This is a genomic window from Cupriavidus sp. 05T41, assembly GCF_056396525.1.
Genome location: NZ_JBFTLQ010000025.1, coordinates 1 through 57671, shown reverse-complemented (window position 1 = coordinate 57671; position 57671 = coordinate 1). Strand labels below are relative to the sequence as shown.

The following is a 57671-nucleotide window of genomic DNA, read 5'->3' as shown; positions in this document are numbered from 1 at the left end:
AGTCACCGTGCGGCAGTTTCAAACCTGTTGTCAGGCCAATCGACGCCAGAACCGCCAGCCCGACGCGCAACGCGTGGAATGATTTCGCCTGGCGCAAGTGGCCGAAGGGGTCAAGAATCCGCCCGATATGGCGACGCAATGTATCCAACGCCATCTCCAAACCAAGTGTGACCGAACGCCGGTTTCAGCTCTTTTACACCTCGCTCTCCAAACCTGCCATGCACAAATACTTGAGCTCGGTGTAGTCATCCAGACCATATTTGGAGCCCTCCCTGCCGTATCCCGACTGCTTGATTCCGCCGAAGGGTACGGTTGCGGATGAGATCAGACCTGCATTGATTCCAACCATGCCGCACTCGAGGGCCTCGCTGACTCGCCAGGCCCGGGCCAGCGAGCGGGTAAAGACATATCCCGCTAATCCATACTCGGTGCTATTCGCAATCTCGATGGCTTCTTCCTCGTCACGGAATGTATAGAGGGCTGCCAACGGTCCAAAGATCTCATCTGTCGCGACTCGGGCACCAGGGCGTACCCGGCTCAGTACGGTCGGGGAGAAGCAAAGCTCCCCGATCGGATCGGGCGATCCCCCACAGAGCAAATTTGCTCCGCCAGCCACTGCGTCGTCGACAAGAACTTGCATACGCTCGTGCGCGTTGTAGTCAATGAGCGGGCCCTGGTCAACGCCCGTCGCCATGCCGTCCCCTACGCGCAACTTCTTGACTTCCGCAGCCAGCCGCTCTGCGAACGCGTCATGAATCGACTCCTGGACGAGAATGCGATTGGTGCAGACACATGTTTGCCCGGCATTTCGAAACTTTGACTGCATCAGCCCTTCCAATGCCTTCTCGAGGTCAGCGTCTTCGAACACGATGAATGGCGCATTGCCGCCAAGCTCCAGTGACAGTTTCTTGAGACTCGGAGCACATTGTGCAGCCAGCACGCGCCCCACCTCTGTGGAACCGGTGAGTGTCAGCTTGCGAACGTCAGGGCTTGAGGTCAGGACCGCGCCGATTTCGCGGGAAGAGCCGGTGATAACTTGCAGGATGCCGGCCGGAAGACCGGCCTCCTCCGCGAGGTAGGCTAGCGCAAGCGCGGAAAGAGGCGTCTGCTCAGCGGGCTTGACGATGATGGAGCAGCCAGCGGCGAGCGCGGGGGCCACCTTTCGGGTCACCATCCCAGACGGGAAATTCCACGGAGTAATTGCCGCACACAGGCCTACGGGCTGCCGAATGACCAGTTGACGAGTGTAGGGATCGTTCGAGGGAATGATGTCGCCGTAGCCACGGCGCGCCTCCTCGGAGAACCACTCGATGTAGGAGGCAGCGTAGGATATCTCGGCCCGCGCCTCCTGCAGCGGCTTGCCCTGCTCCAGCGTCAACAGGGTCGCAAGGTCTTCCAGATTCGCCTGGACGAGATCGAACCATCGACGCAGGACCGTCGCGCGCTCCCCGGCGGTGCTCTTGGCCCATCGCTTCGCCGCCGCAGCTCCGCATGCGATTGCCTGATCCGCTTCCCTCGCCCCTAACCTTGGCACCTTTGCTACGACATTGCCACCAAATGGATTCTTTACATCAATCCATTGGGTCCCTTCCACCCATTCGCCCCCTACCAGACACTGGGAACGCAGTAGTTCGGGATTCTTCAGGTTTACGGTCGTCTCATTCATACGGTTTCTCTCCTTTGCCTTGGGTTCTGCACAATGCCGTCAGCCCTGACCGACGGCTTGCTTGCCAGCGTCGACGATGACTTCCAGCAACCTCGGCTGCCGGGATTCGATGGCGGCACGCAGGGAACTTGCGAGCTGAGAAGGATCTGCAATCCGTTCGGCGTGGACACCCATACCGCGTGCCATCTCAACGAAGTTCAGTGCCGGATTGACCAAATCCATGCCGAGGAAGTCGTCGCAGTTACGCATTGCTACCAGGCGTTCCTTGATGATTCGATAGGATTTGTTGTTGACGATGACGTACGTGATCGGGAGCTTCTCGTGCGCCGCCGTCCATAGCGCCTGGATGGCGTACATCGCGCTTCCGTCCCCAACCAAAGCGACCACGGGTGTATTCCGCCTGGCAAGGGCGGCTCCGACTGCTCCACCCATGGCAAAGCCCAACCCGCCGCTGGCCAGCCCAAAGAAGTCGCGAGGTGCCGTTACCTCGAGAAAATTGGACAACAGGGGCGAGGTTGTTGGCGCCTCCTCAATCACGATGGTGCCAGCCGGTATTGCGTCCGCGAGCGTCATGGCCAGAACACGAGGATCGATCGGCTCCGACGCTTGCATAGTGGATGCATGCCGGCGAAGCTCTTCTCGCCGAACCGTCCAGTTCGAATCACGCAACCGACCGAGTCGAGCACGGGCCTCATCCCGGTCGTCCGCGCTTTGCGTCGAAGCGATTCGTGGCAGGAGTTCAGTGAGCGTTTCCTTGACCCCCGCTCGTACCGCGAGGTGCGTGGGGTAGTTTTTGCCAAGCTCCCAGTCGCGCTCCGAGATGTGAATGACCCGCAGTTCATCCGGCATCGGGTCGGTTTCACTAAATGCCGACATTCTCAACAGATCACCGCCGAGGACAATCAATAGGTCATGCCTGCCAAGCAACTCCCGCACTTTCGCCTGATTGCGCGACAGGTCGCCCATGAACGATGCGTGCTTAGACGGATACCGCGTGTTGTAAGGAATAGGTTCATGGTAGACCGCAGCACCGATCCGCTCCGCGAGCTCTTGAGCCTCCGTGAACGCGTCCTGCTCTGCAAGCTCTCGTCCGGCAACGATGACTGGCGCTTTGCTGGCGAGGATCGCATCGACAAGTGCGTCACGCGTGCGGCTTGACGGGCCACCCATTGCGTCGACTCGTGTGCTGAAACCCAGCTCCAGTTCTGCTTCGTCATCGAGAATGCTACCCGGCAGACTGAGGAAAACCGGGCCGAAGGGCGGGGTCATGGCAATCTTCGCTGCGCGGCGAACGACTCGAGGCAGATCCTCTACCCGTTGGATCTCATATGCCCATTTGACCAGAGGCTCTGCGAGCGGTACCAAAGGTTCATACAGCATTGGCTCCAGCAAGCCGTAGCCCAGCTCATACTGCCCTGCCGTGACAATCATCGGAGAGCCCGAAAATTTCGCGTTGTACAGTGCGCCCATCGCGTGGCCAAGGCCAGGAGTGCAGTGCAGATTGACCGCAGTCAGTCGACCAGTTGCCCTCGCGAATCCATCTGCCATGGATAAGACGACAGACTCCTGCAGCCCCAGGACATACTGGATCCCCGTCGCTTCTGGCATAGCCTCCATCAGCGCCAGTTCGGTGGTCCCCGGATTGCCGAACACATGCGTGACACCTTCATCTTGCAGGAGCTTCAAGAACGCGGCGCGGCCGCTGAGACGCTGTTTGGTCATAGGTTATCAGGCGCGATCTCCCGATCGCACCAAGAAGTAGTTGAGTACGGAAACTGTTGGGCTGCGCATCGCAGCCCCTGCCGTCATCGCCCAAAGAGACGAAAGCGATGAGGAAAAAAAGCGAGAACCTGGCGGTTCTGGTTCTAGCCCACTGCCGCGCCTCGCCAGAAGATTGGAGGCAGGGACTGGAGCGATCGTGCGGGCGTCGTCTGCGCCCTGGCTGGTGCGAGGTGTCGCGGTTGCATCCTGTCTCCCAGAAAGCTGTGTCTTGAGAGCAAGAATAGAGGCAACCTGCAATTCTTTACAAGTTCAATCTATTTCCAATTTCGATTGCATTTTTCGCATAAATCACGCGCCTCGCCGCGCCGGAGGACGGGCCTTCCAATGTTCCTTGAGTTCCGCAAGGAAGCCTTCGGCGCTCGGCGTGAGGCCGCGATCCTTCAAGACGATGACCCCAATATGACGCGTCAGTACTGGCTGCGCGAGCGGCTTCAGTACCAGACCCGGGCCAAGTGCTGCGGGAATCGCCCCACCCGGAACAATGGCCAGGCCGACACCAGCGTGGACAAACTGCATTACCGTGGCAAACTGGGTCACCGTCACGGCGTGCTGCAGGTTCAGCCCCGCAGCCGCCGCGGCCCCGTCCAACATCCGGCGGGTCTGGGCTTCCTTCGGCAAGGAGACCATGGCATAGTTGGCGACCTCGACAAGCGTCAACGTCTTCCGTCCGGCAAGCGGATGATTCGCCGGCATGACGACGTGAAAGCCTTCCCGGCCCAGCGCGATCGCGGAAAATTCCGCGGGAACATCGTCAACATACGTCAAGCCGAGATCGGCGACGCCACTGCGGATATTGTCCAGGACAGTGCCGTGCACGCCTTCGCGCACCTGGATTTCAATACGTGGCCGGGATTCCCGGTAACGTGCCACAACGATGGGCAAGTGAGTCGAGGCCACCGACATCACCGCGGAGATGATGACCTGCCCGCGCTGCTCGTCAGCGATTTCCCGCATTCCTTCAAAGGAAATCCGGAGGTCGGCGAGAATGCGGTTTGCCAGCGCGACGAACTCCAGCCCCGCAGCGGTGATCTCCACCTTGCGAGTGGAGCGTCGGAAGAGCTCGACACCTATCGCTGCTTCAACGCGCTGCAGCGTACGTGTCAACGCCGGCTGCGACAGGTCCAATGCTATCGAGGCAGCAAGAAGGCTTCCTTCGTCTGCAATGGCGCAGACCGCCTGTAATTCGCGGGAGCTCAGATCGGGGACAAGATTCTTGTTCATGGCAGCGGACGATTGGTGTTCCAAGGGCACGGCAATTATGCCGCACGGCAAGCGGCGGCGGTCTGTCCCTGCCGACCAAGTTCATGCTTACCACAGGAGCCCTCACGCAGCCTTAGGTGCGTTGCATCGCCCGGTCGAATCCGCAGCGTTGATCCTGCTTCAAGGCGCGCGCCGCCGGTCTTGCGACCGGAACGGCGTTGTCAAGTGGCCCGGATCTACCGACCGATCAGGCCAATCGAATACCTGCTGCCTTGATGATCTTCGCGTACCTATCCGCCTCTTGGGCGCAGAAAGCCGCGAAGCGCTCAGGCGACTCTCCAAGCGGGTCTGCCGAGAGATCCGCAAGACGCGCCTTGACATCCTGGTTTGCGAGGGCCTTCGCCGCGGCGGACTGGAGGATCCCTACGGTTTCTGGCGGCATCCTGGCGGGGCCCCACAGACCGTACCAGGTCGTCATCGTCATCTCCGGAAAGCCACTTTCCACGAGCGTCGGCACATTCGGCAGGCTCTTCGCGCGGCGGGTCCCAGTCACCGCCAGCGCGCGAAGCTTTCCGGCTTTGACCAAAGGCAGCGAGGCTGGCATGGAGTCGAACATGAAGGTCACCTGCCCCCCGATCAGATCCGTCAGTGCCGGAGCGCTGCCCTTGTAGGGGACGTGGACCGCCGAGATGCCTGTGGTCATTCTGAAGAGTTCCCCCGCCAGATGACCCGGCACGCCGTTGCTTGCCGAGGCAAAGCTGCAGCCGGTGGGTTGCGATTTAACGTACCTGATCAGGTCGTTGACGTTGTGCACCGGCAGGTCTGCGGCAACAAGCAGTTGCAGCGGCGTGGAAGCAAGGCTTGTGATCGGGGTAAAGTCCTTGAGCGGGTCGTGCGGAAGCTTGGAGTACAAGAACGGATTGATGACCTGTGCCGAAACGTTGATCAACAAGGTCTGACCGTTAGGGGCTGCCTTGGCTACCATATCCGCGCCAATGGTTCCGCTCGCCCCTCCCCGGTTGTCGACGACCAGCGATTGCTTCAGGATTTCCGACATCGGCTGCGTCACCAGTCTGCCGACCACATCGGTAGGGCCACCGGCCGGGAACGGGATGACTACGCGAATCGGTCCTGATGGATATGCGGCCGCCGACGATAGGGCCGGCAGCGCGGCGAGCTGGGCAGAGCCGACTGTAGCTACGCCCGCCTTCAAGAACTGGCGCCTATTCATGTTTGTCTCCTGTATGTCTTTTCGATTAAGCGGGAGGATGTCTCCCAGCTGAGCAACCACTTACCCGGCTGTTGGAACGTACTCCTGGAGGAAACGCTGCGCATCGAGGGCCGCCATGCAACCGCTACCCGCCGACGTAATGGCCTGGCGGTAGATGGAGTCCTGAACGTCGCCAGCGGCGAACACGCCCGGAATGCTCGTCATGGTGGACATTCCTTCCCTGCCCGCGCGGGTGACGATGTAGCCCTCGCGCATCTCGAGCTGGCCCTTGAAAATGTCCGTGTTCGGCTTGTGGCCGATAGCGATGAAGCAGCCAGTCACCAGCAGTTGAACCTCGCTGCCACTCTTGACTTCGCGCAGTCGGACCGCGCTCACGCCCGACTCGTCCCCCGTGACTTCGGCGAGCTCGTGCCACAGATGAAGGTGGATCTTGCCGGCCGCGACCTTCTCCATCAGGTGGGATACGAGAATGGGCTCCGCCCTGAAGCTGTCGCGACGATGAATCAAATGCACGGTTGCGGCGATGTTCGACAGATACAGCGCTTCCTCCACCGCGGTATTGCCGCCACCGACCACACAGACATCCTGGTTTCGGTAGAAAAAACCGTCGCAGGTTGCGCAACCGCTTACCCCGCGGCCACGATAGACTTCCTCTGAGGGGAGACCGAGGTACTTGGCCGACGCTCCTGTGGCAACGATCAGCGCATCACACGTCGTCGTGCCGGCTTCTCCGCGCAGCGTGAAGGGACGCTTGCTCAGATCCACCTCCTCAATGTGGTCGAAAATTGTCTTTGCATCGAAACGCTCCGCGTGAAGACGGAATCGCTCCATGAGATCGGGGCCCATTACGCCGGCAACATCCGCGGGCCAGTTGTCGACGTCAGTCGTCGTCATGAGCTGGCCGCCTTGCGCGGCACCGGTGACGAGCACCGGTGACAGGTTCGCCCTAGCAGCGTAGAGCGCTGCGGTATAGCCCGCCGGACCCGAACCGAGAATCAGAACGCGGGCGTGGGAATTCGCTTCTTTGGTACTCATGGCAACTCTTCACAAGGTACGGAAACAGATGTCGGATCTGGCATCAGATCCGGATGATTTTTTCCTGAGCGAGACGCTGGATCTGCGCATCGTCGATCTTCAGCAACTCCTTGAGCACTGCAGCGGTGCTGGAACCGAGATTTGGGGGTGCACTCCGATATTCGACCGGTGTGGCAGACAAGCGAATCGGACTTGCAACGACCGACACCTGGGATCCATCTGCGTTGTCGAGGGCAACCGTCATCCCGCGATGAATGACATGCGGGTCAGCAAAGACGTCCTGGAGCGTGTTGATGGGCCCGCACGGCACCCCACTAGCTTCCAGCCTCTCGAGCCAATGCTGTGACTCACGAGTGTCGATGACCGCTTGGATCAGGGGTATCAGGACCGCGCGATTGGCAATCCGTGCACTGTTCGAAGCAAAGCGCGGGTCCTGGGTCCACAGGGGCTGCCCAAGTACCTCACAGAGCCTGGCGAACTGGCCTTCGTTACCTACGGTGATGATGATGTGGCCGTCGGCGGTACTGAAATCCTGGTAGGGAACGATATTTGGATGTCCGTTTCCCAGGCGCGGCGGTTGGGCCCCGCTTGCCAGAAAGTTCATGGCCTGATTCGCCAGGCAGGCAACCTGGACATCCAGCAGGGCCGCGTCAACATACTGGCCACGCCCCGAGGTTTCGCGGTGTGCGAGGGCTGCGAGAATGCCAATCGTGGCGTAGAGACCGGTCATGATGTCAGTCAGCGCCACGCCCACTTTAAGCGGCCCTTCGCCAGGCTCGCCATCGGGCCGACCTGTGATGCTCATCAAGCCACCCATGCCCTGCACCAGAAAGTCGTAGCCTGGACGGTGCGAATACGGACCGGTTTGCCCAAATCCAGTGATCGAGCAGTAGACAATTCTTGGATTGATCTCGCGGAGCGATTCATAGTCGAGGCCGTACTGCTTCAGGCCACCGACCTTGAAGTTCTCAACTACCACATCGCAGTGCTCGGCCAATGCCTGCACCATTGCCTGGCCTCGGGGATGGCTCAAATCAACGGCGACAGACTGTTTGTTCCGGTTTGCGCCAGCGAAGTATGCTGACTGGCGCTCGTTGTTGCTCCACTCCGGAGAGCTCACCCATGGTGGCCCCCAAGAGCGCGTGTCATCACCGGTGTCCGGCCTTTCGACCTTGATGACTTCCGCGCCAAGATCGGCGAGAATCTGGCTCGCCCAGGGTCCCGCAAGTACGCGTGAAAGATCCAACACACGCAGATGAGACAGTGCTCCCATGGCTCCGTAGCCTCCAATCAGAATGCGGTAAGACTGGTCATCGCCCGACCCAGGATCAGGGCATGGATGTCGTAGGCGCCCTCGCAGGTATTGACGACCTCAAGGTTCAACATGTGGCGCGCGATGCAGAACTCGTCGCTGATGCGATTGCCGCCAAACATGTTGCGAGCCGTCCGGGCCCATCTCCCCGAAGAACCGGGTCCGCTTCCTCGGTGCGAAAGGCCATCTGGATGCGCAGCGCAAGGCGACCGCGCGCGTAGTCGCGCGCGGCGTCAGTAACCGCGCGCTCTTCTCCCGTTAGCTGAGCCTCCAGCAGCAAGGGATCTTCCCAACTGAAGTGCGCGCTCATGGCTCAAAAGACCTGCTGGCCGGCAAGCCAAGTGACCAGTTGCGTGCGGGACGCGGCACCGGTACGCGTGGCCTTGAGCGCACCGTCCTGGAAGAGCAGAAGGGTCGGCACACCGCGGACACCGAAGCGGGCAGCAACGTCTGGATTTGCCACCACATCGACCTTCTCCACGATCATGCGCCCGTCCATCGCTCCAGCGACGTCGTCGAGCACTGGGGCAAGGGCCGCACACGGCTTGCAATCCGGGCTATAGCAATCCACGAGAACAGGCGAATCGCTTTGCGCAAGCAATGCTTCGATGTCCTGCATGCCGGAACTTTGGACGGTTTCGTTCATGATTAGTGAAGCTCGACTTTGGTTTTCAGCGGTTCCTTGGTGCCGAGCCACACTTGCTGCGCTTGCTCCTTGATCTGCGCGACGCGGTGCGCGACTTCTTCCTGCGTGATGGAGCTGACCGGGTGGGAGACCACTACCGGCTCCAGCGACTTCATGCCGACCGCCTGGCGGGTTAGTTCTGTCTCACGGACGAACTCGGTCGTGATGATCGCCGCGCTCGGAACACCGAGCTTTTCCAGCGCGATCGAGTCGCGAATGCATGCCGAGCAGCACGAGCCGCAATCGCCGATCGCAGTCAGCACCACATCGTTCTCGGCAGCGATCTGCGCAATCAGTTCCGGCGTGGCGTCCTTCGAGAAGCTGTGCTTGACGTAGTAGTTCACCGCGGCGAAATCGATGTCCTCGCCGAGCGCTGCCGCAGCGCCTCGCAGCAGCTTGTTGGCGTTCCACTTCGAGTTGTCCAGGATGCCCAGACGCAGCTTCTTCAACGACTTCTTACGCTCGGACACGGGGGCATCGTCGAAACGCAGCGCACCGCGCGGGTCGAACACTTCGACGGTAGATTCTTCACTCTTCATCAACATGGAAATCTCCTAGTTTTCTTGCGGCGGTCGCGTGTGGGGATCAGAGTGCGCAGGCACCGCCGACACATTCGGCGCCGTTGTCGCCGGCACCACTGCCTTCAACGGCTCGCAGAACAGGCGTGCTCATGTGGCCCCAGCCAGGGATCAGCACGGAGAACCGTCCGGCTTCACCACCCATCACGAACAAATGAATGTTGTCGGGGCTGTGGATGATCGGGATGCGCGTTTCGTCTTTGCGCTTGTAGTATTTCGGCAGATTGCGGTTGTAGACCTTGCCGTAGCGATGACCATAGGCCAGGTCGACAAACCGGTTGCCGTGGTTGTGGAACAGGTAGTTCCGGACATCGGCGCGCGACCAGCCGTACTTGCCGATGGTCTGAGCGTGCTCGAGCCCAAGGACCACCGCAATATGCCCGCCGAGCACTGCACTGTTGGAGGCGATCGTGCTCATCGCCGAACACATGGTGTCCAGAATGCCCTCCGGATCATTGGAGATATGGTTGGTTACACTGTGCGGCGCCTCGGCGGCCATCACGAACACCGTCGAATCTTCCGGCTTGTAGCCGTGTTCCACGTGATACGGTGCGAGGGGGCTTTGAGCTTCGTTCTCGGCGACGCAGTAGGTGTACTTGCCAGGATGGCCCAGCGTGCTCTTGTCCAGATCGCCGGGCCAGCCACCGCCAACGTTGAGCATGATGAGACGGATTGCGCGACCGATGGTCGCATTTGCACGATTTCCGGAGCCAAATGCATTGCAGCCGCCGTTCATGCCGATCTCACGTGCAATCGGACCGTTGACGATCAGCAGCGGAGACGCGACATGGGTAGTCGCTTGCACGCCGTTAAGGTTGAAGGCTTGATCAATCAGCGCCTTCACCGCTGCCAGCACCACCGGCGTGTACTCGGGCTTGCAGCCGGCCATTACCATGTTGATGGCCAGCACTTCGCGCGTCAGCTCGCCCCAGCGCGGCGCAATGCGAGCTTCGACAAATTTTGGATCGCCGCCAAGGCGCGCGACGATCTCATCAATCTTCTCCTGCGTCGGTGGAACGACCGGCAGTCCGTCGCTGAAACCGCGCTCGTAATAGTATTCGACCAGGTCCACGCCAGCCGGCATGCGGCTCACAACCGCCCCTTCTTGCTCTACAGCGCTCATTGCTCTGACTCCTATCAAACATCGTTGTGTCGGTAGGGGAAGCATAGGGGCGAGCCGTCATTCATTACAAGAATAAACTATTTCTAATTATGATTGCGTTATTTGCATATATTGTCCACTGCACATGGCAGATGTGATGCGTAAGCCGAGAGCACTCCCGCATTGGGGAAAATGGCGCCTTACGCACTGGAACTGACGCAAGCCTTTTGGCGAAGATGTGCACGGATCCGCAGCACATCTCTAATTTTCGAATTGAAACCGCATGAGGGGTCGACGGACAATGCGGGCAAGATAACCTGGACACAACGCCAACCGCCGCGCGAAATTGCGTGGCAATTCTGATATGCGGGAATCTGAACGGATCGGGGAATGATCCGAGGCGACTCACCGGCGCCGCACTCGGCGTGCTGACCAGGGAGTCTGTGTCGATAGGCTTACGATCCGGAGATCGAGCGCCGGCCGCCAATCGAGGCCCCGGAAGAAGGGCCGTAGTGTTCAACTGTTTGGCACACGCGGTTTGTACGCTCTGCTCTGCTCGGCGCGCAGTGCATTTGTGATAGATAATTTTCCTCACTTCGCAACATGGCGCAACGGCCATTGCCTTCTTCGGCACAGGTCTCCCCGAGCCTCACGCGAGTTCCGCTAAGCTCACATGTGCCACGATCCAAAGCACTATGGCGGGCCGGCATCATTACCGCAGCGATGATCTAAGGAACAGCGTTAATCAGCATCATGACCATTCTTGCGGTAGTCATTCAGAGCAGCCGCTACAGCATCCAGAATTTCTTCGGACGCGTCCCACGTCAATTGTTCCTTGCCTGGCGGAATCCAAGTGGACTCAACCTCCATGAGCGTCCCACGACATTCCCTTGCCGCCCGCAAGTCCCATGCATACTCCGCGACGGCAGCACCAATTGCCCTGTCCCGCGCGTCTTGCTTGAAGAGCATCCGAGCGGCGGCCTCCATTGCAATACGTCGTACTACGCTGGCCCACGTCCACTGCGTACTGACTTCGACGTCACTCATATCTCGTCTCCTCAATTCCTGAAGCCGCCGTCCGCTTTCGCCGCATCGCGCGCTTACGGCTAGTCAATGAACGCATTTGCTTGGATGATGACCGGCGTCCACCTCGCGATCTCATTTCGCAATTTCGACGCTAGAGCCTCTGGTGTGGCTCGATCAACTGAGACCGGTATTGCGCCGAGCTTCTGCATACCTTCGCGAAACGCCGGATCTGTCACAGCCTCCTGCAATGCCTTGACCAGCTTCGCTACCACCGGTTTTGGTGTGCCTTTTGGCGCGTAGACTCCGTGCCACACTGTCACCTCGAACTCGCCCAGGCCCTGCTCTCGCAGCGTCGGAAGCTCTGGCAGTGCCGCGAGTCGCGATGCCGTAGTGCTGCCGTATGCCTTCACACGTCCGGTGTTGATCGGCTGCAACGTTGTTGTGACCTGATCGCAGAGGAGATCGACCTGACCACCTTGGATGTCAACCATTGCCGGAGCCGCCCCTTTGTAGGGAATGCTGGTCATGGCGGCGTGAAGCTGACTCATCAGCATCAGCCCGCAAAGGTGAGACGCCGTACCAATCCCCGCATTGGCGAGATTGATCTTCCGTTGATTCTTAGCGATATAGGATCGCAATTCGCCGAAACCTGAAGGAGCGAGATCGGGACGCGCAATAAGCGTCATCGGAACGTCGGCGACGAGACCGATGTACTCGAAGTTTTTGGTCGGGTCGAAGCGGAGCTTCTTCGACAACGATGGCAACGTGGCCATCCCGATGTTGTGAATCAGAAGCGTGTATCCATTCGGCTCGGCTCGCACAACAGCTTCCGAACCAACAATGCCGCCAGTGCTTGCGCGGTTCTCGACAATCACAGATTGTCCGAGAGAGCGCCCCATCGCAGCACTTAAATGTCGCGCCACCACGTCGGTGGGGCCCCCTGGTGAAAACGGTACAACCAATGTTAGCGGCCGGGCAGGAAATGATTCTCCAAACGAAGAACTGCATGCCACCCATCCTATGGCGAGTGCGGCGAGGTATTTCATGATCTGTCTCCTAATATTAGATATTTTTTGTATTGACTATTTTTTCTGCCACCCCGTGACGTCTTTAGTCACGATTTCGCATGGTGACGAACTCCTCAGCAACGCTGGGATGAAGCGCGACGGTCTGATCAAATTCGCGCTTGGTGATGCCATTCTGAAGCGATATAGCTCCCATTTGAATGATTTCTGCGGCATCACGGCCGAGCATATGTATGCCGAGTACCCGGTCACTGCTCCCGTCGACGACCAGTTTCATCATCACGCGCTCAGAACTTCTAGCGAGAGCCGCACGCATCGGCCGGAAATTGGTGAGGTAGACCATGATGTCGGGAAACGCAGTGCGCGCTTGCCGCTCGCTCATTCCCACACAAGCGATCTCCGGCGTGGAAAATACGGCCGTGGGCGTCAGCCCGAAGTCCGGTGGGCAGGACAGGGTCGAACCGAACAGAGACTCGGCGAGCCACTGGCCCTGCCGTATTGCGACCGGCGTTAGGTTCAACTGCCCAATCGCATCCCCAATGGCATATACGTTGTCTAGTGACGTTGCGTATCGGTCATCCACTGCAATGGCACCGCCCGGTTTTTTCACAAGCACGCCTGCTGCGCCAGCGGTATTGGGCACGCGGCCAGTTGCGTTCAGCACAACATCGCAATCGAGGATTTCGCCAGCATGATCCGTCAGGCGGTAGCCTTCGGGAAACGCGCAGATAGACCGAACCGAGCGGTTCAATCGAATTCGGATGCCTTGCTCACGGTACGCGTCAATAACACCCGCCTGCAGATCTTCGTCGAATCCTCGGAGCACGGTCGCACCTCGGTGAAGCACCTCGACATCGGCACCCAGCCCCTTAAAGATCCCCGCAAACTCAAACGCGATGTAGCCACCACCAATAATGGCGACGCGTGCCGGCAGTTCTGGGAGTGCGAAGACGTCATCTGATGTGATGCAATGTTCCGCACCGGGGAAGTCCAAATGCGCCGGCGCCGCTCCCGTTGCAACTATGATGTGCGTAGCCAGCACCGTCCTGCCTGAAGCAAGCCGTACTCGTCCACTGTCCACAATCGACGCGCTTTCATCGAAGATCGTGACCTGGCTGCTATCTAAGCCCTTCCTGTACAGGTTCTCGAGGCGGGTTACCTCATCGGCAATGCCGTTTACGAGAGCCGCCCAGTTGTGTCCCTGACTCTCGATGTTCCACCCAAATCCAATGGCGTCTCTGGCTTCTGACCGATATCGACTGGCCGTAACCATGAGCTTCTTCGGCACGCATCCGCGGATCACACAGGTGCCGCCTACGCGCGACTTTTCTGCAATCGCGACCCGGGCTCCCAGGGCTGCCGCCGTACGTGCTGCCCTGACGCCACCAGAACCGGCGCCGATAACAAACAAATCGAAGGTTTCCATGCTGTCATCCGCCGGGGTTATCTCGCAATCTCCGCCTCTGCCATTGGCGCACTCAATGGATCAAGTAGTTTGTCTCGCACAAGCACTCCTTCGGCATACAAGGCACTAATTTCATCCTCTCCAAGTCCCGCAAAGTCCTTCAGAATTTGTTCGTTGTGCTCCCCTAGCAAGTCGGCCTTCAGTGAGGCGGGATACTCCCATGCGGAAAACCGCGCCGGAGGGCCGGGAATCTGGAAATCTCCAACGTACGGGTCACGCACCGTTCGAACCACACCGCGCTCCTGCAAGTGAGGATGGCTCATGGCTTCCCGAAGACTTAGAACCGGCGCGCACGGAATCCGCTCGCGCTCCAAGGCATCTATTGCAGCGTCTCTGGAAGGGAACATACTAAGCCACGATTCCAGAATCTCTTTGAGCTGCTCGTTGTTGTCACGGCGGAGCGCAGCGCTGGAAAATAGCGGATCAGTCAATAGATCCGGACGTCCTAAGGCGGATACGAACTGTTCCCACTGGTGCGGGAGCGTGGCCAACGTCAGGTACGTGCCATCACCACAGCGAAAGATGCCCGTCGGGCCTCCATCGGGGTGTTGTGAACCGGTTCGCGTGGGCTCGTAGCCTTTCCTAAGGCTGACGCGAGGAATGGCTACTTCATGCATATTGAAGTACGTATCGAGCAGCGATGTCTCAATGTATTGCCCCTCCCCTGTCCGCTCGCGATGCAGCAACGCAAAGCCGACGGCCATGGCGGCGGCAACACCGGTAGATGCATCCCCGATGGCCATCGTGATCAGCGCGGGACTTCCCTCGGCCTCGCCAATGAGGTCCGTGATACCTGCATATGCCTGCGCGACATAGTCGTATCCCGGCTTATTCGCCAGGACACCCTTTTGTCCTGCAAGAGAGATGGAGCACATCACGAGGTCAGGATTGATCTTCTTTAATACCTCGTATCCAAGCCCGAAACGGTCCATAACGCCCGGGGAGAAATTCTCGACGAGAACATCAAACTCCGTGATCATCCTAAGAATCAGCTCTCGCGCCTTGGCACTCTTGAGATTCAGTGCAAGGCTCTTCTTTGAATGATTGTGCTGAACGAAATAGGTACTTTGGGAACAGCGCTTGTGCTCCGGTTGCTGACTACGCAACCCACCAATACGGGTTCTGTCGCCGAAGGGGGCAAGTTCAAGCTTGACAACCTCTGCGCCCATTTCGGCGAGGATGCGGGTACAGGTCGGTCCAGCGACGATCTGGGTAATGTCCAGCACACGAAATCCGGTGAGCATTGGAGTATTGGTATGTGGCACGGTAGCTTTCTCCTATCTCGAGTTGAACTGATTCTTGCCGAACAAGTTGTCCCACCGATCACCGCTTGGCTTTGCACCGGTCTTGTCGACCTTCTCAGCCAGCACGGCGACCCCACGCTGAACGGCCGGACGCTGACGCACTGCTTGGTACCAACGTTCGAGATTGGGATAATCCGCAATATCCTGGCCCTGCCATTTGTGTGCGCGCAGCCAGGGATAGGTCGCCATATCGGCAATCGAGTAGTCGCCCGCGAGGTATTCGGACTCGGCGAGTCGACGGTCAATGACGGTATAGAGACGACGTGCCTCGTTTGTGTAGCGATCGATGGCGTAGTCGATCTTCTCAGGTGCATACTTTCGGAAGTGATGTGCCTGGCCGAGCATGGGCCCGACGCCGCCCATCTGGAACATCAGCCACTGCAGGACCTCGTATCGCTTCCGGGTGTCCTGTGGCATAAACTGATAGCCACTCTTTTCGGCCAAGTACATCATGATGGCACCCGACTCGAACATCGCAATGGCCTGCCCGTCAGGACCTTCATGATCGACAATGGCGGGAATCTTGTTGTTTGGGCTGACCTCGAGAAACTCTGGTGCAAACTGCTGACCTTTGCCAATGTGCACCGGTATGACGCTGTAGGGCATCGCCAGTTCTTCAAGGAGGATGGAGACCTTGTAGCCGTTCGGCGTGCTCCAGAAGTAAAGATCGATCATCTCGATAAGGTGGTTCGTTACTGATGGAGCCATCTTAGAAATGTCACGATCGTCGCGCCAATACTGTGTCCCGCTTGGGGCATGTCAAAAACTTATGGCAGTCCCACGATGGGCGCCACGCTATACAATCTGCTATGGAATTCCGACAACTAAAGTACTTCGTACGAATCGTCGAGCTCGGTAGCGTGTCACGCGCGGCTGCCGATCTTTACACCGCCCAGCCGGCGCTCAGCCAGCAAATCGCCAAGCTCGAAGACGAACTGAGAGTGAGGTTGCTGGCCAGGAGCGCTCGCGGCGTGGTCGCAACTGAGGCGGGAGAGGTGTTCTATCGCCACGCCCGGGCGATGCTGCGCCAGGCCGATCTCATGAAAAGTGACGTTCAGCACGCGGGCGAGCACCCGCAAGGGAAGGTATCTGTCGGCCTACCGACCAGTGCCGCAACCATCCTCGCGCCCAGACTCCTCGCTGCATCAGCCGTGCAGTATCCCGATATTCAGTTACAGATCACCGAGAGCCTGAGCGGGCACCTACAAGAACTGGTAGTAAACGGCCGGATCGAGATGAGCCTCTTGTTCGAACGCGTGGACGGTTCGGGGGCGGTATGTGAAACAAGACTTGGCGCTCACCTTTAGGTTACCCCGCTTCTCATCGAGCGCCTGCTTTTGCTTTCCTGCCAGCTGCCTGGCAGTACGCCGCCTGAGGAGGTCACCATCGCCGAAGCGGCAAAGCGACCGCTAATACTCCCTGGTCGGTCCAACATCACGCGTCAAATCATTGACGAAGCGTTCGAAGCAGCGGGGGAAAAGCCCGTTGTTTTGGCGGAGCTGGACTCACTTGCCACCATCCGCGCTGTCGTGGCAAGTGGCGTAGGGTCGACTATTTTGTCGCCTTCGATCCCCGGAGGCACCCAGGGATTGACAATTCAGCGAATCACCGACGCGGCGTTGCATCGGCGACTTTCGTTATGCACGTTCGACATCATGCCGTTAAGTTCGGCGGCTCGCCGGATCATGGAACTAATTCGGGAGACTGCGCTGAAGCTGGTGGCCGAAGGCGAATGGCCCGGCGCCTCGAAAATTGAATAGCCATACGGAATCGCAATACCGCTACCACAAAGTCCTATTGGCCGGGTACCCCGTTGCATGCCTAGACTTCCCATGCATCTAAACAGGCAAACGGTATCCCATGACTAAACGGATTCTCGAAGGCATCAAAGTACTTGACCTCACCAGGTTCTTTTCCGGCCCTCAATGCACGCTCTTCCTCGCCGGGTTGGGAGCGGAAGTCATAAAGATCGACGATCCGGAGATCGGAGATCCAACCGCGTTTTCTCCGCCCTTCGCCGGCCCTCAAGGAGTTTCATTCGAACGGCGCTCAGAGCTTGACATGGGCATCGCGTACCTCAAGCGGGCTCGATCAAAGAAGTCTACGACCCTGAACCTGAAGAATGCCGAGGGCAGGGAGTTGTTCATGCGCATGGTCAGGAACGCTGATGTCGTGGTCGAAAATTTCAGCGCGGGAGTCGCGGATCGACTTGGCATCGGCTATGAAGTGCTCCGCGAGGTCAATCCAGGCGTCGTCTATTGCTCTCTGACCGGATATGGGTCTACTGGACCCGCAAAGCATCTCAAGGCTTATGATCTGATGGTCCAAGCGGCCGTTGGCCTAATGAGCATTACGGGACAACCGGACGCCGGGCCAACGAAAACAGGGTCTCCGCTTTCGGACGCGATCGCGGGCCTTTTCGCGGCATTCGGAGTTGTGGCGGCATTGAACTACCGCCAGCAAACCGGTGCAGGACAGTCTGTGGATGTTTCCATGGCCGACTGCCTGCTGTCCTTGATCCTGGACGAGCCGCTCGATTGCTATCGCGAGCTGGGCCTTTCGTTTCAGCAGGGTAACCGAATCATGCGATTCTCTCCCTTCAATGCGTACAAGAGTGCGGATGGTTGGGTGACTCTTGGCACTGCCACCAACGATGATTGGAGCACACTGCTGGACCTAATGGGACGCGCTGACCTCAAGGAAGACTCCAACTTCATGTCCGTGGGATGGCGCCTGTCGAACAACGCGACGGTCGATGAGATCGTATCGGCATGGACTTCGTCGCTCCCCACTGCGGAGATTGAAATGCAAATGCACTCTGCAAAGATACCATGCAGCCCCGTAAGGACGATCGACGACGTGCTCGCGTGGGAACAAATCGTCGCACGGAACATGGCCGTGTCACTGTGGAATCCGCTCGCTGAGGCAACCATGGATGTCAAGGCTGCATCGTTTCCCTTGCGATTTGGTCACGCGGAGGTTGGCTATGACGCCCCGGCCCCGGTTCCTGGCGCACACACCGAAGAGATTTTGCGCAATATGGCTGGGGTAGATGCAGCTGAGTTTCTACGGCTCCGAGAGCGCCGGATCGTTTGAGTTCCCCTATGGGCAGGGTCTTTCGACACTGCCCAATTCAAGCATACCTCAAGAAGGCGTATTGCATCCTGCAATCGCGCTTGATCGAAAAAGCGCTTGTGCGGGTGCAAGTTCTCTTTGGAAAAGGGATTTGAGGCAATGCGAGGTCAGTCTTGGTCCGGCGTCGAGATTGCGAACGGAGTGACGTCGATTTGACGAGCCCGTCTGCCGAAGCAAGGTGGGAATCCGGGTAGGTCGATGAGCGACCGCGCACCGTTGGATAGGTCCATAATTCTGATGGACTGGCGTGGCCAGCGCAGGCACGGCGTCGCTGGCCAACCCGTCGCGGATCTCGCCTACGCTACCCGCGCAAGCTCCTCCTCCATAAAATCGAGGCGGTCCTTTCCCCAAAACATCTCGTCACCCACGAACATCATCGGCACGCCAAAGACTCCCCGCTCAACGGCTGAGTCCGTGCTTTGAGCAAGTTCGGCGCCGATCTCCTCGCTTCCGGCGACCTCTTCGAACCATGCGAAGTCTACGCCAAGAGACTCGACAATCAGTCGCAACCCGGCATACTCGACGATGCTGGCGTCACCGCGTTCCCAGTACGCCTCCATGACCTGCTCGACAAACGCCAACTCCAAGCCCTTTCGTCGCATTGCGAGAGATCCACGGAGAACCCTGCTGGACTTGATGGGAAATTGCCGGGGGATCTGGAACGAAATATTGTACTTCTCGGCCCAGCGCATCAGATCTCGCTTGCGATAACGAAGCTTTGCCTTCGACTCTTTCATGAGTTCGTAGTCATTGTTCCGGAATACGTACCCCAGATTGTAGGGATGCAGGACGAGCTCGGCGTTGTGGCGCTCGAGGATCGGCTTGAACAGCTTGATCGCAAAATAGGTGTTGGTGCTACCTACATCCCAGTAGAGGTCAACCCGCTTCTTGTCCATTTCGACTCCTGTTGAATGAGACTGTGTTCAGTCTATGGATAGGACCGCAGTCTGACTAATATGGAATGGCGATTCGGGTATATCGAAAAACTATCGGGCACTTGGCGCCGAGTCGGTACAGAGTCGGCGCACCGAATCTCGATCAGAACACGTGATATTCGTGCATAGCAGAGAGTACCGGTACACAAAGTTTGTTGGCGGCTGAAGGCCAAGGCGAAGCTATGGTCAGAGAAGCCTTCGACGCGCGCTGGTGTCGTGCCAGCGCCTCACGCGGGCTAGCGATTGGTTCTTGGCTTGCGCGTAGCGAGGGCTAGTTGAACGAAAGACCTCACTGCAGGTGATATCTCGCGACGCCGGTGCGGCAACTCCAACTGAATCGGAAAGTGAAAGTCCGCGATACGCTAGTACACGATTCCGGGCTGGGAAAAGCTCTGCATCGCGATTCCGGCACGATCGCGACGCCATAACCGGCCGATGCCAGACTGATTGCTGAAATGAAGTCTTGCACTCGATATTCAAGATTCGGAGTAAAACGCCCTGCTGCGCCAAGGGCCGTCAATGCATAGCCGAAGCCGAGCGACCACCGCATATGGCAATCTTGCCGAGCAGGCTGGGCGCCACCACCGCAGCCCATCAAGCTTCATTCTGGCGCAAGGTACTGAACCTGGGCGGGAGAACTTCCTGAACCTCTCAGTACTAACTCCCAGCGCTATCCCCGCGCGCGTTAAAGCAATGGACTGGCCACTGTCCGCCGTCTACCAACCGCCCAGTTATTGCGAGAAGACGCTGCCATACCGTCGTCACGGCCAACGACGCGGGTAGCGTCGCGGCCCGGCAAAGGTAGACCTGTCGCGTGAACCCCTCTTCAGCGACTCGCGCACAGGATACGATGCCACCTCGCCACTCTTCCTGTACAGACGCGTGAGACAGGATTGTGAAGCCCGCCCCCGCAGCAGCAAGGGCTATGAGCTCCGGAATCGCATTCACTTCCGCAATGACCTGAAGTTCGGTGTCTTGGGATGCGCTGAACCGATCGATGAGGCTGCGTAGACCATGCAGTCCGGCGGGAAGAATCAATGGGTAGTCACCCAATCGCGAGAACGGCACGCTGAGAGCAGCGTTGATTCCGTTTCGACCGTGCGCCGAGAGCTCGCCGGGCGGCCCGACAAGCAATAGGCGTTCTTCGAGCACCCGATCTGCGCGCAGCCCGGGCTCGGGCGTACCGCCGAAGGTCATGCCAATATCCAGATGCCCGGTCAGCAGCCCTTGCGGGATGTATCCGGTGCTCTGTTCGATGATTTGCAGGTCAATCCCCGGCCATTCCGCGCAGACTTCCTTCACGAGTGGCACGGTCAGTAGCTTTGCCAACGACTGCGGTAACCCGACGGCTACCCGCCCCTGCGGTTGCTTGATCGCTGTCCGAATGTCTTCGTACGCCACTTCCACGCGCCGAAGGATATCGGTCGCATGTGCGAGCAACATCTCGCCTGCGGCCGTGGCCACGACCCCGCGCGGCGTTCGCTCAAGCAAGGCCGCTCCGAACTCCTCCTCCAAGTTCTTCATCTGGAGGCTTAGCGCAGGTTGCGCGATGTGCAGGCGCTCGGCAGCGCGAGAAATGGAACCCGCTGCGCAGACTGTGACAAATCCCCGCAGGGTACGAAGTTCGAGAGCCATGAAGTGCCTCGGCGAATTGGCCATATCGAAATCTTATATCGGATATCCGAAACTTGTCTTGGACTTATATCCGGCAGGTCGTCATGCTACGGGCAAAACCATAGGACACGATGATGAATCCGACACGACGCACATTGCTGCTGGGGGCAGTCGCCTCCGTAATGGCAAGCCCCCTCTTCGCCGCTGATTGGCCGACCAAGCCCGTCCGGATCGTTGTGCCGTTTGCTGCTGGCGGGCCCACCGACTTCATTGCCCGCCTATTGGCGACGGCCCTGTCAAAAGAATTGGGCCAGCCAGTCGTCATCGACAATCGCCCTGGTGCCAGCGGCAACATTGGCGCCCAGCATGTGCTCGATAGCGGCAATGACGGCTACACCCTGCTGCACAACACCGTAGCGATGCAAGCTGTGAACCCGCTGATGTACCCGCATGCGCGCTTCCTGCCAGGACGAGATTTCGTGCCCATCGCGACGACAGGCTCGATGCCGAACGTCTTAGTGATCCATCCCGACAAACTCAAGGTAAAGACGCTTGCCGATCTGGTCCAATTCGGGAAGGCGAAGCCCGACGCTCTGACCTACGCAACCTTTGGCGCTGGATCATCACCGCACATTTATGGCTCTCTGCTGCAGAAAAAGGCTGACTTCAAAGCGGTAGCGGTGCCGTACAAAGGTAGCTCCCCGGCTCTCACGGACGTGATGGCCGGCCAGGTCGACTTTGTGTTCGACTCATTCACTACGTGCATCGGCCAGATCCAGGGCGGCAAGCTGAAGCCACTTGCCATTACCTCTTCGCAGCGCTCTCCGATGCTGCCGGACGTGCCGACGCTCAAGGAGGCGGGATATCCAGGCGCGGACCTGAAGTTCTGGTTCTCCCTGCAAGCCCCCGCGCAGACGCCTAAGGCGGTCGTAGACCGCCTGCGAGCGGCTGCGGCAAAGGCAGTCAACGACCCCGATTACGTTGCAGCGCTACGCAATCGCGGCGCCGAACCGATGCCGACACGTCCCGACCAGCTCGTCAGCTTCGTCCGAACAGACGCCGAGCGTTGGACGAACATCGCGCGCGGTCTTGGCATCCAGCCGGAATAAAAAGGAAACTCAAACCATGCAACCATTGAAAGGCATTCGGGTTCTGGACCTGAGCAAGGTCCTGGCCGGCCCCCTATGCGGCCAATACCTCGGTGAGCTGGGCGCAGATGTCATCAAAGTCGAGCCGCCGGGTTCGGGCGACGACACGCGCGGCTGGCTTCCTCAGGATGCGGGCCAGTCTGCCGTATTCCTGGCCGTCAATCACAACAAGCGCAGCATCGCGCTAGATCTCAAAACCGAAGCCGGCCAACGCGTCGTGCAAGAACTGGCGGCCAACGTTGACGTGGTATTGCAGGGATTCGGTGGCGGTACCGCCAAGAAACTCGGCGTGGACTACGACACGTTGAGCGCCGTGAATCCCCGGTTGATCTACTGCGAGATATCCGGCTACGGGCGCGATGGCCCCCTGGGTAACGAGCCCGGCTATGACGTGATGTTGCAAGCATTCAGTGGGATGATCAGCACCATGGGGGAGCCCGGCGGGAAGTTTGCACGGGCGAGCTTCTCGCCCGTTGACATCGGCACAGGCATGCACGCCCTCAGTGGCATCCTGGCTGCCCTGCTCGAACGACACACAACCGGAAAAGGGACCTATCTGGAAGTGGCGCTTATGGAGACCGCCCTCGGCTTCATGGGATATATGGCGCAGAACTACTGGCGTAGCGGAAAAGCACCACAACGGATGGGCACAGCACATCCGTCGATGTCACCGTACCAGGCATTCGATGCAGCCGATGCGCCGCTGATGCTCGGAGTTGGCAATGACTCGCAATGGAAGCGCTTCTGTTCTGTGGCGGGTCTCGAGGACTGGGTAGACCATCCGGACTTTGCTACCAATGCCGCTCGGGTACGGAACTTCTCCCGAACGGTCGATCTAGTGCAGTCGCGCCTCTCGACTCAGCCGCTCGCTTACTGGATGGAAGCGCTCCGGCAAATAGGCGTGCCTTGCTCGCAGATCCAGACTTTGGACCAGGCTCTGGCGCACCCTCAGGTACAGGCCCGACAATTGATCGTCGAGACGGAGCATCCCGTCCTGGGCACCGTCGCGAATGTTGGCCTGCCCGTGCGCTTCCGCCGAGAAGCACGCCATGCAAGCCGTCCAGCCCCGCTGCTCGGCGAACACACTGACGAAATCTTGCACGAGGCTGGTTTTACGCCTGAGCAGATTGAAGGTATGCACCGCGCCGGCACGGTAACCTCCGCTGCGGCGATCGCAGCCGCCTAGACCCCAAACCAGTATTGAGTAGACTATGTCCTTGGTTACCTACACTGTCCGCGATCACGTCGCCGAAATCCTCCTCGACAACGCTCCTGTCAATGCCCTCACCGTTCCGATGGTCGACGCGCTGATTCGGGCTTTGGACCGTGCGGCCTCTGACGACGCGGTTCGGGCCGTCATCGTTGCGAGTGCGGTACCGAAACGATTCTGCGCCGGGCTTGATATTGCCGCACTGCAAGGCGCTTCGGCGGACACCGTTCACACGCTCCTGGACAAGCTCTACGTCCAGTTGTCCGAAGCGCAGTATCGTCTGGGCAAGCCGTCTATCGCCGCGGTGAGTGGAGCTGCGCGCGGAGGCGGCATGACCCTGGCTATCTCCTGCGATCTGATTGTGGCTGCCGAGGATGCCAGCTTCGGATACCCCGAAATCGAAGTCGGCATGCTCCCGGCAATCCACTTCACCCATTTGCCGCGCATTGTCGGCCGTCACGTGGCATTCGATCTGCTCTTCACCGGGCGTGCCTTCGGCGCGAACGAAGCGCAGGCGTTGCATCTCGTGAATCGTGTCGTGCCAGCGAACGAGGTACTCGAGGAGGCGCGGTTACTGGCCTCGACCCTAGCTGCCAAGTCGGCATCTGCGATGAACATTGGCAGAGCAGCATTCCATCGGGCCGTCGACAGCGACTACCGTCGTGGTGTTTCCTACGCGGTCGATACGTTCTGTCGCGTTGCAGACACCGACGATGCGCGTGAAGGGATTGCGGCCTTTGTAGAAAAGCGACTGCCTAATTGGGGTTCTTGAAGAGTTCCTGAGAACGGGCCCTGCTGCCCGCCCATCAGAGCGCGCACGATGTCCTGCCTCAGCACGCGCCGCTCGACGCGGATATCGTGCCGCCACCATGCATTGAAGTCGTACACATAGACGAAGGCCTCGTGCTCGCACAGAGCGAATGCGCCCGGCGTCAGCGCGGTTGCCGCCGCGGAAAATTGCAGAGCCCCATCGCGGCTTTCGCCATATCGCCGGCCACGAATGATGAACTGGTGCAGGTGATCGTCTGTCCAGCCCATGGCTGCCTGAATGACCTCGTGGAGCCGAGCCAGCGTGACGCGCTCAGGAATGAGCAAACGCCGCCAGACCGGCGGGCTCAAGCCGCGCAGAGCAATTCGAAGTTGCAGGACGGAGGTCGCCGGCGCAGGATCGGAAGCCATGAATGCAGGTGCCTCATTGTCCTCTCAGCAGCGGTCCGGTCGTCGGCCCCCGCTTTGGCGCGGTCTCCTAGTTGATGATTGGATTTTTCTTCTGCATATCGTCCTTGATCAATTTTGACCAGGCTGCACCCACTTGCCGCTCGGTCACGTAACCGCGTTTCCTGGTATCAAGCTGGTCGAAGCGCTTGTAGACCTCAGGCATGCCAGCGCGTGCTTCTTCACGGGTCAGTTTGCCGTCATGATCAACATCGGCCTCCCTGAAGCGTTCGCTGAACCACTTCTTTCTTTCGGCCGGCGTCATTCCTTTGGGCGGCTGCGGTACTTCGTTGACATCCGTGGTAGCCGACGAAGTCGATGGTGTCGTCTGTTGTGAAGGCTGCGCGATAACGGCACTGTTAGCCAGGGTTATCGACAAGGCCAAGGCAGTTACAAGGAAGTTCAGTCGGACCATTTTTCTCCTCAACTATTGATTTGTGACGGCGTACCGGCAGAGTGAAATTGCTTTGCAGTTCGCAATCGCATTGTTCCAGAGCGCAATTCAGGTAACAGCGGAGTCCTCCTAGGTACCCGCACTAGTATTGGCGAGAACGCGGCCGGCCATTTGACATTATGGGACAACCAGTTGATATATCGGGACATTCCGGGGATACCCCCACAAGAATCCCGCCGCAGGTAAAGAATAGACCGCCACAGCGCCAAGCCGGTAGCTTCTTGCTCAGCGAGGGTGAGGAAGCGCGCTCTGGCGAGGGTATGTTATCTCGATGCCGGCGCGGCTTTCGCCGCTCCGGACCTCAGGTCGCCGGCAAATACGCTGATGACACGCTTCGGCACGATGTATTTGCGGATCGCAGCGTTGACCGAGGCGACTGTGGCCGTGCGCACGTGCTGTTCCTGCTCTGCGGTGAAGTCCATGGTTTGGCCAACGGACAGTTGGTCGGCCAGGTTTTGTGCCAGTACGCTATCCCGCGTTCGCGCAATGGTGCCTTGTTCAAGCAATCCGCTCTTTGCGTCGGCAAGCTCTTCTGCCGTGATTCCGTCCCGCACGAAGCGCGCGAGCTCCTCTTCGGCGGCACGCTTGACGCGCTCCAGGTTGCGCGGCGCAAAGGAAGCCTGCATGGTGAAACTGCCTGCCGTGTCGATCGCGTTGATCTGCAAGGAGCTACCGGCCGAATAGCTGATGCCATCGCTCTGACGGAGCCTTTCGGATAGCCTGCCACGCAGTGACTTGCCACCGTAGATTCGATCGGCGATGGCGAGGTCTGCATAGTCGGCTGAGCTCATGGTCACGGCCATCGGTATGCGGGCCAAGTAGATGGCGCTAGCATTGTTCGTGGTTTTGGCCGTCAATGTCGCAGGAGTGATCGGACGGTAGGGCCGATCGACATGGACATAGGGCTCGGAGGCGCTCCAGTCACCGAACAGCTTCTCGAGTTGGTCTTTCGCGCCGTCTACGTCGAAGTCGCCCACCAGCGCCAACTGCGAGTGGCTGGCGCCGTAGAACCTGTGATGAAAATCACGGATGTCATCCACGCGCGTCGCGTCCACGCCTGCAATGCGCTCACGCTGATCTTGCGTATGGCGCGGATCGCCAGGCGGGTAGGGATTGTCGTGTCGGTCCATCGTGACAGACGCCAGCATGCCCGGGGCATTGCCGACGCGCTCGATCTCGGCGATGCTGGAGCGCTTGATGTCGTCAAAATCGGTGGTGTCCAGAGCGGGCTTACGCAGGATATCGTGCAACACCGGAAGGAAGTCTGCGAGCTGGTCTCTGTGCGTTTCGAATCGAATCGTCACGCGATCCGCTTGCGCAGTGATGTTGACGGTGGACTTGAGCCTGGCGAGCAAGTCCGCGAGCTGCTCGCGGTCGCGGCCGCCCGCACCGTGGGTCAACGCGGCGGCAGTCAGCTCGGCGACAGGAGCCCTCCCCTTAAGACTGTCGATCGTACCCATGTTCAGAATTAACATTCCGGTGACAATGTCACCGCGAGTTGGGCGACTCAACATTGCCAATTTCATTCCGTTGGAGAACGTGAACCGTTGCGTATGCGCCTCGATGTTCTCCGGGGCGGGATCGAATTGCGGTGGCGGCGCGGCCACGGGCTTGCCGCGATAGCCATCAAGCAGGTGCGCAAGATCTGTAGGCGGCGGCATCTCGACGCGTTGTGGTTGCTCGCCCGGAATCAGCCTGCCTTCCGTGCGGTTTGCACGTCGCAGATACCGCATGGCCACACGCTGCAGGTCCTCGACGCTAGCATTCTCCACGCGATCGCGAAGAAGGAACCACAGACGCCAATCCCCCCATGCAATCGCTTCGGACAACTGCATAACCAGCGCGTCGGGGTTCCTGAACACCCTGTCAATCGCATTGCGCGCATCGACGCGCACGCGCTCGAGCTCGACGGTAGTCACCGGACGCTCTGCGAGACCTTCGACCTGCTCCAGCAAGGCCTCGTTGGCCAACTCCAGCGATTTCCCCTTAGAGACTTCAACAAGGAAGAGAACCGTGCCGGGGTCACGCATGGCGCCGATCTCCGCCGATACGCTGGAGGCCTTCCTGGCATCGACCAGACTCTTGTTCAGACGCCCACCCGAGGGGCCACTCAGCACCTGGAGCAGCAGCCACATCGGCACAGCGTCGGGATGCGCGGCTTGCGGAACGTGATACATCGCGCCGATGATTCGGGTGTCGTCTGCCCGGAGCAGCGTCACGAGACGCTCACCTTCCTGCGCGGGCTCGGCGGTGACAGCGGCCATGAGTGTGCGCTCGGGACGGGGAATCGGACCGAAATGGCGGGCGATGGTAGCCAGCACCCATGCCGGATCGAACGTGCCGCCAACCACCAGCACGGCATTGTCGGGCTGGTAGTAGCGCTTGTAAAACGCGCGTAGCAGCGGAATTGAAGCGTTCTCCAGATCATGTCGCGTGCCGATAGTAGCTCTGCCATAGGATGCCATTGGTAGGCAGTGGCATTCAAGGCCAGAAGCAATACCCTCTGCGGCTGAGTTTGTCCGATCTCCATCTCATTCAAGACCACGGGCATTTCGCTGCGCAGGTCGACCGCCTCGAGTCGGCTGTTGACCATCCGGTCCGCTTCCATGCGCAGTATCCAATCCAGGTTGTCCTCACTGAACGGAAAGGTGGCGAAGTAGTTGGTGCGGTCGACGGTAGTCGTGCCGTTGGCGCTCATGCCACGGCGTGCAAACTCTTCCCGCAGAGAAGCGGCCGTCAGGGTGTCCGTCCCTTTGAACATCATGTGCTCGAGCAGATGAGCCATGCCCGCTTCCGCTCGCCCTTCGTCCCGGCTGCCGACTAGGTAAGTGATGTTCACAGTTGTGCGGGGGACAGAGTCGTCCGGTGCCAGCAGGACACGTAGTCCGTTGGGCAGTCGATACTCGGTGATACCTTCAACGGAGGTGACCCGCATGAAATCCGCACTGCCGGGCTCCTGTCCTATGGTGTCGGCGGTAGCAGCCAATTCCTGCGCGCGAGCCGCCTTGGGAGAATCCGCAAGCGCTTTAGCCGTGCCCAATGCGATGAGGCCGGTAAGCAGCACAGTGAACATCGGATTCATCGTGGCTCTCCGTCCTCATGCAATTAGAAACTGAGAGGCATTTCGTCGGCCTCACTAAAGGAAAAGAAGGACAGGAATGCAAAGGGACAATGCAGCCGCTCATCGATGCTGCGCTGACCGGCGTCTGCCGTCGGCGCTGTTGTCGGGCTTATTCGCGGTCTTACCCTACCTCTGCCCCTCCCCGTCTGTACCCTCCAGTCCTTGTCGTTCATCTCGGTAGCGATCTGCTTCATCGGTGTCGGACCGGGTCACCATCATGCGGCATCTTTCGCTTGATTACCCTCAAGCGGCTTCGTTCGCATCACCCGATCGCGCAAGGTTTAGGCGAGCATATCCCCGGTTATCCGACTTGCGGGGATGCCGTGATGAATTCTTTCGACTAACGAGTTAAGGAAGTTCGATGTCTTCGGAGGAGCGCCCCGCGGCCGCATTGGGACGATCGATGCGGGGCGCATGGAATGCCGGCGCTCGCCTCGTGCTGTACCGCAGCGCCTACGAAACGGAGACGGTAGTTCCGGAAGGCGTGGAGAATCAACCCTCCTCGTCCGTAGCGCGGGCGATTGCGACACGCGCAGCGGCCACCGTAGGGACGGCGTGGATGAGCGAGATCATGGTGGGTGCGCTTGCCCCCATGATGCGCGACTACGCCCTCAGCGACATATTCGTCGGTGTTTTCGTGGTGGCGATCCTGGCAAATGCCGCCGAGCATGCATCGGCCATTACCGCAGCCATGAGAAATCGCGTCGACCTCTCGTTCTCCATTGCGGTCGGCTCGAGCGTCCAGGTGGCACTATTCGTCGCACCGGTGCTGGTACTCGCGAGCCTAAGAAGGAGGGTTGGCCGGGATACGCCCGTATGCTCTGCAGAGCACAAGGGCGTATCTTGGACGCAGGCCCTCTTGGGGGCGCGCCCAAGTTACTTGCCGGTCTTCCTATGGCTGTGGGAAGAATCTGGGCTCCGGAGAAGACTGTGAAAGGGTTACGGCCACCGTCGACTGCTGCAGCGCACGAAAGCGCAAACCTTGTGGCCGCGGCGGTGAGGCACTTGCCGAGAAGTTGGGCCGCATCTCAAAAATGCCGCATCGAAATCCAAAGGCCAAAAAATGGAACTGTCACTCTCCTGTGGAGGCAAGCCCGCCGCCTCGAGTCTACTTGCCGCGCGCTCAATTGGCCGCGGAAGAATCACACGCGTCAATATCGAGCGTTGCCTCAGTATTCTGTGGCACTTGCGCCTCCAGCAGCGCAGAAAGGGCGACCGATTCCAGGGGCTTGGAGAAAAAATAGCCTTGCCCGAAATCGCAGCCCAGCGACTTGAGGTGCGTCACGTGCCTTTGCGTTTCGGTACCCTCGGCGACCACCTCGATGCCGAGGTTGCGGGCCAGACTCATGATGGTCTGCACAACTTGCAAGCCTTCATGGCCACGGTCGAGTTGAGCCACAAAGGACCGGTCAATCTTCAAAATATCCAGCGGGAAGCGGTGCAGGTAGCTGAGGGAGGAGTAACCCGTGCCGAAATCGTCGATGCTGATACGCACCCCTAGTTCACGAAGTTGCGTGAGCACGGCGACGGTCCGTTCCGAATCCACCATGGTAATGCTCTCCGTAATCTCCAGCCTGACCGTGCGTGGATTGATGCCGGTGTCCGATAACACTCTGCCCACATGCTGAACAAAGTCGTGCTGGGCAAACTGGCGCGCGGAGACATTGACGCTGACCGTCAGTGCGGGTGTACGGGGATACTCCTTGTGCCAGTGGGCCATCGTTTTGCAAGCCTCGCGCAGCACCCACATGCCGAGGAACAGAATCAGGCCGGTATCTTCTGCCACCTGGATGAAGTCGGCAGGATAGACCAGCTCCGTTTCCGACTTGCGCCAGCGCACCAACGCTTCCACACCGACAATTTCCTCATTGTCCAAGGTGACGACGGGCTGGTAGTGCAGGACAAACTCGTTATTCTGCAGGGCACGCCGCAGGCTGGTTTCCAGTGCGAGGCGACTCACGGCATGCTCGTGCATGGTGTGGTCGTAGACTTCGTAGCGGCTCTTGCCCAGCGTTTTGGCCCGATACATCGCCAGGTCCGCATGCCGAAGAATTTCCTCGGCCGATTCGTAGCCCAAGGAACTGATGGCGATGCCGATGCTGGCGCTCGCGTAGAGCTCCTCGCCTTCTATCTGGAAAGGCGCTTCGAAGGCCCGCATCAATCGTTCGGTCATGCGTACCGCGTCATTCACGTCGGCCACGCTGTCCAGCAGAATCGTGAATTCATCGCCCCCCATCCGAGCCAGCGTATCGCTTTCACGCAGACATCTTGCCATGCGACCCGCTACCTGGATGATGAGGGTGTCGCCGGCCAGATGACCGAGGCTGTCGTTGACCAGCTTGAAACGGTCCAAGTCGACAAAGAGCACTGCGAATGTAACTTCTCGATGGCGAATACCGCGAGCAACGGCACGGGCAAGTCGGTCAGCAAACAATGCACGGTTAGGCAGGCCGGTAAGCGCGTCGTGGAAGGCATCGTGAATCAATTGGTCTTCAGCACGTTTGCGCTCGACCACTCGGCCCAGTTGGGTACCAACTTGCGCCATCAGGTGCAGCAGCCTTTCGTTCGGTTCCAGCACGCGGTCGGCAAAGAACTCAAGGACCGCAGTCACTTCGCTGCCCAGCAGCACCGGGAAGGCAGCGGAGGCCCGCAACCCGACCCGCTCAGCCACGCCGGCGCGGGAGAAATAGGGGTCCCGGGCAATGTCCATGACCCATGCAGGCGTTGCGCTGGCAAGTACGCGACCAGGCAAGCCAACGCCGGTCCGAAAGTCCACGGCCTCGGTGGCTTGGTAGAAATCATGAAAGCGCTCGCCCTCGACGCCATGCCAGATGGACGTCGAGAGCAGGCGTGGCTCGCCCCCGGTGCCATCCACAAGGTACGCGTGCCCAATCTGCCAGCCGGTGAACTGGCAAACCGTACGTACGGCAAACTGAAGCGCATCGGCGACGGATATCGCCTGATTGGCCGCGTCTGCGACAGCCTCCAACAACTGCAATTGCTGTTGTTTTTCATAGAGCTCGCGAAGCCCTTTCTCAGCGATGATTTCCGCCTCGATGCGCGCCTTGCGCTCACGCTGGAGCCGCCGGCGCAGTTTTTCGGTCTCCACCTCAAACTGCTGAACGCTGTTCATGGTAACTTAGCTCGCCTTCTTGCCAAGGAAGCTAATCCGACACTGACAGCTCTGGTCACCTTGATGCATGCATTGGAGGTGGTCAAAACTCAGCGCTTCCCCAAAGTGGTCGGCCGCGCCTTCGACAAAACCTTGTGCCAGTGCGCACAGACGCCGCGCGGAACGGTAGGTCATCAGCAGCGACCCGTCCGGTTCGTCGCGGAAGCCGAAGGTCGGGACGTCCGCACCCGGGTAGACCTTGCGGACTTCGGGGTGAATTATGGAATTGACACTGAGCACGAACGGGCGAGTCGTGGTGTGGGCGCTAAAGTAGGTAGGATAGCGGCTGGCAAGCAAAGGCATCGCCTCGCGTCCGAACCAGCGCAGGGTGGCAAACGGGGTCATGTCCAACGTCTGTGCAGCGACGCCGACGAGTTTGTAGATATCGTCATCGGGATAGCTGCCAAGGGAAGTGTAAGCGCCGTCTAGGTCCGCGCCTTCCAGCAGGGAATCCCACGCGTCCTCGCCATGGTGCCGGATGACCACGTCTTCCAGCAAATTGAAAACTATCCCCTTCATCCCTGCTCCCCGTTCCCGTTGCAATGTCGCTCCTATTGGCGACAGCTTGTTTGGTGCTCGCTGCGAGGTCGTCGCAGCTACACAAAATTGTGTGAGATTAACAGAGCAGGCTGTGGTTACGCCACTCAAGGTTGTTCCGTCTCGCGGTTAGCCTACGCCGCGAGCCATTAGGCTTTAGTGGCGACTAAACTCCCTGCCCGGCGGCGAACGCTCGCCGCAAGGCTGGTCAACTAGTGGGTATCTACCGGTGGCTGCGCCGGTGTTCTTTGTGCAATATCCGCGACGGCTACCTCCGCCAAGCCACGCCGCGTGCCTGGATGTGACAATCCTGGGTGGAATAGGCTTCGTCGACTTCCTTAAACCACACGCCTGTGCAACGGCATTAGCCGGCCATGAAGCGTCGTAAGTCAGCTCGACCACGCAGTCATTTGAACGTCGGGTCCAGCCACACTAATGGACTTTCGTAGCGCCAGGCGGACGTCTGCCAGCAGCACGAACGGCCGCGCCATCGGGAACGGTCGCGGGCTCTAGAGACTCTGCCAACCCGCGCTGATGTCTCCCGGCGGGACAGCCGCTGCCTCGCGGGACCATACTTGCGAGCAGATATCGCGGTCTTCGCTGGCAACCTGCAGATAGAGAGGATGAGTGGAGAGCAGGTTGCTCGAACGCCAATTCGCCACGCGTCGCGCGGCTGGCGAGACGGAAGACCTGCGGAATCCGGCAAAGAGAGCGTCCGTACATGACAGGGCCTGACGCGGCTTACGCTCTGCCAGGGCTATGCTCAGGTCGGTGCCGCCTGCCGGCGCAATGTGCCGCGTGCTGCCCTGCTCTCCTTCGGGCTGCAGCCAAATTGCACGTGATACCAGCGCGAGAATCCGCTCGGCGCGGAAAAACCGAGCAGGGTCGCGACCTCCGTCAACGGACGATCGCTCTCGTTGACATGGCGTATGGCGAGCTCCGTACGGATGTCGTTCACGATCGACGAGAAGCTTTGCCCATGCTCCGCCAGCCGGCGCTGGACCGTTCGGCACACCACGCCCAGATGCTCAGCCACTTGTTCGATGCTGCAGCGCCCGCTGGGCAACAGCAGCAGGATCATGCGCCGCACGTCCTCAGGCATTGTCGCCTGCTGCGCCATGGAGGACGCGTCTATCAACTGCTGCGCGTAGCGCCCCATGGCCGGATCCGCGGACGGGTTGGGTGCATCGAGGTCGGCCTTCGCGCAGATAATGCAGTTGAAGTCATAGTCGAATTCGACGCAAGGGCCAAAAAACCGTCGGTGCGTACTCAGATCGCGCGGCGCCGGGTGCTCAAAGCATACGCGCCGCGGCTCCCAGTCGGGCTTGTGGAGTTGACGTATCAAACGCACCATGACCCCTAGCGCCAGTTCAACCCTTTGACGCGTGGGTTGATGTGCTTTGCCAGCCATTACCACCTCGCGAATAATGACCAGTTCATCGCACTCCTCGACCGCCAGCGACAACGCACTGTTGAGCGACGCTTGATAACGCATCAGCATGCGAAGCGAGTCGCGCAGCGTCGCCTGATCGCGGATCAGCAATCCTACCGGCCCAAGATTGGACAAAAGGCGCGACTCGGCCATGCACAGTCCGAAACTCTCATTGCCTGACATGGTTGCGGACGCCTGAAGCAGCCTTCCGACACACTCGACTGGAATCATGATGTCCGGCTCGCACAGTACGCTCGGACTCAAGCCCGCGTCAAAGAGCATCCGCACCGGATCCAGTCCGGAGGCTCGAGCGACCTCGCTGTAGTTGGTGAGGGCCGCAGCGCGGACAAGTGACGCCATTGGAGAACTTAGGAGGACATTGACATGGAATGATAAATCCCTGTCATGTACTGTCAAGCGGGAGATACCCGCGACATCCAAACTCGCAAGGATCGATCGGCCTAACCGACAAGCGGAGACACGTTCATGATTCAACACCTCAAGGCGGCACCCGCAGTGGTCCGCGCAACCTCGCTGGGCAACTCGATCCGGGTCGAGCCAATCACATGCACGATCGGTGCGGAGCTCAGCAACGTCAACCTTGGCGCGGCTGCCGAGGACGACCAACAGATGGCGGAAATTCGGGCGCTGCTCCTAAAGCATCGCGTAGTGTTCTTCCGCGACCAGGACATGACGCGCGCGCAGCACGTAGCCTTTGCGCGCCGCTTCGGTGAGCTGGAGGACCACCCGGTGGTAGGCAGCCATCCCGATTACCCAGGACTGGTTCAGATCTACAAGACCCCGGACAGCCCCCCCGAACGCAACGAGAATTCCTGGCATACCGATGCCACTTGGCGCGAAAAGCCTCCGATGGGCTGCGTGCTGCGCTGCGTCGAATGTCCGCCTGTGGGCGGCGACACGATGTGGGTCAACATGGTCGAGGCTTACAACCAGTTGCCCGAGGAGATCAAGACGAAGATCGCCACATTGCGCGCGCGCCACAGCATCGAGGCGAGCTTCGGTGCCGCGATGCCGATCGAAAAGCGTCTCGCACTGAAGGCTCAGTACCCGGACGCCGAGCACCCGGTTGTGCGCACCCATCCCGAAACCGGAGAGAAATTGCTGTTTGTCAATGGAAGCTTTACGACGCACTTCACAAATTTCAATGTGCCGGCCAACGTGCGCTTCGGGCTGGACAAGGCGCCGGGTGCCGGCAATTTGCTTAGCTACCTGGTCAGCCAGGCCAACATCCCCGAATACCAAGTGCGTTTTCGTTGGAAGAAGAACAGCGTTGCGTTCTGGGACAACCGTTCAACCCAGCACTACGCAGTGATGGATTATCCACCGTGCCACCGAAAGATGGAGCGTACCGCCATCATCGGTGACGCGCCTTACTGAAAGATCGACATGACCTCTACGGCACCGACCGTTCTCATCGTCCCTGGCCTGCGTGACCATGTTGCGGAACACTGGCAGACCCTGCTGGCGGCGGCGCTGCCTCGCGTCGTCAGCGTCGCCCCGCTTGAGCAAGACAAGCTGAGTTGCGCTGCCCGCGTCGACGCGATCGATCGCGCTTTGGCCACCGTCGAGGGGCCGGTGATCATCGTGGCGCACAGCGCAGGCGCGATGATGGTCGCCCATTGGGCAGCCCGAGGCGCCACACGTGAGATTCTCGGCGCCCTCCTTGCGGCACCCGCCGACCTCGAGACGTCCATGCCGGCCGGCTATCCGACGCTCAACACGCTGGGCGACCATGGCTGGCTGCCGATCCCTCGCTGCGCTTTGCCGTTTCCGAGCATTGTTGCGGCAAGCAGCAACGATCCTCTGACTCGTCTCGACCGCGCCCGCGGCCTGGCGCAGGCGTGGGGCAGCCGCTTCGTCGAACTCGGCGAAGTCGGGCATCTGAATCCCGCTTCAGGCTATGGCGAGTGGCCGCAAGCCAATGAGTTCATTCGCGAACTCTCGTGACCGAACCCACCGCGGCGTGCTGCAGGCCGAGAAAAAAAGGGAGCGGGCCTGCGGGACTTGAAGACGGCAGCGCCCGCTAAGGACGACCAGCCAGACTCGACGGCCACGATCCGTATGCTCACCTGCCGTAGCATCCAGTGCAGGGCGGGCGGCCGGCTTTCCGCCAGACGTCCGCATGCGGCGAGAGCCCGCCCTATCCCCCAGCCCCTCCCCCAGCGATGGGACATCGCCGGATCGACGATGCCGCATGCACACTGGCTCAATGATTGCGCAAAGCCCATTCGGACTGCAATGGCGAGTTTGCGCCGAATAATCTCTTATTAGTCTGGCTGGTAGTTAATGGACTTCAGCAGCGTGGACTGTTGCAGGTATGCCTGCTTCAGGTCCGCCATCAACTCCTCGGACGTAGCGGCGCTCCCCTGCTCCATCCCCATGTCCTTGACGTGGTTCTGCACTGCGGGTTGCCTGAAATACGCCAGTGTTATCTCGCGGATTTTCTCCTGGACTGCCGGTACGACATCCGGGCGGGACCACACTGCGAACCACCCTGCTTGCGCCAGTTGCGGGTAACCGAGCTCCTTGAAAGTAGGCACATCCGGCAATTCAGCGATCCGGGTCGGATAGTTCAACGCAATCGCCTTGATCTTTCCCGCTTTGATCAGCGGCAAAGAGGTAGTCACCCCATCGAACATCAGGGGCACGTGGCCACCCATCAGGTCGTTCAACGCCGGAGGAGAGCCTTTGTAGCCCACATGCCGCATTGGCACATGCGTGAGTTGCCCGAGCAGTATGCCCGACGTGTGGCCCTTCAATCCCGTAGCATAGGAAGCGAAAACGAGGCCGTCCTTTTGCGACCTGCCATAGTCCACCAGCTGCTTCAGGTTGGAGACGGGCACATCCTTGTTGGCTACCAGCACCAGCCCCGTGCGACTGATCTGGGCCAGGGGCTTCAGGTCCGTAAAGGGCTTGTAATGAACCTTGTAGGCCAACGGCGCTTCGCTCACGACACCGCCCTGGATAACCAGGAAGGTATAGCCATCCTTGCCGTTGGACTGCAAATCGCCGATCGCCAGTGCACCGGCGGCACCCGCCTTGTTTTCTACGATGACGGGCTTACTCAACTTTTGCTGCAGGCCTTGCGCCAGCAGCCGAGCCAACGCGTCGGCACTGCCGCCGGCAGGCCCCGCCACCACCAGACGGATCGGCTTGCTGGGCCAAGCCTCCTGGGCTTGGGCCACGGACACGCCCCCGGCGACACCAACACCAACACCAATTACCAAGGCGCAACCGCGCCATCCTGAGTGATTGATCTGCTTCTTCATGTCTATCCCTTTTGATTGCGATGCTTTACGTGTTTAGAAAGGCTTGTTCGTCTATTCTCGAATCGCATCGGGTCAACCAGCTTGCCCGTTCGCGACAAGTTATTACCAACTCGCGCAAGCAAAGGGAAAACCCTGCTCAGATATCCAGAGCGTGCAGGTTGGCCCCGACCTCGGCTCCCCTGCGTCAGCGGATGACTGTCATAAATGGCCAAGTTCAAGGCGTGCAAGGTAAAGCGGGAAGTAGCGCCGGGCTAGATGATCCGACGCTAGAGGTCCTGAGGAGACAGAAATTGAACGTGTCTACGAGTAACGCGATGCCGGCTGAGCCGGCTGCGGCCACCACTGGTGCCCGACCCTACGCGTGGGTGGTCTTTGCATTGATGTTTTGCCTGCTACTGTCTGACTACATGTCGCGGCAGGCGATCAATGCCTTGTTTCCACTCTTGAAATTGCAGTGGCAGATTTCCGATACCCAGCTCGGTTCGATTAGTAGCGTGGTGCCGTTGACGGTCGGCGTGCTGACCCTCCCATTTTCCATCATCGCGGACCGCTGGGGGCGCGTCAAAAGCATTGCACTGATGGTGGCGGTGTGGAGTGTTGCCACGCTCGGGTGCGCCATCGCCAGCACCTACCACGAGATGCTCGTCGCACGCTTGTTCGTTGGTGTCGGCGAGGCTGCCTACGGAAGTGTCGGATTCGCTATGCTCATGAGCATCTTCCCCAGGCACATGCGGTCTACCATTGCCGGCGGCTTCACGTCTGCCGCAGCGTTTGGGTCCGTACTCGGTGTTTCGCTTTCCGGCATCATCGCGACGCACTTTGGCTGGCGATGGTCGATGGGCCTGATGGCGATCCTTGGCTTTGCGCTGGTGATCATTTATTACTTCGTGGTCACCGAGAAAAAACTCGCAAGTGCGCAACCGGACAATGCAAACGGAACCGCGGTGCACGGGCATGTGAAACTGACACCGCGCGCTTATTTCTCTGGCCTGTTCCCGTCCCGGTCTGTCTTTTGTGCCTACCTCGGCTGCGCCCTGCAGATCTTCGTTCAAGGCACGCTGTTCGTGTGGCTGCCCAGCTACCTGAATCGCTACTGGGGCATGCCTGTCAGCGAAGCGGCCACACTGGCGGCCGGCCTTGTCCTTGTCAGCGGCCTGGGCCAACTCATATGCGGTGTGATGACCGATCGGATCAGCGGGGATTCGTCGCTCAAGAGGTGGAACATGGCCATTGGTTACTGCCTCGTGTTAGGCACTCTGCTGGCGATCGCATTCCGTTTGCCACAGGGTAATCTGCAACTCGCGCTCCTTGCGCCCGGGGTGTTCTTCCTTGCCAGCTCGTTCGGCACCTGTAGCGCGATCATTGCCGGGGCCACGCCGCCAGCCATTCACGGCTCGGCATTTGCCACTCTGACGCTGTTTAACAATATATTGGGCCTCGCAGCAGGCCCCTTTATCACCGGTATGGTAGCGGACGCGGTTGGTCTTCAAGTTGCCTTGCGCTGGCTACCGTTCGCGGCAATTCTGCCCTTCACCGTGTTCCTCATCGGCAGATGGTGTTACGTCGCGGAAGCGCGACACGGCTGAGCGCGCTGCCGAGTCTACGAAGCACGGCCATTGAGAGCCTCAGTTCCGAGTTGCACAAAGGCTCGTACCGCCGGGGATATTTCCCGGCGCCTATGCGCCAGCGCCAGATGCACTGAGAATTTGAAGTCGGCGATCTGAGTGTAGAAGATGCCTGGCTGGGAGAAATTCTGCATCGACTCAGGCACGATGGCCACGCCGTATCCCGCGGACGCGAGGCAGATTGCGGAGATGAAATCCTGGACACGATATTCCAGATGAGGCGTGAAGCCTCCGGCTTTTCCCAGGGCGGATAGGGCATCGCCGAAGCCTTCCTCGTCCGTAAACTGAGGGACGATGAACGATTGATCCGCTAGCGCCCGCGCTGAGACTGTCCCTCGCCTTGCAAGAGGATGGCTTGCTGTCATTGCAGCCAGCAGACGTTCAGTCTGTACGACCTTCGTGATAACGCCAGCCGGATAGAGTCGCCTGGGCCTGACAATGCCCACATCGATCTGGCCATCGCTGAGCGCTTCGAGCTGCCTTGGCGTTTCCATTGGCACGACTTCGATCCGGACCATCTCATGCGCTTTCCGAAACTCGCTCAGCATCATGGACAACAGGCCGCTGCTTGCGCCAGATGCCACATAGCCCACACGGATGACGCCAGCCAGCCCTCGGGCAGCCAGGCGCCCCACCTGGTCGGCCCGCTCAATGTGCCGCAACGCAGCAACAGCCTCGGCATGGAACAGGTGCCCCGCGTCGGTAAGTGACACCGGCTTCCTTTTGTTGCGGTTCAAGAGCGTGACGCCCAAATCTTGTTCAAGGCGCTGGATTTGGGTGCTGAGCCCTGATTGTGCGACACCTAAACGATCTGCCGCCTTCGCAAAGTGAAGCTCTTCCGCCACGGCGACGAAGCACTGCAACTGGCGAACGTCGATCATCGTTTTAATCTCAATTGCGGAACAAAGATTACTGCTTTCTATCTGGATCATATCAAAGATTCCAGATGAAATAGCACCCTACAACATCCCGGAGAGCTACCAATGAATGCCCCGCTTCCTGCGTCAGTGCTTGCCAGCAATGACGAGTCCCGCTTCCAAGTGTCTGCCCACCCAGATCACCATCGCATCCTGCATGTGACCGTTGAGCGCGATGCCGTTCTTGGGTTCCTGCATGACGCACGCAAGGTCGATGTTCAAAATCTCGAGTATGTTCCCTTCATGCGCTACGGGCTCGCGGACCTGATCGCGAAGCATATCGGCGAAGACTTCGCTACAACCATCAACGGCATTGTGAAGGATCGGCAGCACGGTGGCTTTACGGTAGGCCTCCAGGGGCTGACGACGGACGCCGACGATTTCGTTCGCTTCGGCACTGCCATTGGGCACCTCTTGGGCCCCGGCAACCACGATGCGATGTCGGGCACTTACTATGCTCGCTTCGTGGTCAAGCACACGGACGATAGCGACTCCTATTTGCGCCAAGCCTATCGACTCTTCACGATGCACACCGATGGCACCTTCGTTACCGAAGCGACGGACTGGCTGTTGATGATGAAGTTCGCAGAACAGAATGCAACTGGCGGGGAGTCCCGATTCTTGCATCTGGACGATTGGGAAGACTGTGGCAGGTTTGTCAGTCACCGTCTCGGGACGCAGCCGTTCCTCTACAAGGCGCCGGGATCCAAGAATGTCAGCGATAGGGTCGAGCGCCCGCTCTTCTTCCAGAACGAGTTCGGCTTGTCGATGTCCTTCATCGATCAGTTCGTACAGCCTCGCAATCGCGAGGAGGCTGCATTTCTCAACGACCTGTCGACTTCCATGGAGGCTTCACCGGGAACAAGGGAAGTGTCGCTGCCCGTCGGCGACCTGGTTGTCTTGAACAACTATTTCTACCTCCACGGGCGCGCGCCGTTCGAGAAAAATGCGGCGCTGTTCCGCGAGCTGATGCGCCAGCGAGGCACGTTCGCCTGATTATCAATGTGATCCGGCGTGGCTGATAGTGATAGCGGTTGGGCCTGATAGACACTTCAAATCAAGATGACATCTCTAACAGAAGTTGCAGAAAGCCAAGCCGTTCCGAGCGCTGGAATACCTGCCAAGCCTGCCTATGGCGCCAACCGTCAGATTCATCGACGACTACGACCGATCCTCTCGCTTGCCGATTTTGAAGTCGCGGCAAGGAAAAGCCTACCGCGTCCTATCTTTGGCTACATTGCCGGCGCCGCGGAGGATGCAAAGTCGCTCACCGCCAACCGGTCGGCATTCGACGAGGTCAGGTTTCGCCCCAAGGTCCTGGTCGACGTCTCAGGACGATCGCAAGCGACCGAGATCTTCGGGCAGCGTTACGCGTCTCCGTTTGGAATAGCGCCCGTCGGAATCAGCGCGATTGCCGCTTACCGTGGCGATGTGGTGCTGGCGCAAGCTGCGCGCGAAGAGCAGATACCCGCAATCATGAGCGGCACGTCCCTGATTCCGATGGAGGACGTTCACGCTGCCGCACCAGGCACGTGGTTCCAGGCGTACCTGCCGGGCGATGCCATGCGTCGGGACGCGCTTATTGAGCGGATTTGCGCGGCAGGGTTCGGCACGCTGGTCCTGACGGTGGATATTCCCGTCTGGGCCAACCGGGAGAACAACGTTCGTACTGGTTTCTCGCTGCCCTTGCGGCCATCCGTCCGCCTGGCATTCGACGGCGTGTCCCGGCCACGCTGGCTGGCGGGAACGTTCGCCAGAACGCTCCTCTCGAGCGGAATGCCGCATTTTGAGAACTCCTTTGCCACGCGCGGCGCACCGATCTTGTCGGCTTCGGCGATTCGCGACACAACAGGCCGTGATCACCTGAACTGGACGGACATCGAACGCATCCGGCAAAGATGGCGCGGCAATCTGGTCATCAAGGGAATTTTGCACAAATCCGACGCAGAACGCGCCGTGGTTTTGGGCGCCGACGGCATCATCGTCTCGAATCACGGCGGGCGCCAACTGGACGGTGCCGTGGAGCCGCTTGCCGTATTGCCAGAAATCTGTGAAAGCGTCGCGCACAAGACAACCGTCATGATGGACAGCGGAATCCGGCGAGGCGGTGATGTTTTGAAAGCACTGGCACTGGGGGCCCGCTTTGTCTTCCTGGGGCGGCCCTTTATCTACGCTGCGTCCGTTGGTGGATCGGAGGGCGTTCGCCACGCCATTACTCTTTTGCGCGACGAGGTTGATCGAGATATGGCTATGCTTGGGGCGAACACTCTCGCTGACGTGAACAGTTCCGTTATTGTCTAGTCCGATGCACCATTGAAACCCCACCGGGCGGAATCGCTCCGGTCGGTAGGACGGAATGCCATGACTTCAGCACAAGCCATATATCTCGATCCACCGGCCGGCTTCGAACACATCGTCATCGGCAAGGCCGCCATCTCCCCGCCGGGACCGGGCGAGACCTCGTGCTCTTCGCGATACCCCTGCGCCGATCCCATTCGGAAAGTCCCGCCCAGAAGGCGGACCATGCCGGCCCGGTTCGGATGGCCAGCGCTGCCGGGCCCGAAGCCTTCCGGTACACCGCAATAACTCTCGCACAGGCTGTCGGTCTGGGCCAGGCGAGCGGTGTACAGCACCGAAGGTGCCGCCCCCCGTCGCAACCGTCGGTGCGACGCTGACGCCTGCGCCCTGCACCCTGCACCGCCAGGACCAGCAGGACGGTCACGCTCGCCCTGGGAGCGCTACTTGTCCAACCCACGAATATCCTCGTAGTAGGACGTGCCATTGCTATAGCCCTTGCGCTGTGCCAGCCCGTCGAACTCCGCCACGCCGTTTGCCTTTCGGTAGTCCTCGTAGGCGGCCATCAGCTCCTTCAGCTTGTCCGGCCGGCTACCCGCCAGGTCATGCAGTTCCGAGCGGTCGACCGAAAGGTCGTACAGCTCCCAGCGGTCCTTGCCCCACGGAGCATGGCATATCCGCGGTTGAAGCCACGGGCCCTGACCCCGTGCTCGTCCTTGACGCCGAGGTGCCATTCTCCGGTCATATAGGTGCGATAACCAGCGTCCTTCAGCAGTTGCGGGAACGACAATGCCTTCTCGTTGAGGTATCCCTCATAACCCGTCCGGCTGCGTTGCAGGCCCGCTAGGCGGTCCAGGTTCGGCGTGGCAATTTCCCCGCCCAAGGCTTCGATATCGGAATACCCGAGATCGTCGGCGACGATCAGCAGGATATTGGGGCGGGTTGCCCTGTCTGTGCCGCCCGGGGGCAGCACCGAGCACGAGCGCGCCCGCAAGCCTCAGGAACTTGTGTTTCATGTCTCCACCATTGTCCGGACCGGGCGCTTCGCGGCATCTGCGGTCGCTGCCCGCACCGTCGGTCTTGTGTACGGCGTCTGGTCGCCAGGATGCGCGCCGCTTTGCCTGCCGCATGTCTTGTATTGTGCTTTTTCTGGAATATGCCGCGGGGGATCGCGGGCTTGGCGAAAAAAGTATGGACTGCGGCTGTTCAGACGTCGAGGACCGATGACGTCTCAATCAATACCTGTGAAATGTGGCTACCATGTACCCTGCCAGGGGGCGCGGTAACGGTTGGTATCCGCACCGCGCAGGCTGGCACGTTGGTCCCTTGCAGATACCCCCCAATTCGGAGATTGCGACATGGCCATCCAGCTTAATCACACCATCGTCTTTTCCCGCGACAAGAAGGAGTCCGCCGACTTCCTCTCCGAGATCCTGGGACGTCCCGCCGCGGTGCCGTTCGGGCCGTTTCTTGCTGTACGGCTGGACAACGATGTCACCCTGGACTTCATGGACGCGGAAGGCGACGTTGCCCTGCAACACTATGCCTTCCTGATCAGCGACGCCGAATTCGAGCAAAGCTTCGCCCGCATCCGGGCGCGCAATCTAATGTACTGGGCGGATCCCTACCGCCGCCGCCCCGGCGAGGTCAGCACGGAGGATGGCTGTCGCCGAATCTATTTCGAGGATCCGAGCAAGCATTTTCTGGAAATCTTCACGAAGGGATAAGGCGCATGCGCGTCGACAGGAAGACGCGCAACGACCACGGGTTTCGGCATCCCGCACTCAAAGCGATATAAGGTCTCGTCGGCGAGAGACGCCCCATGTGTGCAAGGAGGCGCTGCTGAAGGCATATCACGGCGATGGCAAGGACCCCAGTAATCATGAGATGCTGCTGGAATCGGCCCAATCGGTGGGGCTCGATGCCACTCAAGGGCGACGCGTGCTGGAGAGCGGCGAGTATGCGGACGCGGTGCGCGCCGAAGTGGCGGAATTCCAGGCGATGGGTATCCATCCGTTCCATCGATCATCTTCGACAACCGCTATCTGGTCTCGGGCGGCCAGTCGGCCGAGGCCTTTGCACAGATCATCCGCGACGTGCTGGCGAAGTGGCCTGGCTGACGGCAGCCTGAATTCCGGCATCGGTCCGGTCGGGCACTGGATGGCCTGATTCGGCGCAGCCTTTGTCAACACAACGGCATCGCCGAATATTGGCTACCACCGACGCCGTCGCGCTTGCCCTCAGAGTTCCTGAACGAGTTGCTCCGCCAGTGGCCACGTTCCATAGCCATCCGCCGGTCCAAGATGCCCGACTTCACCGCCGTCGACGAACCGACTGCCCCAGGAGTGCGCCAGCTCGCCGACTCGTTCGAACTTCCCGAGCGGATCATTGCGGCTCGCGACCACGATGCTTGGGAATTTCAGATGGCGCCGCGGAATTGGGGTCCAGCCCTCGTCTGCCAGCGTCTGCGGATCGCTGTATCCGGGCGGCAACGGGCTGCCATAGTCGGTCGGGGCGGCGAGCAATACGCCTTGCACAGTGCACTCCGTCTCCTGTGCCCAGTGAACGGTGATCAGGCAGCCCACACTATGAGCAACGAGGATGACCGGCCCCGAGATGTTGCTGACGACACGCTCCAGGTTCGCTACCCTGGCACGGCGCAACCTCTTGTCCTGATCAATCTGGGGCACGATGCGCACTGCTCGTCCCTGCTGCTGCAAACGCTCTGCCAGCAGCGACTGCCAGTGCTCTGGTATGTGATCGCGAAAGCCGGGAACAATCACAACCGTTGGCTGATTTTCGGATGCCATGAAACTGGAACTCCTCGTTTGGTTTGAAGACGCCTCAGTACAGCCCTGCATATAGAGAGACCAAGTAGTTCTGCCGGCCCGGCTTCGAATCAGTACGGGATATCACCTACGATGCCGGCTTCTCGGGGACGAGTATCTGGCGTTGCGGGCTTCCATGCATATTCGGTCAGGACATTGACTTTCCAATTCACGACATTCCGCGCGCAACTACGGCAAGCGACCCCAATGTTTCGTAGCATGGCGAAGTCCCACCAAGCAGTACATTCCCGACCAAAGAGCGAAGGACAACGCTTCACCCATCCAAGGAAATATTCATGACTTATCCTGTTGTCTTGGTTACCGGTGCAACCGCTGGTATCGGCCGCGCGACGGCGCTTGCCTTCGCAGCCAAAGGCGCGCGACTGGTGTGCTCCGGGCGGAACGCCGCTGCCGGAGCGGCCCTCCTCTCGGAACTCCGGCAGATGGATGCGGAAGCAGACTTCGTGGCGGCCGACATCAGCAGTGAAGACGATGTTATCCGTCTTGTCCGGCATGCCATCGAGCGCTTTGGATGCCTCGACATCGCTGTGAACAGTGCAGGAACGGAAGGAACACCGGGATCCCTTCACGTGAACGGTGGGAAGACCGCCGCGTAGACTGCCTTTTTACTTGCAGTATCAAAAAGGGCAAAGGTTCCACAGGGGTTTCCTGTGGAACCTTTGAAACCGGGAATGCCGCGGAAAGTGCCGACTTGGCAGGAGATCGGCATTCCCGGTGGAGCTTATGTAGATTGGCCTTGATAGCCGCCCTCAGAACACGTGGCGGATACCCACCGCGGCGCCAAACATCGAGCTTTGGCCATTGGACAGCGCGTAGTTGTTGACCGTAAGACTGGTTGCGTAGTTGCTCGCGGCCGATTCCATCGCCAGGCCAGCGTTCTTTGAATAGGCCATGGTCAGATAGATATCCGTACGCTTCGAGAACGCGTAGTCGGCAATCAGGGCAATCTGCCAGGGATTGGCAATGTGCGTGTTGCCGCCGAGGCTCTTCACGTTCTGATAGTCATACTCGAGCGTGAAGTCGAGTGCGGGAGACAGCCGGTACTGACCGCCTATCCAATAGAAATCGTCGCGCATGGTCAGGGTACCGTTCTGGTCCTTGTTCTGGCCCCAGCGATAGCCGCCCATTACCTTCGCCGTGCCATTGATGGCGTAGCTGCCCATGACTGCGGCTTTTCTGAAGGTACCGCTGCCAGTGCCGATCGTCGGATTCCACTGGTCATAGGCAACGCCTATGCCGAAAGGCCCGGAGATATAGCTCAACCCCGCCCCATAGGCGGAGTCGCGGCGAAACTGCCCGGGAACTTCACCGTTGCCACCGGCGGCCGGAACATTTGGGGCGACTTGCGGCAGCGTCGTCCCTACGCCAAACGACATGTTGGCCTGTGCCGTAAGGCCGCCGAACACGCCGACGTACTTCACCGCATTGTCCTCGCGGAAGTTCGCTCCGGTGACCACGCCGATCGGCTCGTACTGGGTGGCATATCGGGCAGGGATAAAGTTGGCCAGCGTAGAAAACAGCGACTGATATTGTCGGCCGAATGTGAGCTGCCCATATTCCGAGCTAAGGCCAACAAAGGCCTGGCGACCAAACAGGCGGCCGCCTTGCTGGGACGTGCCGGTATCGAGATTGAAGCCGCTTTCCAGAACGAAAATGGACTTCATCCCGCCGCCCAGGTCCTCCGTGCCGCGAAGACCCCAACGCGAGCCGGAGTACCCACCGGAGTCCTCGCGGACAACACTATGGCCGGCGCCCGACTTGAAACCGTTGGCGGCCGACGGCACAGCGGCGCCGACGCGATTGACGTACTCGACGTTGACGTCTGCCACACCGTACAAGGTCACGCCGGATTGCGCACTCGCTGCCCCACACGCACTAACGGCGGCCAAGGCAAGAATCTTTCTTTTCACCAGAACTCCTCCACGTTCATTGTTATCGTCTCCAACCTTGTGGCGCGCGGATGCCACGAGGTCAAAGCGTTGCCAGGCGACGAATTGAGATTCGATTTCCCCCTTTACGCAAAACAGCCGCGCATATGCAGGGACGAGCGCGGCCCCTCCCCCTTCGGGTGAGCAATTGCGCTTCGTCCTGTTTTAAAGCTTGAATTTGCTGCGGCTCTACGGGGGGGAATCAGGGCACTAATCGATCTGGATCCCCGCATCGGTAGCGATCTTCGACCAGAGCTGGAGATCGTTGCTGACCATCTCGCGGAACTGCTCCGGAGTCTTCGCAGGTGGCGGCCCAAAGTTCATGGCTTTCATCGTGGCTGCGAGATCAGGAGATTTCTGGACCTTATTGATTTCCTCAGCCAGCCTCTTCAGGATCGCCGGGTTGGTTCCCGAGGGTGCGAAGACGCCGAACCAGCCCACCGCATCGAACTTGTAGCCCTGTTCACCCATGGTCTTGACGTCGGGCAGCTGCGGTGCGCGCGCATTGCCTGCGATGGCGATGGCGCGGACCTTACCGGAACGCAGGAAGGGAATGGGCGCGCCCGGATCGGTCCAGCCGATTTTCACGACACCTGAAGCAAGGTCGGTCAACAATTGATTCGAAGTCCGATATGGAACGTGATCGGTCTTCATGCCGGTCTGCTTCTTGAGCCATTCCATCGTCAGCTGCCCGGAAGACCCCGTGGACCAGGTGGCGTAGCCGTATTTTTCCGGGTTTACCTTCACGAACTGGATCAGCTCCGGCAGGTTGTGAACCGGCAGATCATTGCTCACCAGCAGCACCACCCCGCCCTCCGCGGTCTCGGCGATCGGCACAAGGCTCTTCTTCGGATCGTAGGGGATGGTCTTCAGCACGGCCGGGGCGATGACCATGTTCGATGCCGTGGTGTAAAGCAGCGTGTACCCGTCGGACGGTGCCTTGACAACGACGTTTGTTCCGACGACCCCACTGCCGCCCGGCCGGTTGTCAACGACGACCGGTTGCTTCAAGGACACCGACAGGCGTTGCGCCAGCAGGCGTGCCAGAGAATCGGTTCCTGATCCTGCGGATGACGCTACGACCATCTGAATCGGGCGCGCGGGCCAGGCATCCTCCGCCCGCACCGGCGCGGATGCGTACAACGCCGCAAGCGCTGCCGTGCCCAGCGTGGCAGCAAGCAGCTTTTGCATTCGAAATGTCATTGTCACCCTCCATATAATTTTTCTGTTGGCGATCGCTCTAGCTGCGCTCGTTCCGGATGCATCGCTCTGGCAGCACAGGAACGCCAACCGCAAGGGCGACGCAGCCCCAAGCGGCACGAGCAACGCCGACGCGAAGCACAGCGCAAGAAGGCCGCGTGAACCGTTGTCAGGCCGACTGATTTTCTTGCTTGCGCAGGAATCCCTGGTGGCCACCATTACGATTGGGCGAGAAGCCATTGGCCTGGAGCGTTTCTTCCACGGTGTCGTAGAACACGCCAAGCTTCAGGATCTCTCGCGTCTGCTCCGCCGTCGCGATGGGGCGACCGAATTCGCGGGCAATACGCACCAGTTGCTTGATCTGCTCGACCGAACTCATCTTCCCCGTGCGGGTCTGGTTCCAGAGCACATCCTCGATGCCGCATCGCACGTGCAGGCCCAGGGCCATGCCGATCATGTTGATGGGCAGCACATTGAGCACCGAGCTTTCCACCGTGACCACGGCGCCATCGGGTACCGCACGCAGCATGTTGGTCAGGTTGTAGATGTTCGCCTGGTCCATGCCACCACTGATCGCCACCCAGTTCATCACCAGCGGGCCCTTGTAGACGCCGCGGCGAATCATGCGTTCGATCGTTTCAAAGCTGTTGATGTTGTAGACCTGAAACTCGCTCTGGATGCCGGCGGCCGTGAGGCGTCGGATGTGTTCCTCGGCCCAGCTCGGATTCGAGGGCACGATCATGTCCTTGTACGTGTCGTAGAGATGCGGGAATCCGCGCGACACGCCCTTGAAGTCATCCAGGCCGGCATGCTCGGTCACGTTCATCTGCGTCGTGTTGACTGTCACCGTCACCTGATCAGGCTTCGGATCGAGTTCGGCCAGCATATGCCGCGTGTCGTCGCTCAGCCATTTGGCGGCCTGGCCTTCTTCGGGCGCGAAGCTGATGGAGCCTCCAACCTGGATCACCATGTCGGGCACGGCGGCGCGCACCCCGGCGATCAATTCGTTGAACATGGACAAACGCTTGCTCCCCTTGCCATCGGCTTCACGGACATGCAGATGCAGCACCCGGGCACCGGCTTCGTAGCAATCCACCGCCTTCTGGATCTGTTCCTCCATGGTGACAGGGATATCCTCCGGGAAGTCCGCGGGAATCCAGCCCGGCGCATACGGAGCGGCCGTAATGATCAGCGGCTGCTGGTTCTCGGGATACAAGTGGCCGTCAAGGAAGTTCATGATGATGGGTCTCCAGGGTGAATCGTAAAAATTGAGAATGTCGAACCAGATGAGAGCGTTTCCGGGGCGGGAAACCGTCAAATCACAAAGATGGAAGAACCCGTGGTCTTTCGAGCCTCGAGGTCCCGGTGTGCCTGCACGGCGTCTTCCAGCGCATAGCGCTGATTGATCTCGATGCGGATGCGGCCTGCCGCTACATGGCCGAACAATTCATCGACCAGTTCCGCCTTCTCAACAGGATCGGCGATATAGTCGGCCAGGCCGGGACGCGTCAGGTATGCCGAGCCTTTGCGGGCCAGAATTGCCGGATCGAACCCGGTGACCGGGCCGGAGGCGAACCCCACGCACACCAGCAGGCCGCGGCGCTTGAGGGAGTCCAACGAGGCCATGAAGGTGTCCTTGCCCACGCTGTCGAAAACCACGGACACGCCCACGCCATCCGTCAGTTCCCGCACGCGCTTGGCCACGTCCTCATGGCTGTAGTTGATCGTGTAATCGCAGCCATGGGCGCGCGCCACTTCGGCCTTGGCATCGGTAGACACCGTTCCGATCACGGTCAGACCCAGCAGCTTTGCCCATTGCGAAATGATCAGGCCGACACCACCCGCTGCGGCATGCAGCAGAATGGTGTCACCCGCCTTGAACGGGTAGATCCGGCGCATCAGGTAGGAGGCTGACAAGCCCCGCATGGTCATCGCCGCGGCGACTTCGCAAGTGATTGCCTCCGGCAGCTTGATCAGCGGCGCGGCGGAGATCAGCCGCTCCGTGCTGTACGCGCCCAGCGTGTTGGCGAAGCCCGTATAGGTCACGCGGTCGCCGACCGCCAGATGGGTGACGCCGGCCCCGACGGCCTCGATCACGCCGGCGGCTTCGTTGCCGATTCCGCTGGGAAGCGGAACCTGATAAGTGCCGCTGCGGAAGTAGGTGTCAGCAAAGTTCAGTCCTGCGGCCACGTGACGGACGCGGACCTCTCCCGGCCCCGGCTCGCCAACCGTGGCGTCTTCAAAACGAAGGACCTCCGGCCCGCCTGTTTCGTAAATCCTAACGACTTTCGCCATGTGGTCTCCTGCCTTCCTCGAATATGAAGATGCACCTGTGGCTTGCCGATTGAGCTCGCCTGAGGGGCTACCTGTGTGTCGAATCATCAGGCCGGGCCCAGCTTTCCGCTTTCCCGCATGCGTCATGTGCTTTCCTTTTTCTGACAAGGATCTGCGGGGGGGCTCTCAGGTTGGCGTCGGCAGCGCAAGGGTGTAGTCGCGAACTGGCGCGACATGCCGCGGGTGGACCTCGGGGAGGGTGAACTTGCGCCAGGCCTAGAAGCGAGGGATGCGGCTGAGTTCGGTGGCTCACGAAAGCCGGCCACTTGTCTGGCAGATGCTGCCCGCGACCGCCGAGCTGTTTGTCGGACTCGCCCGTTACCGGCACGCGTATGTGCTGCCGCCGACGCCCGGCGAAGAGCGCCCCCGCTGCTTCCGGCGATCGGCGGGGAAAGGGCCTTGATTCGCCGCAACAAAGCAGCCGCCTACGCTGTTTGCACCACCATCAACTTCCGAAACGCAAGAAGAAGCGATCGACTTCAGTGTGCTCGCGGACCGGCCCTTTCTGGTCGCGATGCTGGTTGTCGTACTGGTCGCCGGAAAATTGCTAGCCTTGATGTTCCTGGCCGGCAAGATCAACCTGCCGCGCGAACAGCGCATCTATTTCGCGATCCTCCCTTTCGCAAGGAGGCGAATTCGCCTTCGTCGTGACCGCCGCGGCACAGGCCGCGCGCTTGCTCGACAGCGAGCAGTTGTCCATCCTGGGACTGTCAATCGACAGTCGCCCGAACGCACTACGGAAGACCAGGTGATGGTGACCCTTGCAAGCCAACTGCGCACTGCACGTGGGGCAAACGCTGATCCGGGCAACCGCTTCGGCAACCTGTGCCGCGACCATCGTGCGCTGCAGCCGACTCAGCAATGATTTCGCTTCCTCCAGATGCAGGCCTATAAGCCGAGGGGTTCGTGGATATGTGAAGCAAAAAGCGCTTATTTGGACTGTTCAAGATAAGATACATTTTTGTAACTTATACGGGATATCCAAATCTACACGTCCCCGGCGCTATTCCGCTTGACGTAGGGAACGGGCTTTTCCGCAGCAAGCCGTCTTCCCACCTAGCTTTGCGGTCAACCATCACTTAAGATACATAAATGTAACTTAAGCAGAGAATATGACCTCCTGGGAATTCTACGGACGAATGAGGACGCTGGAGACTCTGGACCGGATTGTCCATGGCCCAAACTGGTTCTTCTGCCGCATCCAAGGCCGACGACGCATTGGCAAGACGACCCTGCTGCGTGAGCTATCCAAGAGCGAACCGTCGTTACTCGCTCGGATGGTCTACATGCAGATACCAGACTCAGACGAGCGAGATGTGGCGGCTGGGTTCCGCCGGGCGCTGGAAGACTGCGAATCCGAGATCGCAAATGCACTGGCCCCGCAAGTCACTGACTTCGCCTCGATGGCCGGCGTGATCGGCCTTCTATGCCGCCGCGGCTTGATCGTCGTGTTGGACGAATTCCAGTATTTCACGGAGGGGAGGCTCTACGCCTTCAACTCATTCCTGCAGGAGCAAGTGGACCGGCTGCGCGATACGCAAGGGGGCGGGCTGTTTGTCCTTGGCTCCCTGCAGTCGGAAATGAGCGCGCTCCTCGACGACAAGGGTGCGCCGCTCTTTGGGCGGCTCACTGCGACTATCGATCTGCAGCACTGGGATTTCGAGGACTTGATCGAGGTGTACCGCGCACACGATATCCGCGACCCGCACCATTGGCTCACGCTCTGGGGCTTCTTCGAAGGCGTTCCCAAGTTCTACCGGGACGCGTATGACCAGGGCCTATTTCAGGTGGACGCCCGGTTTCAGGAAGCCTTGCTCGAGCGGATGTTCCTTCGCGAAGGCAGCCCTCTGGCCGAAGAGGCAGACACATCCTTCCTCCGTGAGGTGAAGGGCAGACTGCTCTCTGTCCTAAACTTCCTCTCGGAACATCCGGGCTCGAGCCACGGGCAACTGGTCGGCACACTGCTGCGGGATGAAGACGAAGCGTCGTTGAAGGTCACAATCAAACGCTTGGTCGAGAATTACCATATGGTCGACAAGCGCCACCCGGTGTTCTCGGAGAGCAAGAGCCGCAATTCCCGCTATTACATCACCGACAACTTTCTGCAGGTGTGGCTGTCGGTCGTGAAGCCGGCGCGGGACGCTTCTCGCATGCGCCCGCTATCGAAGGCGATCGATCTGACACTCCCTCGGCTGCACGGACACGAGGGATACGCATTCGAGAAGCTGATTCGTCAGTTGCACGTAGAGTGTTCGCGAAAGGGCGTGGGCGATTTCTCGCTGACCTCCATCGAACTGGGCTACTGGAATCGGCCGCGAGACGAACAGAACGCGATCGAGATCGACATCGTCGCACTCGACGAGGACGCGCGGCGTATTCGCTTCGGCTCGTGTAAGCGCAGTGCAAGCAAGCACACCCTGTCCTCGCTTTCCGAATTTGAGCAACAAATCGAGCGGTTCATGTCGACAAAGGAAGGGCGCCGGGTGAAAGGGTGGACTTCGACCAAGGCGCTGTTCTCGCCAGCCTTTTCTGACGAAGAGGCTCGGGCGTTGACGGCCGCCGGCTACCAGTGCCTGGACTTGCCTGCGTACGTCAGGATGCTTACGTCTCCGCGGTCAGTGTGATACTCGGGCCAGCCCGCAGAGCGCTGTGGCGAGCGTTGCACTGCTACGTGCGCGTGGCGGTGGAGCGGAGGTGGTCAGGACCGCCAACATCAAAGCCGAATAGTCTTTGCTGCATGACGTGGGGCGACATCCTTTCAGCGCTCTCCCAGGCTAAACAGCGTCTTGAGCTCGTCCCGGCTAAGATTACCGATCCACTGTTCGCCCGTGCCTACTGCCAAGTCGGCCAGTTCCCGCTTGGCGAAAATCATGTCATTGATACGCTCTTCAAACGTAGCGCGAGTGATGAATCGGTGGACCTGAACGTTGCGCTGTTGGCCAATGCGATAGACTCGGTCGGTTGCCTGCGCTTCCACCGCTGGATTCCACCATAGATCGTAATGGATGACGTTGGAGGCCGCGGTCAGATTTAGCCCTGTCCCGCCGGCTTTAAGTGACAGAATAAATACACGCTCGGTACGGTCGTTTTGAAATCGCTCGACCATAGCATCTCGTTTGGTTCGCACGACACCCCCGTGCAGAAATAGCGGATCGCGGCCATATCGCTGTCGCAGCCAACTGCAGAGCAGGGTTCCCATCTCGCGGAACTGGGTGAATACCAGCACCTTTTCGTGGCTGGCGTGGATATCGTCGATGAGCTCGAAAAAACGCTCCGCTTTGCCAGACGCCGCCGCGTCGGCCTGTCCCTGTTTCAAATATTGCGCCGGATGGTTACAGATCTGCTTCAATGCCAGAATCATCTGCAGCACCAGGCCTTGGCGCTTGAAGGTGTCGGATTCCCCTGAGATGACTCGCAATCCCTCCTGTACCACCGATTGATACAGCGCCGTCTGGGCCTTGGTCAGCGTGCAGTATTGATCCTGCTCGATCTTGTCGGGCAGATCGCTGATGACGGCCTTGTCGGCTTTCAGGCGTCGCAGCAGGAAGGGGGCCGTGACCCGCTTGAAGCGCTGCACGACATGCTGATCGCGCTGGATCTGAATCGGCATCGCATATTCCCGCGCGAATTGATTGAGGCTTCCCAGATAGCCCCGGTTCGCAAAGTCCAGGATGCTCCAGTACTCGGACAAGCGGTTCTCCACCGGCGTCCCACTCATGGCAATAAAGCTGCTGGCCGCGATCGCTTTCACGGCCTTGGTCTGGGCGGCAGCCGGGTTCTTGATGTTCTGGGCCTCATCCACTACGACGACGCGCCATGCCAAGGCATGGAGGGTAGCAGCAGCCGTACGCGCGATACCGTAGGTCGTCAGCAGGACATCAGGCCGACTCACCGCGAGCTCACGCTTGCTGCCGTGGAAGATGCCAACGCTCAGGTTGGGGGCGAAACGCCCAATTTCCTTCTGCCAATTGGTCAACAAACTGGTAGGCACGATGACCAGGGCCTTGGCGTCGTCAAGCGCGCCATCCTCCTTGAGCTTTTGCAGCGTAGCGATGACCTGCAGTGTTTTGCCCAACCCCATGTCATCGGCGATCACGCTGCCCAAACCGATTCGCGCGTTGCGATAAAGCCAGGCATAACCCCGCTGCTGGTAAGGGCGTAGGGTGGCGTTGATACCACGAGGCAACGGGACCGTGCCCGCTTCCACCAAATCTTGAATGATCTTGCGGGCCTTGGCATCCAGGCCAACGGTCGTGCCGGCGAGTTCGCCTGCGAGGGCCACGCGCAACAGTTCAGCGCCCGAAGGTGCCAATGGCTTAAGCAGTTGGGCACGCAGGCGCTCGATCTCTTTGGGATCCAGATAGACGTACGCCCCTTTGAAACGTACAACGCCTGCGGCATCCTTCACCAACCTTTCAAACTCGGCGCGCGTAATGAGATGGTTACCGACGGCCACTTTCCAGTCGAAGGCAAGAACATCGTCGGCGCGAAAAAATCCCGCAGTATCGGTCGCCGTACCCTTGATCTGCATGGACAGGCGAGGTCGCAGTAGATGGTTGAGCGCCTTCGGTAGCAGCGCGCGAATCCCGAGCAAGCGGATTACCGGCAGCGTATCAAACAGCAAGGCCGGCAGCTCATCCGCAGCAATCTTGACGGGGGTCTTGGCGCCAGCACTGATATAGGCATTGAGCGGTTGGAAAAACTCGGCCAGTAGCGCGATTGTCTGCAGAATGCCAAAACGGCCCTTCGACCAGGCCTCATCGGTCAGAATCGCTGCCAGTGGTACTGGTTTCTCCAGCGCTGCCGAACGATGCTCGATCGCGAGTGCCAGCCCGAAATGGCCCGCTTTTGCCTCCTCGAGGCATAGCACCGGTACATGTTCTCGGCGCGCCAGATGGTATCGGGATAGCCAGGTGTGAATGCCGGCGGCGATTTCCCCTTCACCGGGACCGTCGTAGCGGGCTCGGCCGGTGCAGAAGAACAAGGCCATCGTCTTATTCCCGAGGGGCTTTTCGCTGGCGCCATCCGCCCATGCGTGAATGAAGTGATTCAGAAACAGAGAACAGAGGAACGTTGCCTGGGCCTCCTGGGTGAGGACGGCACGCTTCCTTCCCTTCCCGGTCTTGACCAGGCCAGCTGGCAACGCAGTGGCAAGTCGCTGCATGACGGTCGCCACGAAACCATCGAGCGTGGCTGGGAGCCAGCGCAGCAAGACAGTGTCGGTATCCTCCAAGAGGATTTGCGGGATCACCGCGCCATGCGCGATCAACTGCAGTGCCGTCAAGCGCACTTGGAACAGCGCGGCGACCTCGGGCTGCACGTCTGGCAGATTGCTCACATCTACGTGAGCCAGTGCTGCTTCCAGTGCTTCGATGGTGGTGATGTCCTTCGTGCCGAACACCGACGGGTGCAATCTTGCGTCCAGTTCAATCCCCGGCCGGTCATCACCGGAGAACGTGAGGCGCTGCGCGTCGACGGCACCGGCGCGGGAATCCATGGCTTGTCGCGCGGCCTTTCTCGAACGTGCCAGAAGACGCCGCAACGTCTCGCGAAAATCTCCATTGGGAAAGAAAGTGGGGCGCGCCGGCAGCACCTGTAGCAGTGGATCGGACAGGTCCGGAATCCCGGAGAAATCCAGCTGATCAAGCGCAGCAAGATCCCCCGCATCAGCCAGGGCCTCTGAAGCTGTCGGCAGCAACTCGGTCAACGTGGGGAGGACAGCCCCAGCTGCCGGCGCCAAATGGATGTCGCGCGACTTCAAGGCTTGCGCCAGGTCGACACCCCGCAATGAAAACACCAGGAACGGATTGCCGTCGATTTCCCGGCTCAGGAGGTAAATCACCGCCGCCAAGTGCTTGCAAGGCACGGCCCAATCGGGGCAGGAGCATTGCATATCGAGGTCCTTCCACCGGGCAGGGAAGACGGAAATCCCAAGATTGCGTGCGTGGTCCAGCACCGACGGATCCAGTTCCCGGTTGAGCATCCGGGCGATCAGGGTGGGCTCGGCGGCGATGGCGTCCAGAAGCCGTGCGGAATCCTTGGCGGAAAGCGGCGGTACCGTGATCGTCACCTGGTAGGGACGTGGCCGGGAGCCCTGTATCTGGGCGTGGATCGTCCCGGCCCTGACGACAAGATCCTTGACCGCTCCTTTGTTCGCGTAGGTCCGCCCGCGCGGCAGACGATTGTCGTAGTCGATGTGTGTCAGGGCATTGAGCCATTGCTCGCCCCACCACGTTCTACCGAAGGACTGTCGCACCACTGGCCGGGCCTCCTTCAATGCTCGGTGGATTTTCCGATCTGAGGGGAATCCGCTATCCAAATCAGTGCCATTCCCCGGCGCCGGATCAAAGCGCCCCGCTGCCTCCAGTTCCTCCATCGGCAGCCCGTACTCGGCCATCTGGGCCTGGATCCAGCGAATCGCGTTCGCCCGCTGATTTCTTTCTGTCATTGCTACCGTCGTCGCTGTCGTTGCCGTCATCCGGGGGGCAGCAGGTGCCCTCTGTTCTTTGTCCTGCTCATGCGCTTGAGCAAGGCCGTCAATTGGCCGGGGTAGGCTGGCGCCCACGGCTCAGCTGATGCAATCGCCCCGATCAGCGCACGGTACTCTCCATATTGATCGGCATTGAGCGCGGCGACAACTTTCGTGGCGAATAGTGCAGGGTCGACGCCTGCGTGGGCACTCACCTTGACCAGATCGGAGCAGGCCTCGTCAAAGATACCACTGACTTCCCATCCCTCTTCGGTCGTGCGTTCATAGACCGTTCCGGCCAGCGCGAAGAATTCCCACATCAGGTCGGGTGCGCGATCGGGGGCAGCTCCGGCAATAGAGGAGGCGATGGCCACCCGGATGGCATCGAGCTCCGCTGCCAATTCGCTGAGCTGTTCCGCGTCGAGAAACGACGTTTGCGCGCCGAGTTCACTGATCCATTCGCGGACGGCAGCGACCATGTTCTCGCCGTGGGGGGCGGCCAGCTCAAATCGCAAGCGACGCCGTAGACGGGGATGCGTCCTGGCCAACTCGGCCAGCACCGTCCCCTGGCGCTCCGGTTTGATCGTCGCCACGGCTTTGACATCAATTTCATCGTCGATCGACAACAACTCCCTCCCTCAAAATTCCCCGGATGCAACCGAGCACACCGGACACGCGCGACGGCCGTTGCTGCGTGAGATCGAGGCACGAGGTAAGCAAGCTCCGTCCGCGACAGCGCAATGGCTCTCTGGATTCCGAATGCGTAACCTTGATCGCGCCAGTAGTGCCAGTCCGCGACCGCAACGCGCGTCGGCTTGTCGCCGTTCACCGGATCGATCTGGGCTAGGGGCGCCACCACGTCGCATTCGCCCCACCGAACCTAGGCAAAAATGCCGACCCGGCGGAGATCTTCATGAGCGAGTCCGGTGACCAAGACGTGTTCGCCGATGGGCAGCGGCGAGGAGTCCATCGCCTTGCGAACACTGGCTTTGAATGGAAACGAGAACTCTTCTTCCAGGTAGCAGTACCACGATAGCGCACGCTCCTCCTCGGTAGACGCGTCGACGACGATTTCCATCTCGATGCGATGCTCACGTTGCGCGTTGAGCTTTAGCTTGGCCATGATGTCGTTCGATAACCGCCTGCGCGCGAGGCGCGTTCCAACTCGGCCCCGAATTCGGTATACAACTCCGCCAACTGGCGGTCAGGCCGCTTGCGCCAGCGCCTTGTGCCCTGCAACTCTTCAACATAGCCGCGGGTGCTTTCCATCTTGCGCCTGCCGAGAACTCAGCCCACAGCGGTCTCTAGCGCAGCTTCGTATTGCCCCAGGCAAGCCATGCCATTCATCCGTGAGCGCTGCAGTAGCGTCCGTTGCGCTCG

At 59.8% G+C, this 57671-nt stretch carries 47 protein-coding genes and 6 pseudogenes (1 of these 53 running past the window's edge); 16 read left to right on the top strand and 37 right to left on the bottom strand.

Features of this window, described 5'->3' with window-relative positions; genetic code table 11:
- The 16 genes and pseudogenes from AC1DKV_RS16505 to AC1DKV_RS16430 all read right to left on the bottom strand — a co-directional run.
- On the bottom strand, positions 1–148 hold the 5' end (the start) of the coding sequence (locus AC1DKV_RS16505) for an FUSC family protein (protein ID WP_441649917.1). 866 nt of this gene lie to the left of the window's left edge; only the first 148 of its 1014 coding nucleotides appear in the window; it begins with the start codon at positions 146–148; its stop codon lies beyond the left edge, outside the window.
- Between the two features lie 45 nt (positions 149–193).
- Complete coding sequence (locus tag AC1DKV_RS16500) at positions 194–1666, bottom strand: NAD-dependent succinate-semialdehyde dehydrogenase (protein WP_441622095.1); 1473 nt, start codon at positions 1664–1666, stop codon at positions 194–196.
- Between the two features lie 39 nt (positions 1667–1705).
- The gene (locus AC1DKV_RS16495) at positions 1706–3388 is read right to left on the bottom strand and encodes a thiamine pyrophosphate-binding protein (RefSeq protein WP_441622093.1); all 1683 of its coding nucleotides are present in this window, start codon (positions 3386–3388) and stop codon (positions 1706–1708) included.
- Positions 3389–3736: 348 nt separating this feature from the next.
- The gene (locus tag AC1DKV_RS16490; protein WP_441622091.1) at positions 3737–4669 is read right to left on the bottom strand and encodes a LysR family transcriptional regulator; all 933 of its coding nucleotides are present in this window, start codon (positions 4667–4669) and stop codon (positions 3737–3739) included.
- Between the two features lie 226 nt (positions 4670–4895).
- Positions 4896–5879, bottom strand: a complete 984-nt coding sequence (locus AC1DKV_RS16485; protein ID WP_441622090.1) for a Bug family tripartite tricarboxylate transporter substrate binding protein — start codon at positions 5877–5879, stop codon at positions 4896–4898.
- A 60-nt stretch (positions 5880–5939) separates the two neighbouring features.
- Positions 5940–6914 carry a thioredoxin-disulfide reductase gene (gene trxB / locus AC1DKV_RS16480; RefSeq protein WP_441622088.1) on the bottom strand — a complete coding sequence of 325 codons (975 nt, stop codon included), beginning with the start codon at positions 6912–6914 and terminating at the stop codon, positions 5940–5942.
- A 43-nt stretch (positions 6915–6957) separates the two neighbouring features.
- Positions 6958–8187: a CaiB/BaiF CoA transferase family protein gene (locus AC1DKV_RS16475; protein WP_441622086.1), complete on the bottom strand. Its 1230-nt coding sequence runs from the start codon at positions 8185–8187 to the stop codon at positions 6958–6960.
- 17 nt (positions 8188–8204) lie between these two features.
- Positions 8205–8366 (bottom strand): annotated as a pseudogene (locus AC1DKV_RS16470) (acyl-CoA dehydrogenase); the annotation flags it as partial.
- A gap of 173 nt (positions 8367–8539) precedes the next feature.
- A complete protein-coding gene (locus tag AC1DKV_RS16465) occupies positions 8540–8872 on the bottom strand; it encodes a thioredoxin family protein (RefSeq protein WP_441622084.1) in 333 nt (110 codons plus the stop codon).
- A 2-nt stretch (positions 8873–8874) separates the two neighbouring features.
- Positions 8875–9456 (bottom strand): UGSC family (seleno)protein, encoded by a 582-nt coding sequence (locus tag AC1DKV_RS16460; RefSeq protein WP_441622083.1) that lies wholly within the window; start codon positions 9454–9456, stop codon positions 8875–8877.
- Positions 9457–9496: 40 nt separating this feature from the next.
- Positions 9497–10612 carry a hypothetical protein gene (locus AC1DKV_RS16455; protein ID WP_441622081.1) on the bottom strand — a complete coding sequence of 372 codons (1116 nt, stop codon included), beginning with the start codon at positions 10610–10612 and terminating at the stop codon, positions 9497–9499.
- 720 nt (positions 10613–11332) lie between these two features.
- Positions 11333–11638 (bottom strand): hypothetical protein, encoded by a 306-nt coding sequence (locus tag AC1DKV_RS16450; RefSeq protein WP_441622079.1) that lies wholly within the window; start codon positions 11636–11638, stop codon positions 11333–11335.
- A gap of 59 nt (positions 11639–11697) precedes the next feature.
- Positions 11698–12663 (bottom strand): tripartite tricarboxylate transporter substrate-binding protein, encoded by a 966-nt coding sequence (locus AC1DKV_RS16445; RefSeq protein ID WP_441643536.1) that lies wholly within the window; start codon positions 12661–12663, stop codon positions 11698–11700.
- A gap of 64 nt (positions 12664–12727) precedes the next feature.
- Positions 12728–14068: a glutathione-disulfide reductase gene (gene gorA, locus AC1DKV_RS16440; RefSeq protein ID WP_441622076.1), complete on the bottom strand. Its 1341-nt coding sequence runs from the start codon at positions 14066–14068 to the stop codon at positions 12728–12730.
- A 17-nt stretch (positions 14069–14085) separates the two neighbouring features.
- Positions 14086–15372 (bottom strand): CaiB/BaiF CoA transferase family protein, encoded by a 1287-nt coding sequence (locus AC1DKV_RS16435; protein WP_441622074.1) that lies wholly within the window; start codon positions 15370–15372, stop codon positions 14086–14088.
- 12 nt (positions 15373–15384) lie between these two features.
- Positions 15385–16086: a glutathione S-transferase N-terminal domain-containing protein gene (locus AC1DKV_RS16430; RefSeq protein WP_441622072.1), complete on the bottom strand. Its 702-nt coding sequence runs from the start codon at positions 16084–16086 to the stop codon at positions 15385–15387.
- Positions 16087–16220: 134 nt separating this feature from the next.
- Between AC1DKV_RS16430 and AC1DKV_RS16425 the strand changes: the two are divergent.
- Both AC1DKV_RS16425 and AC1DKV_RS16420 read left to right on the top strand, forming a co-directional pair.
- Positions 16221–17171, top strand: a pseudogene (locus AC1DKV_RS16425) (LysR substrate-binding domain-containing protein).
- 100 nt (positions 17172–17271) lie between these two features.
- A complete protein-coding gene (locus AC1DKV_RS16420; RefSeq protein ID WP_441622068.1) occupies positions 17272–18507 on the top strand; it encodes a CaiB/BaiF CoA transferase family protein in 1236 nt (411 codons plus the stop codon).
- 335 nt (positions 18508–18842) lie between these two features.
- On the opposite strand, the gene AC1DKV_RS16415 is transcribed toward AC1DKV_RS16420, so the two are convergent.
- On the bottom strand, positions 18843–19442 hold the full coding sequence (locus AC1DKV_RS16415) for a 2-hydroxychromene-2-carboxylate isomerase (protein WP_441622066.1): 600 nt from the start codon (positions 19440–19442) through the stop codon (positions 18843–18845).
- A gap of 696 nt (positions 19443–20138) precedes the next feature.
- The gene (locus AC1DKV_RS16410) at positions 20139–21116 is read right to left on the bottom strand and encodes a LysR family transcriptional regulator (protein WP_441622064.1); all 978 of its coding nucleotides are present in this window, start codon (positions 21114–21116) and stop codon (positions 20139–20141) included.
- Between the two features lie 113 nt (positions 21117–21229).
- Between AC1DKV_RS16410 and AC1DKV_RS16405 the strand changes: the two genes are divergently transcribed.
- The 3 genes from AC1DKV_RS16405 to AC1DKV_RS16395 are packed head-to-tail and all read left to right on the top strand — an operon-like array spanning position 21230 to position 24225.
- Positions 21230–22204 (top strand): Bug family tripartite tricarboxylate transporter substrate binding protein, encoded by a 975-nt coding sequence (locus tag AC1DKV_RS16405; protein WP_441643537.1) that lies wholly within the window; start codon positions 21230–21232, stop codon positions 22202–22204.
- Positions 22205–22220: 16 nt separating this feature from the next.
- Positions 22221–23429, top strand: a complete 1209-nt coding sequence (locus AC1DKV_RS16400; protein WP_441643535.1) for a CaiB/BaiF CoA transferase family protein — start codon at positions 22221–22223, stop codon at positions 23427–23429.
- A gap of 25 nt (positions 23430–23454) precedes the next feature.
- Positions 23455–24225, top strand: coding sequence for an enoyl-CoA hydratase/isomerase family protein (locus AC1DKV_RS16395; RefSeq protein ID WP_441622060.1), 771 nt, complete (start codon positions 23455–23457; stop codon positions 24223–24225).
- Here AC1DKV_RS16395 and AC1DKV_RS16390 read toward each other — a convergent pair.
- The 4 genes and pseudogenes from AC1DKV_RS16390 to AC1DKV_RS16375 form a co-directional block, all read right to left on the bottom strand.
- Positions 24126–24632 carry a plasmid pRiA4b ORF-3 family protein gene (locus AC1DKV_RS16390; protein WP_441622059.1) on the bottom strand — a complete coding sequence of 169 codons (507 nt, stop codon included), beginning with the start codon at positions 24630–24632 and terminating at the stop codon, positions 24126–24128. The two genes, AC1DKV_RS16395 and AC1DKV_RS16390, sit on opposite strands and share 100 nt — an antisense overlap.
- A gap of 67 nt (positions 24633–24699) precedes the next feature.
- Complete coding sequence (locus AC1DKV_RS16385; protein WP_441643534.1) at positions 24700–25083, bottom strand: EF-hand domain-containing protein; 384 nt, start codon at positions 25081–25083, stop codon at positions 24700–24702.
- A 302-nt stretch (positions 25084–25385) separates the two neighbouring features.
- On the bottom strand, positions 25386–27587 hold the full coding sequence (locus AC1DKV_RS16380; RefSeq protein WP_441622055.1) for a M16 family metallopeptidase: 2202 nt from the start codon (positions 27585–27587) through the stop codon (positions 25386–25388).
- 41 nt (positions 27588–27628) lie between these two features.
- Positions 27629–28057: pseudogene (locus tag AC1DKV_RS16375) on the bottom strand (M16 family metallopeptidase); the annotation flags it as partial.
- 547 nt (positions 28058–28604) lie between these two features.
- On the opposite strand from AC1DKV_RS16375, the gene AC1DKV_RS16370 reads away from it, so the two are divergent.
- Positions 28605–29177, top strand: coding sequence for a calcium:cation antiporter (locus AC1DKV_RS16370; protein WP_441622053.1), 573 nt, complete (start codon positions 28605–28607; stop codon positions 29175–29177).
- A 189-nt stretch (positions 29178–29366) separates the two neighbouring features.
- On the opposite strand, the gene AC1DKV_RS16365 is transcribed toward AC1DKV_RS16370, so the two are convergent.
- The 3 genes from AC1DKV_RS16365 to AC1DKV_RS16355 form a co-directional block, all read right to left on the bottom strand.
- Complete coding sequence (locus AC1DKV_RS16365) at positions 29367–31376, bottom strand: putative bifunctional diguanylate cyclase/phosphodiesterase (RefSeq protein ID WP_441622051.1); 2010 nt, start codon at positions 31374–31376, stop codon at positions 29367–29369.
- 6 nt (positions 31377–31382) lie between these two features.
- Positions 31383–31934: a heme NO-binding domain-containing protein gene (locus AC1DKV_RS16360; RefSeq protein WP_441622049.1), complete on the bottom strand. Its 552-nt coding sequence runs from the start codon at positions 31932–31934 to the stop codon at positions 31383–31385.
- Between the two features lie 781 nt (positions 31935–32715).
- Positions 32716–33744, bottom strand: coding sequence for an AraC family transcriptional regulator (locus tag AC1DKV_RS16355; RefSeq protein WP_441622047.1), 1029 nt, complete (start codon positions 33742–33744; stop codon positions 32716–32718).
- 126 nt (positions 33745–33870) lie between these two features.
- Here AC1DKV_RS16355 and AC1DKV_RS16350 point away from each other — a divergent pair, with 126 nt between their 5' ends.
- Positions 33871–34782 (top strand): TauD/TfdA dioxygenase family protein, encoded by a 912-nt coding sequence (locus tag AC1DKV_RS16350; protein WP_441622045.1) that lies wholly within the window; start codon positions 33871–33873, stop codon positions 34780–34782.
- A gap of 9 nt (positions 34783–34791) precedes the next feature.
- Complete coding sequence (locus tag AC1DKV_RS16345) at positions 34792–35352, top strand: RBBP9/YdeN family alpha/beta hydrolase (RefSeq protein ID WP_441643533.1); 561 nt, start codon at positions 34792–34794, stop codon at positions 35350–35352.
- Between the two features lie 320 nt (positions 35353–35672).
- Here the strand turns inward: AC1DKV_RS16345 and AC1DKV_RS16340 are convergent, their stop codons facing one another.
- Positions 35673–36674 (bottom strand): Bug family tripartite tricarboxylate transporter substrate binding protein, encoded by a 1002-nt coding sequence (locus AC1DKV_RS16340; RefSeq protein WP_441622041.1) that lies wholly within the window; start codon positions 36672–36674, stop codon positions 35673–35675.
- 290 nt (positions 36675–36964) lie between these two features.
- Between AC1DKV_RS16340 and AC1DKV_RS16335 the strand changes: the two genes are divergently transcribed.
- On the top strand, positions 36965–38260 hold the full coding sequence (locus AC1DKV_RS16335) for an MFS transporter (protein WP_441622039.1): 1296 nt from the start codon (positions 36965–36967) through the stop codon (positions 38258–38260).
- A gap of 14 nt (positions 38261–38274) precedes the next feature.
- Here AC1DKV_RS16335 and AC1DKV_RS16330 read toward each other — a convergent pair whose 3' ends face one another.
- The gene (locus AC1DKV_RS16330; RefSeq protein ID WP_441622037.1) at positions 38275–39231 is read right to left on the bottom strand and encodes a LysR family transcriptional regulator; all 957 of its coding nucleotides are present in this window, start codon (positions 39229–39231) and stop codon (positions 38275–38277) included.
- 51 nt (positions 39232–39282) lie between these two features.
- Here AC1DKV_RS16330 and glaH point away from each other — a divergent pair, with 51 nt between their 5' ends.
- Positions 39283–40212 (top strand): glutarate dioxygenase GlaH, encoded by a 930-nt coding sequence (glaH, locus tag AC1DKV_RS16325; RefSeq protein WP_441622035.1) that lies wholly within the window; start codon positions 39283–39285, stop codon positions 40210–40212.
- 66 nt (positions 40213–40278) lie between these two features.
- Positions 40279–41517, top strand: coding sequence for an alpha-hydroxy acid oxidase (locus tag AC1DKV_RS16320; RefSeq protein ID WP_441622033.1), 1239 nt, complete (start codon positions 40279–40281; stop codon positions 41515–41517).
- A gap of 437 nt (positions 41518–41954) precedes the next feature.
- On the opposite strand, the gene AC1DKV_RS16315 is transcribed toward AC1DKV_RS16320, so the two are convergent.
- Positions 41955–42077 carry a hypothetical protein gene (locus tag AC1DKV_RS16315; RefSeq protein ID WP_441622031.1) on the bottom strand — a complete coding sequence of 41 codons (123 nt, stop codon included), beginning with the start codon at positions 42075–42077 and terminating at the stop codon, positions 41955–41957.
- An 8-nt stretch (positions 42078–42085) separates the two neighbouring features.
- Positions 42086–42484 (bottom strand): sulfatase-like hydrolase/transferase, encoded by a 399-nt coding sequence (locus tag AC1DKV_RS16310; RefSeq protein ID WP_441622029.1) that lies wholly within the window; start codon positions 42482–42484, stop codon positions 42086–42088.
- Positions 42485–42869: 385 nt separating this feature from the next.
- Between AC1DKV_RS16310 and AC1DKV_RS16305 the strand changes: the two genes are divergently transcribed.
- On the top strand, positions 42870–43238 hold the full coding sequence (locus AC1DKV_RS16305; protein ID WP_441622027.1) for a VOC family protein: 369 nt from the start codon (positions 42870–42872) through the stop codon (positions 43236–43238).
- A gap of 103 nt (positions 43239–43341) precedes the next feature.
- A pseudogene (locus AC1DKV_RS16300) lies at positions 43342–43631 on the top strand (DsbA family oxidoreductase); the annotation flags it as partial.
- Positions 43632–43751: 120 nt separating this feature from the next.
- Here AC1DKV_RS16300 and AC1DKV_RS16295 read toward each other — a convergent pair.
- Positions 43752–44321, bottom strand: coding sequence for an RBBP9/YdeN family alpha/beta hydrolase (locus AC1DKV_RS16295; protein ID WP_441622025.1), 570 nt, complete (start codon positions 44319–44321; stop codon positions 43752–43754).
- Positions 44322–44635: 314 nt separating this feature from the next.
- Here AC1DKV_RS16295 and AC1DKV_RS16290 point away from each other — a divergent pair.
- A pseudogene (locus tag AC1DKV_RS16290) lies at positions 44636–44926 on the top strand (SDR family NAD(P)-dependent oxidoreductase); the annotation flags it as partial.
- 183 nt (positions 44927–45109) lie between these two features.
- On the opposite strand, the gene AC1DKV_RS16285 reads toward AC1DKV_RS16290, so the two are convergent.
- The 4 genes from AC1DKV_RS16285 to AC1DKV_RS16270 form a co-directional block, all read right to left on the bottom strand.
- Positions 45110–46270 carry a porin gene (locus tag AC1DKV_RS16285; RefSeq protein ID WP_441622023.1) on the bottom strand — a complete coding sequence of 387 codons (1161 nt, stop codon included), beginning with the start codon at positions 46268–46270 and terminating at the stop codon, positions 45110–45112.
- A gap of 228 nt (positions 46271–46498) precedes the next feature.
- The gene (locus tag AC1DKV_RS16280) at positions 46499–47491 is read right to left on the bottom strand and encodes a Bug family tripartite tricarboxylate transporter substrate binding protein (RefSeq protein ID WP_441649915.1); all 993 of its coding nucleotides are present in this window, start codon (positions 47489–47491) and stop codon (positions 46499–46501) included.
- Between the two features lie 166 nt (positions 47492–47657).
- Positions 47658–48725, bottom strand: coding sequence for a beta-keto acid cleavage family enzyme (locus AC1DKV_RS16275; RefSeq protein ID WP_441622098.1), 1068 nt, complete (start codon positions 48723–48725; stop codon positions 47658–47660).
- Between the two features lie 77 nt (positions 48726–48802).
- Positions 48803–49783: a quinone oxidoreductase family protein gene (locus AC1DKV_RS16270; protein WP_441622019.1), complete on the bottom strand. Its 981-nt coding sequence runs from the start codon at positions 49781–49783 to the stop codon at positions 48803–48805.
- Between the two features lie 523 nt (positions 49784–50306).
- Between AC1DKV_RS16270 and AC1DKV_RS16265 the strand changes: the two genes are divergently transcribed.
- Positions 50307–50687, top strand: a complete 381-nt coding sequence (locus AC1DKV_RS16265) for a hypothetical protein (RefSeq protein ID WP_441622017.1) — start codon at positions 50307–50309, stop codon at positions 50685–50687.
- A gap of 247 nt (positions 50688–50934) precedes the next feature.
- Positions 50935–52446 carry an ATP-binding protein gene (locus AC1DKV_RS16260; RefSeq protein WP_441622015.1) on the top strand — a complete coding sequence of 504 codons (1512 nt, stop codon included), beginning with the start codon at positions 50935–50937 and terminating at the stop codon, positions 52444–52446.
- 134 nt (positions 52447–52580) lie between these two features.
- On the opposite strand, the gene AC1DKV_RS16255 is transcribed toward AC1DKV_RS16260, so the two are convergent.
- The 3 genes and pseudogenes from AC1DKV_RS16255 to AC1DKV_RS16245 all read right to left on the bottom strand — a co-directional run.
- Positions 52581–56270, bottom strand: a complete 3690-nt coding sequence (locus AC1DKV_RS16255; RefSeq protein WP_441622013.1) for an SNF2-related protein — start codon at positions 56268–56270, stop codon at positions 52581–52583.
- A 26-nt stretch (positions 56271–56296) separates the two neighbouring features.
- Positions 56297–56917, bottom strand: a complete 621-nt coding sequence (locus AC1DKV_RS16250; protein ID WP_441622011.1) for a DUF6880 family protein — start codon at positions 56915–56917, stop codon at positions 56297–56299.
- A gap of 212 nt (positions 56918–57129) precedes the next feature.
- A pseudogene (locus tag AC1DKV_RS16245) lies at positions 57130–57369 on the bottom strand (calcium-binding protein); the annotation flags it as partial.
- Positions 57370–57671: the final 302 nt, after the last annotated feature.

What these genes read in the sequence shown, in the direction of transcription:
- AC1DKV_RS16360 (WP_441622049.1), bottom strand. Translation starts at nt 31,934, where the DNA reads ATGAAGGGGATAGTTTTCAATTTGCTGGAAGACGTGGTCATCCGGCAC.
- AC1DKV_RS16445 (WP_441643536.1), bottom strand. Translation starts at nt 12,663, where the DNA reads ATGAAATACCTCGCCGCACTCGCCATAGGATGGGTGGCATGCAGTTCT.
- AC1DKV_RS16450 (WP_441622079.1), bottom strand. Translation starts at nt 11,638, where the DNA reads ATGAGTGACGTCGAAGTCAGTACGCAGTGGACGTGGGCCAGCGTAGTA.
- AC1DKV_RS16460 (WP_441622083.1), bottom strand. Translation starts at nt 9,456, where the DNA reads ATGTTGATGAAGAGTGAAGAATCTACCGTCGAAGTGTTCGACCCGCGC.
- AC1DKV_RS16485 (WP_441622090.1), bottom strand. Translation starts at nt 5,879, where the DNA reads ATGAATAGGCGCCAGTTCTTGAAGGCGGGCGTAGCTACAGTCGGCTCT.
- AC1DKV_RS16420 (WP_441622068.1), top strand. Translation starts at nt 17,272, where the DNA reads ATGACTAAACGGATTCTCGAAGGCATCAAAGTACTTGACCTCACCAGG.
- AC1DKV_RS16315 (WP_441622031.1), bottom strand. Translation starts at nt 42,077, where the DNA reads ATGGCCGCCTACGAGGACTACCGAAAGGCAAACGGCGTGGCGGAGTTC.
- AC1DKV_RS16405 (WP_441643537.1), top strand. Translation starts at nt 21,230, where the DNA reads ATGAATCCGACACGACGCACATTGCTGCTGGGGGCAGTCGCCTCCGTA.
- AC1DKV_RS16330 (WP_441622037.1), bottom strand. Translation starts at nt 39,231, where the DNA reads ATGATCCAGATAGAAAGCAGTAATCTTTGTTCCGCAATTGAGATTAAA.
- AC1DKV_RS16350 (WP_441622045.1), top strand. Translation starts at nt 33,871, where the DNA reads ATGATTCAACACCTCAAGGCGGCACCCGCAGTGGTCCGCGCAACCTCG.
- AC1DKV_RS16270 (WP_441622019.1), bottom strand. Translation starts at nt 49,783, where the DNA reads ATGGCGAAAGTCGTTAGGATTTACGAAACAGGCGGGCCGGAGGTCCTT.
- trxB (WP_441622088.1), bottom strand. Translation starts at nt 6,914, where the DNA reads ATGAGTACCAAAGAAGCGAATTCCCACGCCCGCGTTCTGATTCTCGGT.
- AC1DKV_RS16500 (WP_441622095.1), bottom strand. Translation starts at nt 1,666, where the DNA reads ATGAATGAGACGACCGTAAACCTGAAGAATCCCGAACTACTGCGTTCC.
- AC1DKV_RS16260 (WP_441622015.1), top strand. Translation starts at nt 50,935, where the DNA reads ATGACCTCCTGGGAATTCTACGGACGAATGAGGACGCTGGAGACTCTG.
- AC1DKV_RS16465 (WP_441622084.1), bottom strand. Translation starts at nt 8,872, where the DNA reads ATGAACGAAACCGTCCAAAGTTCCGGCATGCAGGACATCGAAGCATTG.
- AC1DKV_RS16295 (WP_441622025.1), bottom strand. Translation starts at nt 44,321, where the DNA reads ATGGCATCCGAAAATCAGCCAACGGTTGTGATTGTTCCCGGCTTTCGC.
- AC1DKV_RS16365 (WP_441622051.1), bottom strand. Translation starts at nt 31,376, where the DNA reads ATGAACAGCGTTCAGCAGTTTGAGGTGGAGACCGAAAAACTGCGCCGG.
- glaH (WP_441622035.1), top strand. Translation starts at nt 39,283, where the DNA reads ATGAATGCCCCGCTTCCTGCGTCAGTGCTTGCCAGCAATGACGAGTCC.
- AC1DKV_RS16475 (WP_441622086.1), bottom strand. Translation starts at nt 8,187, where the DNA reads ATGGGAGCACTGTCTCATCTGCGTGTGTTGGATCTTTCACGCGTACTT.
- AC1DKV_RS16275 (WP_441622098.1), bottom strand. Translation starts at nt 48,725, where the DNA reads ATGAACTTCCTTGACGGCCACTTGTATCCCGAGAACCAGCAGCCGCTG.
- AC1DKV_RS16410 (WP_441622064.1), bottom strand. Translation starts at nt 21,116, where the DNA reads ATGGCTCTCGAACTTCGTACCCTGCGGGGATTTGTCACAGTCTGCGCA.
- AC1DKV_RS16345 (WP_441643533.1), top strand. Translation starts at nt 34,792, where the DNA reads ATGACCTCTACGGCACCGACCGTTCTCATCGTCCCTGGCCTGCGTGAC.
- AC1DKV_RS16280 (WP_441649915.1), bottom strand. Translation starts at nt 47,491, where the DNA reads ATGACATTTCGAATGCAAAAGCTGCTTGCTGCCACGCTGGGCACGGCA.
- AC1DKV_RS16305 (WP_441622027.1), top strand. Translation starts at nt 42,870, where the DNA reads ATGGCCATCCAGCTTAATCACACCATCGTCTTTTCCCGCGACAAGAAG.
- AC1DKV_RS16395 (WP_441622060.1), top strand. Translation starts at nt 23,455, where the DNA reads ATGTCCTTGGTTACCTACACTGTCCGCGATCACGTCGCCGAAATCCTC.
- AC1DKV_RS16430 (WP_441622072.1), bottom strand. Translation starts at nt 16,086, where the DNA reads ATGATCGATCTTTACTTCTGGAGCACGCCGAACGGCTACAAGGTCTCC.
- gorA (WP_441622076.1), bottom strand. Translation starts at nt 14,068, where the DNA reads ATGGAAACCTTCGATTTGTTTGTTATCGGCGCCGGTTCTGGTGGCGTC.
- AC1DKV_RS16355 (WP_441622047.1), bottom strand. Translation starts at nt 33,744, where the DNA reads ATGGCGTCACTTGTCCGCGCTGCGGCCCTCACCAACTACAGCGAGGTC.
- AC1DKV_RS16370 (WP_441622053.1), top strand. Translation starts at nt 28,605, where the DNA reads ATGTCTTCGGAGGAGCGCCCCGCGGCCGCATTGGGACGATCGATGCGG.
- AC1DKV_RS16415 (WP_441622066.1), bottom strand. Translation starts at nt 19,442, where the DNA reads ATGGACAAGAAGCGGGTTGACCTCTACTGGGATGTAGGTAGCACCAAC.
- AC1DKV_RS16255 (WP_441622013.1), bottom strand. Translation starts at nt 56,270, where the DNA reads ATGACAGAAAGAAATCAGCGGGCGAACGCGATTCGCTGGATCCAGGCC.
- AC1DKV_RS16320 (WP_441622033.1), top strand. Translation starts at nt 40,279, where the DNA reads ATGACATCTCTAACAGAAGTTGCAGAAAGCCAAGCCGTTCCGAGCGCT.
- AC1DKV_RS16490 (WP_441622091.1), bottom strand. Translation starts at nt 4,669, where the DNA reads ATGAACAAGAATCTTGTCCCCGATCTGAGCTCCCGCGAATTACAGGCG.
- AC1DKV_RS16385 (WP_441643534.1), bottom strand. Translation starts at nt 25,083, where the DNA reads ATGGTCCGACTGAACTTCCTTGTAACTGCCTTGGCCTTGTCGATAACC.
- AC1DKV_RS16400 (WP_441643535.1), top strand. Translation starts at nt 22,221, where the DNA reads ATGCAACCATTGAAAGGCATTCGGGTTCTGGACCTGAGCAAGGTCCTG.
- AC1DKV_RS16340 (WP_441622041.1), bottom strand. Translation starts at nt 36,674, where the DNA reads ATGAAGAAGCAGATCAATCACTCAGGATGGCGCGGTTGCGCCTTGGTA.
- AC1DKV_RS16390 (WP_441622059.1), bottom strand. Translation starts at nt 24,632, where the DNA reads ATGGCTTCCGATCCTGCGCCGGCGACCTCCGTCCTGCAACTTCGAATT.
- AC1DKV_RS16495 (WP_441622093.1), bottom strand. Translation starts at nt 3,388, where the DNA reads ATGACCAAACAGCGTCTCAGCGGCCGCGCCGCGTTCTTGAAGCTCCTG.
- AC1DKV_RS16455 (WP_441622081.1), bottom strand. Translation starts at nt 10,612, where the DNA reads ATGAGCGCTGTAGAGCAAGAAGGGGCGGTTGTGAGCCGCATGCCGGCT.
- AC1DKV_RS16380 (WP_441622055.1), bottom strand. Translation starts at nt 27,587, where the DNA reads ATGGCATCCTATGGCAGAGCTACTATCGGCACGCGACATGATCTGGAG.